The 56,268-nt window shown below is 68.7% G+C and carries 53 protein-coding genes and 4 pseudogenes (1 of these 57 running past the window's edge); 31 read left to right on the top strand and 26 right to left on the bottom strand.

Annotated features, from left to right (window positions below):
* Nucleotides 1-537: 537 nt before the first annotated feature.
* Entirely contained in the window at nt 538-1,551 is a 1,014-nt protein-coding gene (locus tag NRF20_RS44835) for a hypothetical protein (protein WP_398633245.1), read from the bottom strand.
* Between the two features lie 206 nt (nt 1,552-1,757).
* Here NRF20_RS44835 and NRF20_RS44830 point away from each other — a divergent pair, with 206 nt between their 5' ends.
* On the top strand, nt 1,758-3,542 hold the full coding sequence (locus NRF20_RS44830; protein WP_413754412.1) for a helix-turn-helix domain-containing protein: 1,785 nt from the start codon (nt 1,758-1,760) through the stop codon (nt 3,540-3,542).
* Nucleotides 3,543-5,184: 1,642 nt separating this feature from the next.
* On the opposite strand, the gene NRF20_RS44825 is transcribed toward NRF20_RS44830, so the two are convergent.
* Nucleotides 5,185-5,817: a TetR/AcrR family transcriptional regulator gene (locus NRF20_RS44825; protein WP_398633243.1), complete on the bottom strand. Its 633-nt coding sequence runs from the start codon at nt 5,815-5,817 to the stop codon at nt 5,185-5,187.
* 239 nt (nt 5,818-6,056) lie between these two features.
* On the opposite strand from NRF20_RS44825, the gene NRF20_RS44820 reads away from it, so the two are divergent.
* Genes NRF20_RS44820 through NRF20_RS44805 form a run of 4 tightly spaced genes read left to right on the top strand, consistent with a single transcriptional unit; the run spans nt 6,057 to nt 10,903 of the window.
* On the top strand, nt 6,057-6,614 hold the full coding sequence (locus tag NRF20_RS44820) for a 2Fe-2S iron-sulfur cluster-binding protein (RefSeq protein ID WP_413754411.1): 558 nt from the start codon (nt 6,057-6,059) through the stop codon (nt 6,612-6,614).
* Nucleotides 6,611-7,603 carry an FAD binding domain-containing protein gene (locus NRF20_RS44815; protein ID WP_398633241.1) on the top strand — a complete coding sequence of 331 codons (993 nt, stop codon included), beginning with the start codon at nt 6,611-6,613 and terminating at the stop codon, nt 7,601-7,603. Before NRF20_RS44820 ends, NRF20_RS44815 begins: the two co-directional genes overlap by 4 nt.
* Nucleotides 7,600-9,762 (top strand): xanthine dehydrogenase family protein molybdopterin-binding subunit, encoded by a 2,163-nt coding sequence (locus NRF20_RS44810; RefSeq protein ID WP_398633240.1) that lies wholly within the window; start codon nt 7,600-7,602, stop codon nt 9,760-9,762. Before NRF20_RS44815 ends, NRF20_RS44810 begins: the two co-directional genes overlap by 4 nt.
* Nucleotides 9,755-10,903, top strand: coding sequence for an XdhC family protein (locus tag NRF20_RS44805; protein ID WP_398633239.1), 1,149 nt, complete (start codon nt 9,755-9,757; stop codon nt 10,901-10,903). Before NRF20_RS44810 ends, NRF20_RS44805 begins: the two co-directional genes overlap by 8 nt.
* Nucleotides 10,904-11,173: 270 nt before the next feature.
* Here NRF20_RS44805 and NRF20_RS44800 read toward each other — a convergent pair.
* Nucleotides 11,174-11,380, bottom strand: a pseudogene (locus NRF20_RS44800) (nucleotide kinase domain-containing protein); the annotation flags it as partial.
* 180 nt (nt 11,381-11,560) lie between these two features.
* Here NRF20_RS44800 and NRF20_RS44795 point away from each other — a divergent pair.
* On the top strand, nt 11,561-12,031 hold the full coding sequence (locus NRF20_RS44795; RefSeq protein ID WP_398633238.1) for a GNAT family N-acetyltransferase: 471 nt from the start codon (nt 11,561-11,563) through the stop codon (nt 12,029-12,031).
* A gap of 509 nt (nt 12,032-12,540) precedes the next feature.
* Here NRF20_RS44795 and NRF20_RS44790 read toward each other — a convergent pair.
* From NRF20_RS44790 to NRF20_RS44770, 5 genes and pseudogenes are all read right to left on the bottom strand, one after another.
* On the bottom strand, nt 12,541-12,702 hold the full coding sequence (locus tag NRF20_RS44790; protein ID WP_398633237.1) for a hypothetical protein: 162 nt from the start codon (nt 12,700-12,702) through the stop codon (nt 12,541-12,543).
* A gap of 395 nt (nt 12,703-13,097) precedes the next feature.
* A pseudogene (locus NRF20_RS44785) lies at nt 13,098-13,537 on the bottom strand (DUF5959 family protein).
* 55 nt (nt 13,538-13,592) lie between these two features.
* Nucleotides 13,593-13,739, bottom strand: coding sequence for a hypothetical protein (locus tag NRF20_RS44780; RefSeq protein ID WP_413754410.1), 147 nt, complete (start codon nt 13,737-13,739; stop codon nt 13,593-13,595).
* Nucleotides 13,740-13,934: 195 nt separating this feature from the next.
* Nucleotides 13,935-14,216, bottom strand: coding sequence for a hypothetical protein (locus tag NRF20_RS44775; protein ID WP_413754409.1), 282 nt, complete (start codon nt 14,214-14,216; stop codon nt 13,935-13,937).
* 864 nt (nt 14,217-15,080) lie between these two features.
* Nucleotides 15,081-15,719, bottom strand: coding sequence for a lipocalin-like domain-containing protein (locus tag NRF20_RS44770; protein WP_413754408.1), 639 nt, complete (start codon nt 15,717-15,719; stop codon nt 15,081-15,083).
* Nucleotides 15,720-16,324: 605 nt separating this feature from the next.
* On the opposite strand from NRF20_RS44770, the gene NRF20_RS44765 reads away from it, so the two are divergent.
* A complete protein-coding gene (locus tag NRF20_RS44765) occupies nt 16,325-16,879 on the top strand; it encodes a hypothetical protein (RefSeq protein WP_413754407.1) in 555 nt (184 codons plus the stop codon).
* A 268-nt stretch (nt 16,880-17,147) separates the two neighbouring features.
* Here NRF20_RS44765 and NRF20_RS44760 read toward each other — a convergent pair whose 3' ends face one another.
* The gene (locus NRF20_RS44760) at nt 17,148-17,354 is read right to left on the bottom strand and encodes an IS3 family transposase (protein WP_413754695.1); all 207 of its coding nucleotides are present in this window, start codon (nt 17,352-17,354) and stop codon (nt 17,148-17,150) included.
* A gap of 144 nt (nt 17,355-17,498) precedes the next feature.
* Here NRF20_RS44760 and NRF20_RS44755 point away from each other — a divergent pair, with 144 nt between their 5' ends.
* The 5 genes from NRF20_RS44755 (at nt 17,499) to NRF20_RS44735 (ending at nt 20,880) form a co-directional block, all read left to right on the top strand.
* Nucleotides 17,499-18,209 carry a hypothetical protein gene (locus NRF20_RS44755; protein ID WP_398633233.1) on the top strand — a complete coding sequence of 237 codons (711 nt, stop codon included), beginning with the start codon at nt 17,499-17,501 and terminating at the stop codon, nt 18,207-18,209.
* A 346-nt stretch (nt 18,210-18,555) separates the two neighbouring features.
* Entirely contained in the window at nt 18,556-18,951 is a 396-nt protein-coding gene (locus NRF20_RS44750) for a hypothetical protein (protein ID WP_398633232.1), read from the top strand.
* 47 nt (nt 18,952-18,998) lie between these two features.
* The gene (locus tag NRF20_RS44745; protein ID WP_398633231.1) at nt 18,999-19,121 is read left to right on the top strand and encodes a hypothetical protein; all 123 of its coding nucleotides are present in this window, start codon (nt 18,999-19,001) and stop codon (nt 19,119-19,121) included.
* A 23-nt stretch (nt 19,122-19,144) separates the two neighbouring features.
* On the top strand, nt 19,145-19,807 hold the full coding sequence (locus tag NRF20_RS44740; RefSeq protein WP_413754406.1) for a hypothetical protein: 663 nt from the start codon (nt 19,145-19,147) through the stop codon (nt 19,805-19,807).
* A 470-nt stretch (nt 19,808-20,277) separates the two neighbouring features.
* Nucleotides 20,278-20,880 carry a hypothetical protein gene (locus NRF20_RS44735; RefSeq protein WP_413754405.1) on the top strand — a complete coding sequence of 201 codons (603 nt, stop codon included), beginning with the start codon at nt 20,278-20,280 and terminating at the stop codon, nt 20,878-20,880.
* A gap of 53 nt (nt 20,881-20,933) precedes the next feature.
* On the opposite strand, the gene NRF20_RS44730 is transcribed toward NRF20_RS44735, so the two are convergent.
* Nucleotides 20,934-21,203, bottom strand: a complete 270-nt coding sequence (locus NRF20_RS44730) for a hypothetical protein (protein ID WP_114248592.1) — start codon at nt 21,201-21,203, stop codon at nt 20,934-20,936.
* A gap of 194 nt (nt 21,204-21,397) precedes the next feature.
* On the opposite strand from NRF20_RS44730, the gene NRF20_RS44725 reads away from it, so the two are divergent.
* Together NRF20_RS44725 and NRF20_RS44720 are read left to right on the top strand one after the other, a co-directional pair.
* Nucleotides 21,398-22,198 (top strand): transposase domain-containing protein, encoded by an 801-nt coding sequence (locus NRF20_RS44725; protein WP_413754404.1) that lies wholly within the window; start codon nt 21,398-21,400, stop codon nt 22,196-22,198.
* The gene (locus NRF20_RS44720) at nt 22,099-22,806 is read left to right on the top strand and encodes a hypothetical protein (protein ID WP_398633227.1); all 708 of its coding nucleotides are present in this window, start codon (nt 22,099-22,101) and stop codon (nt 22,804-22,806) included. The genes NRF20_RS44725 and NRF20_RS44720 overlap by 100 nt, the downstream gene beginning before the upstream one ends.
* On the opposite strand, the gene NRF20_RS44715 is transcribed toward NRF20_RS44720, so the two are convergent.
* Nucleotides 22,763-23,248, bottom strand: a complete 486-nt coding sequence (locus NRF20_RS44715; protein WP_398633226.1) for a MarR family winged helix-turn-helix transcriptional regulator — start codon at nt 23,246-23,248, stop codon at nt 22,763-22,765. The genes NRF20_RS44720 and NRF20_RS44715 overlap by 44 nt on opposite strands.
* 58 nt (nt 23,249-23,306) lie before the next feature.
* On the opposite strand from NRF20_RS44715, the gene NRF20_RS44710 reads away from it, so the two are divergent.
* Nucleotides 23,307-23,714 carry a VOC family protein gene (locus NRF20_RS44710; protein ID WP_413754403.1) on the top strand — a complete coding sequence of 136 codons (408 nt, stop codon included), beginning with the start codon at nt 23,307-23,309 and terminating at the stop codon, nt 23,712-23,714.
* An 87-nt stretch (nt 23,715-23,801) separates the two neighbouring features.
* Here NRF20_RS44710 and adhP read toward each other — a convergent pair whose 3' ends face one another.
* Complete coding sequence (gene adhP, locus NRF20_RS44705) at nt 23,802-24,815, bottom strand: alcohol dehydrogenase AdhP (RefSeq protein ID WP_398633224.1); 1,014 nt, start codon at nt 24,813-24,815, stop codon at nt 23,802-23,804.
* 199 nt (nt 24,816-25,014) lie between these two features.
* Nucleotides 25,015-25,566 carry a glycoside hydrolase family 25 protein gene (locus NRF20_RS44700; RefSeq protein ID WP_413754694.1) on the bottom strand — a complete coding sequence of 184 codons (552 nt, stop codon included), beginning with the start codon at nt 25,564-25,566 and terminating at the stop codon, nt 25,015-25,017.
* Nucleotides 25,567-25,756: 190 nt separating this feature from the next.
* On the opposite strand from NRF20_RS44700, the gene NRF20_RS44695 reads away from it, so the two are divergent.
* Together NRF20_RS44695 and NRF20_RS44690 are read left to right on the top strand one after the other, a co-directional pair.
* On the top strand, nt 25,757-26,416 hold the full coding sequence (locus NRF20_RS44695; RefSeq protein ID WP_398633223.1) for an NADPH-dependent F420 reductase: 660 nt from the start codon (nt 25,757-25,759) through the stop codon (nt 26,414-26,416).
* Nucleotides 26,417-26,452: 36 nt separating this feature from the next.
* A complete protein-coding gene (locus NRF20_RS44690; protein ID WP_398633258.1) occupies nt 26,453-26,707 on the top strand; it encodes a hypothetical protein in 255 nt (84 codons plus the stop codon).
* Here the strand turns inward: NRF20_RS44690 and NRF20_RS44685 are convergent.
* A complete protein-coding gene (locus tag NRF20_RS44685) occupies nt 26,701-28,065 on the bottom strand; it encodes a radical SAM protein (protein WP_413754402.1) in 1,365 nt (454 codons plus the stop codon). The genes NRF20_RS44690 and NRF20_RS44685 overlap by 7 nt on opposite strands.
* A gap of 157 nt (nt 28,066-28,222) precedes the next feature.
* Nucleotides 28,223-29,068, bottom strand: a complete 846-nt coding sequence (locus NRF20_RS44680) for a pentapeptide repeat-containing protein (RefSeq protein WP_398633221.1) — start codon at nt 29,066-29,068, stop codon at nt 28,223-28,225.
* A 137-nt stretch (nt 29,069-29,205) separates the two neighbouring features.
* Between NRF20_RS44680 and NRF20_RS44675 the strand changes: the two genes are divergently transcribed.
* The 7 genes and pseudogenes from NRF20_RS44675 (at nt 29,206) to NRF20_RS44645 (ending at nt 36,626) form a co-directional block, all read left to right on the top strand.
* On the top strand, nt 29,206-29,610 hold the full coding sequence (locus tag NRF20_RS44675; protein ID WP_398633220.1) for a hypothetical protein: 405 nt from the start codon (nt 29,206-29,208) through the stop codon (nt 29,608-29,610).
* A gap of 236 nt (nt 29,611-29,846) precedes the next feature.
* Nucleotides 29,847-30,498 (top strand): annotated as a pseudogene (locus NRF20_RS44670) (FAD-binding oxidoreductase); the annotation flags it as partial.
* Between the two features lie 125 nt (nt 30,499-30,623).
* Entirely contained in the window at nt 30,624-31,115 is a 492-nt protein-coding gene (locus NRF20_RS44665; RefSeq protein WP_398633219.1) for a hypothetical protein, read from the top strand.
* Between the two features lie 88 nt (nt 31,116-31,203).
* Nucleotides 31,204-31,431, top strand: coding sequence for a hypothetical protein (locus tag NRF20_RS44660; protein ID WP_398633218.1), 228 nt, complete (start codon nt 31,204-31,206; stop codon nt 31,429-31,431).
* Between the two features lie 419 nt (nt 31,432-31,850).
* The gene (rhaI, locus tag NRF20_RS44655; RefSeq protein ID WP_398633217.1) at nt 31,851-33,017 is read left to right on the top strand and encodes an L-rhamnose isomerase; all 1,167 of its coding nucleotides are present in this window, start codon (nt 31,851-31,853) and stop codon (nt 33,015-33,017) included.
* 68 nt (nt 33,018-33,085) lie between these two features.
* Nucleotides 33,086-35,131, top strand: a complete 2,046-nt coding sequence (locus NRF20_RS44650) for a bifunctional aldolase/short-chain dehydrogenase (RefSeq protein ID WP_398633216.1) — start codon at nt 33,086-33,088, stop codon at nt 35,129-35,131.
* Between the two features lie 16 nt (nt 35,132-35,147).
* The gene (locus tag NRF20_RS44645) at nt 35,148-36,626 is read left to right on the top strand and encodes a rhamnulokinase family protein (RefSeq protein WP_398633215.1); all 1,479 of its coding nucleotides are present in this window, start codon (nt 35,148-35,150) and stop codon (nt 36,624-36,626) included.
* 122 nt (nt 36,627-36,748) lie between these two features.
* On the opposite strand, the gene NRF20_RS44640 is transcribed toward NRF20_RS44645, so the two are convergent.
* Entirely contained in the window at nt 36,749-37,963 is a 1,215-nt protein-coding gene (locus NRF20_RS44640; protein ID WP_398633214.1) for an IS110 family transposase, read from the bottom strand.
* A gap of 237 nt (nt 37,964-38,200) precedes the next feature.
* On the opposite strand from NRF20_RS44640, the gene NRF20_RS44635 reads away from it, so the two are divergent.
* Nucleotides 38,201-39,664 (top strand): arabinose isomerase, encoded by a 1,464-nt coding sequence (locus NRF20_RS44635; RefSeq protein ID WP_398633213.1) that lies wholly within the window; start codon nt 38,201-38,203, stop codon nt 39,662-39,664.
* Between the two features lie 76 nt (nt 39,665-39,740).
* Here NRF20_RS44635 and NRF20_RS44630 read toward each other — a convergent pair whose 3' ends face one another.
* A complete protein-coding gene (locus tag NRF20_RS44630; RefSeq protein WP_398633212.1) occupies nt 39,741-40,814 on the bottom strand; it encodes an enoyl-CoA hydratase/isomerase family protein in 1,074 nt (357 codons plus the stop codon).
* Nucleotides 40,815-41,057: 243 nt separating this feature from the next.
* Here NRF20_RS44630 and NRF20_RS44625 point away from each other — a divergent pair, with 243 nt between their 5' ends.
* The gene (locus tag NRF20_RS44625; RefSeq protein ID WP_413754401.1) at nt 41,058-43,205 is read left to right on the top strand and encodes a SpoIIE family protein phosphatase; all 2,148 of its coding nucleotides are present in this window, start codon (nt 41,058-41,060) and stop codon (nt 43,203-43,205) included.
* 96 nt (nt 43,206-43,301) lie between these two features.
* On the opposite strand, the pseudogene NRF20_RS44620 reads toward NRF20_RS44625, so the two are convergent.
* From NRF20_RS44620 to NRF20_RS44600, 5 genes and pseudogenes are all read right to left on the bottom strand, one after another.
* Nucleotides 43,302-43,923 (bottom strand): annotated as a pseudogene (locus NRF20_RS44620) (LAETG motif-containing sortase-dependent surface protein).
* A gap of 160 nt (nt 43,924-44,083) precedes the next feature.
* Nucleotides 44,084-44,572 carry a GNAT family N-acetyltransferase gene (locus tag NRF20_RS44615; protein WP_398633210.1) on the bottom strand — a complete coding sequence of 163 codons (489 nt, stop codon included), beginning with the start codon at nt 44,570-44,572 and terminating at the stop codon, nt 44,084-44,086.
* 41 nt (nt 44,573-44,613) lie between these two features.
* Nucleotides 44,614-45,633, bottom strand: coding sequence for a DUF6397 family protein (locus NRF20_RS44610; RefSeq protein WP_413754400.1), 1,020 nt, complete (start codon nt 45,631-45,633; stop codon nt 44,614-44,616).
* Between the two features lie 143 nt (nt 45,634-45,776).
* Entirely contained in the window at nt 45,777-46,190 is a 414-nt protein-coding gene (locus NRF20_RS44605; protein ID WP_114248578.1) for a roadblock/LC7 domain-containing protein, read from the bottom strand.
* 143 nt (nt 46,191-46,333) lie between these two features.
* Nucleotides 46,334-46,960, bottom strand: a complete 627-nt coding sequence (locus tag NRF20_RS44600) for a GTP-binding protein (RefSeq protein ID WP_398633208.1) — start codon at nt 46,958-46,960, stop codon at nt 46,334-46,336.
* A 346-nt stretch (nt 46,961-47,306) separates the two neighbouring features.
* Between NRF20_RS44600 and NRF20_RS44595 the strand changes: the two genes are divergently transcribed.
* From NRF20_RS44595 to NRF20_RS44585, 3 genes are read left to right on the top strand one after another with little or no spacing between them, the layout of a single operon-like run.
* The gene (locus tag NRF20_RS44595; protein WP_398633207.1) at nt 47,307-47,672 is read left to right on the top strand and encodes an ArsR/SmtB family transcription factor; all 366 of its coding nucleotides are present in this window, start codon (nt 47,307-47,309) and stop codon (nt 47,670-47,672) included.
* Complete coding sequence (mgtA, locus tag NRF20_RS44590) at nt 47,656-50,376, top strand: magnesium-translocating P-type ATPase (RefSeq protein ID WP_398633206.1); 2,721 nt, start codon at nt 47,656-47,658, stop codon at nt 50,374-50,376. Before NRF20_RS44595 ends, mgtA begins: the two co-directional genes overlap by 17 nt.
* Entirely contained in the window at nt 50,373-50,762 is a 390-nt protein-coding gene (locus tag NRF20_RS44585) for a hypothetical protein (protein ID WP_413754399.1), read from the top strand. The genes mgtA and NRF20_RS44585 overlap by 4 nt, the downstream gene beginning before the upstream one ends.
* Before the next feature lie 184 nt (nt 50,763-50,946).
* Here NRF20_RS44585 and NRF20_RS44580 read toward each other — a convergent pair whose 3' ends face one another.
* A complete protein-coding gene (locus tag NRF20_RS44580) occupies nt 50,947-52,374 on the bottom strand; it encodes an LCP family protein (RefSeq protein ID WP_398633204.1) in 1,428 nt (475 codons plus the stop codon).
* Between the two features lie 253 nt (nt 52,375-52,627).
* Here NRF20_RS44580 and tatA point away from each other — a divergent pair, with 253 nt between their 5' ends.
* Together tatA and NRF20_RS44570 are read left to right on the top strand one after the other, a co-directional pair.
* Complete coding sequence (tatA, locus tag NRF20_RS44575) at nt 52,628-52,813, top strand: Sec-independent protein translocase subunit TatA (RefSeq protein WP_398633203.1); 186 nt, start codon at nt 52,628-52,630, stop codon at nt 52,811-52,813.
* A gap of 159 nt (nt 52,814-52,972) precedes the next feature.
* On the top strand, nt 52,973-53,548 hold the full coding sequence (locus NRF20_RS44570) for a TerD family protein (protein ID WP_398633202.1): 576 nt from the start codon (nt 52,973-52,975) through the stop codon (nt 53,546-53,548).
* 112 nt (nt 53,549-53,660) lie between these two features.
* Here NRF20_RS44570 and NRF20_RS44565 read toward each other — a convergent pair whose 3' ends face one another.
* The 3 genes in view from NRF20_RS44565 to NRF20_RS44555 are tightly spaced (at most 22 nt apart) and all read right to left on the bottom strand, a layout consistent with a single transcriptional unit that may run on beyond the window.
* A complete protein-coding gene (locus tag NRF20_RS44565) occupies nt 53,661-54,095 on the bottom strand; it encodes a DUF742 domain-containing protein (RefSeq protein WP_398633254.1) in 435 nt (144 codons plus the stop codon).
* Between the two features lie 22 nt (nt 54,096-54,117).
* A complete protein-coding gene (locus NRF20_RS44560; protein WP_398633201.1) occupies nt 54,118-54,555 on the bottom strand; it encodes a roadblock/LC7 domain-containing protein in 438 nt (145 codons plus the stop codon).
* Nucleotides 54,552-56,268, bottom strand: partial view of a nitrate- and nitrite sensing domain-containing protein gene (locus NRF20_RS44555; protein WP_413754398.1) — the 3' portion only. It continues 845 nt past the right edge of the window; only the last 1,717 of its 2,562 coding nucleotides appear in the window; its start codon lies beyond the right edge, outside the window; it ends in the stop codon at nt 54,552-54,554. The genes NRF20_RS44560 and NRF20_RS44555 overlap by 4 nt, the downstream gene beginning before the upstream one ends.

Genomic DNA, 56,268 nt, shown 5'->3' with positions numbered 1-56,268 from the left:
TCGCCACTTCCCCGCCCCCGACGTTCAGTTGACCGGCTGAGGTCCCGTACACCGGCCCTGGTACCGCCCTTCCCTCGTGGGGCAGTGCCAGGGCCGACTGCATGCTCATCGACTCCGCTCGGACGCTTCGCCGGCCTCCCACCCAGCGTCGCGGTCGTCATCGCTGAGCAGGTCGTTGACTTCGCGTGCTGGTACGGGCCGAGGCAGGTGGTGCCGTCGCGGTTCTTCTCCGGGTAGAACGCGGTGCGGGTCACGCCGGCTTCGGCGGCCAGTGTCCTCAGGCCGCAGCCGCAGCCGGGCGGTGCTCGCCCCGCGAGGGTCCGGTCCATTGTGGCCCGGATGACAGGCCGCGCGACTTCGCCCCGCCGGATATCCGGCGGGGCGAAGTCGCGCGGCAGGTCCCGCCGCCTGGCCGGGTCGCACTGGCAACTCCCCTTGTCAGCACCTGCCGCATGTGATCCGTGCCGGGAGGGGCGGAGCGGACGGTGACTGCATGCCAGCCCACCACCCGCTCGGTACGTGTTCCGCTCGATCCGGTCAGCCACCGAGCGCATGCACCTCGCTCAGGATGGCGCGCATCTGCGGTCCCGACTTCTGGGCGTAGTCGCTGCCCGTGTACCCCCACCAGTCCCAGCAGCCTTGCGGGTTGCCGCGCAGCAGGCTGATGTCGGTCTGCGGGTAGAGGATCACCAGGTTGTTGGTGTCGGCGTACTCGTTGAGATGGGACTCACGGGCGAACCGGTCACCCACGAACTTGTTGTCGCTCAGGCAGCCGTGCAGTGCGACAACCAGCTTGCACGCGGCCCCTGCCGCGCAGGAGTCCGGCGTGTAGAGGAAGCTGCTGCTGCCCATGCTGTACCACTGGGCCAGACCGCCCGGCACATACCGGTTCTGGTCGTGCCGGCTGACGGTGCCCGACTGCGTGGCGGCCGGTGCGTTCACCTGCCCGAGCCAGTGGCCGAGCATCTCGCCCTGCGGATCGTTGCCGCAGTTGATCAGGAACGGGTAGAACGTGGTGCCACAGCTCAGCGGGGCGTTCGGGGTGGGCCAGCCGTGCCCTGCAGGATCGGTGTCGTGGTACGCGGTCCGGGCCCCGAAGTCCCGGTAGAACTGCACCCCTTCGTCGCTCACCGAGGTCCGGACGAGGGGGTCCCGGGTGCCGTGGTATGTGTAGACGGGCTTGCCCGCCAGGTTCGACACGGGGTCGATCCGTCCGTCGGCCGACCAGCGGCGGGCGATCTGCTCGATGCCCTCGGGGTCGGTGGAGACCAGCCCTGTACCGCAGGCGATCAGCCCGACGACGATGCCTCCCTTGCCGCAGTAGTACGGGCCTGCGGCGACTATTCCCGCGCCGTTGAAGGTGCCGGAGTAGGCGACCTGGAGTTGCGAGGCCATGAATCCGCCGGAAGAGATTCCGGTGACGTAGGTGTCGGTGATGTTGAGCCGGGGAAGGCCCGGTTCGCCCGCGTGGGCGGGGGCGGTGAGCCCCAAGGCCGCGGCCAGGGCGGCGGCCAGGGTGACAGCGGCGGTCCGCAGGGAACGGAACTTCATCGTGCGCTCTCCTTCACTGGGATCCGTTCGGGGAACGGGGTCGGAAGTCGGGGGGGTACGGGGAGTACGGAGACGGACGGGGCCATGGTTGGCCGTGCACCGTCCTGCGGGAAACGGAGGTGTGCCACGTCGTGGACGGCAGATGAGTGGAGATTCTCTCTGTCGCCCGGGGTGCACGGCGGCATCGGTGCGGTATCACTGGCCCGGTGACGACGACCCCAGCGACCACCGGTACCCTGCTCCGTCTGCTGCGCGAGGAGGCCGACGAAGCGGCGTTCCGTGCCGTGGCCGCCGAACCACCGCTCGTGGACGAAGCGCTGGAGATACGTTCGCGGCTCGCGGCCCACCGCCGCCGGGAGGCCGCGCTCGCCGCGCTCTATGAGACCGCCGGTGACCTTGCCTCGTTGCGCGACCTCGAGGACGTCCTGCAGGCCATCGTCAGCCGCGCCCGCACCCTCGTCGGCACCGATGTCGCATATCTGCTGCTCTCCGACCCGGAGGAGGGCGACACGTACGTACGCGTCACCGACGGCATCACGACGGACGGGTTCAAGACCGGCCGGCTCGCCGCCGGTACCGGCCTCGGCGGACTGGTCGCCGCGACCGCCGTGCCCTACCACACCGCCGACTACCCCAACGACGCCCGCTTCGAGCACACCCCGTATGTGGACGGCGTCATCGGCGCCGAGGGGCTGGTGGCCATCCAGGGCGTGCCGCTGAAGTTCGGCGACCAGGTGTACGGGGTGCTGTTCGCCGCCAACCGCCGGGTGCGCCCCTTCTCGCCCGACGAGGTCGACCTTCTCATCTCGCTCGCCAACCATGCCGCTCTCGCCATCGAGAACGCCACTCTCTTCGAAGAGGTCCGCAAGACCGCCGCCGTCCATGAGCGGCTCACGGCCGTCGCGCTCGACGGGGGCGGGCCGACGGGGCTGGCCGCGGCGCTCGCCGACGTGCTGCGCGGCAGCGTCCTCGTCCTCGACGCCCAGGACCGGCCGCTCGCCTCGGCCGGTGACGCACCGCCCGAACCGGCAGACCTCGTACGGGAGATGGCGCAGACCCGAAACCGCCGCAGCTCCGCGTCACGCGGAACCGTCTGTGTCACCCCGATCGTCGCCGCCGACGAACACCTCGGCACACTGCTGCTCGAACGCGGCGGACTCGACGCGTCCGACATCCACGCCCTGGAACGGGCCGCCCAGGCAGCCGCCCTCATGCTGCTCGGTGAACGTACGGTCGCGGAGGCCGAGCACCGGTTGCGCGGCGAGATCCTCGAAGACCTGCTGGGCGCCCCGCACCGCGACCCCGAAGGGCTGCGCCGCCGGGCCGCGCTGGTCGGACTCGACCTGGAGCGCGGTCATGTGGTTCTGGTGGCCCGGGGCGGGGACCACGGCAGGCGGCGCCGCATCACGGAACTGGCGGGCGGCCATGCCACCCGGCTCGGCGGCATCGCGGGCGAGTACGGCGGCAGCACCGTCGTCGTCCTGCCCGCCGTCGAAGACCCGGGCGGCGCCGCCCGTGCCCTCGCCGAACTGCTGACCGCCGGAATCGGACGCCCCGTCACGGTCGGTGCGGAGCAAGCGGCACCCGGCGCCACGGCCGTCGTCGAGGCACACCGCGACGCCGCCCGCTGCCTGGACACACTGGTCGCGCTCGACCGCGCCGGCGAGGGTGCCTGCCGCGACGACCTCGGCATCCACGGCATACTGCTGGGCCCGGCGGGCCGCGACGAACTGGACCGCTTCGTCCGCCGCACGATCGGCCCGCTGGTGGAGCACGACGAGACGCGCGGCAGCGACCTGGTACGCACCGCGTTCACCTACTTCGCCTGCGACGGCAACCTGAGCCGTACCGCCACCGCCCTGTACGTCCACGTCAACACGCTCTATCAGCGCATCGACCGGATCTCGGCGCTGCTCGGACCACAGTGGCGCCACGGCGACCACGCGCTGCAGGTCCACCTGGCCCTCACCATGCGACGAACGGCGGGTTAGGGCCCTGACAAGCGCGTGCATGGTTGGCGCGGGGTCGCGTTCGACCTCGTTCCCGCGCTTCTGGATCCCATTGTCGAAGCAGGTCGGCCGACCGCCCTTGCTACCGTGGCGCCGGTGGTCGGCCGCTGGTCTCTTGGCTCGGGGATGCCATGCTTGATCCGGCGTCGCCGCAGGTAACGGCGGTTGCGGGGCGTCGCCTCATGGGCCGGGCGTGCTGATGAACGCGGGTGGGCGGCGCCCGCCCGCCGGGGCCAGTCGGTCCGTCGCCGGCAAACGCCCCGGATGAGGGGCCCGCCGAGCGGGACGCGGAGGGAGCAGCGGCACCATGCGTTCTCACAAGGCATCAGGAACAGGGGCAGCGGACACACCGCAGACTTTGCCCAGCCGGAATCGTCGGCATCCCCGCCAACGGCCCTCATGCCGAGCCGACCCTGGGCCATGCGGGACAACAGCGACCGGCACTGCTTCTGCTCGGCAGGCTCCAGGGCGGTCAGCACCGCTTTTTCGGCCCCGCTCAGCTTCTTCTGCAACTTCTGGAAGGCCTCGACGCCCAGCGCGGTGGCCACAACCTACCGTGCCCGCCGGTCGGCCGGATCCGGCTGCCGCTCGACCGGCCCGGCCTCGACCAGGTCGTCGATCACATATGGTCAATCACATACGGCAGTACCGACCGGTCGATCCCCGGGCACCCGGCCAGCTGCAACTGATTGGCCAAGGCCTTTCACTCCACGGTGCAGAGCAACTGGTACCCACGGGCACCACGCGGAAGCTCAGCGACACACGGCCCCACCTTCGCCTTGCAGCTACGGAGGTGCGTCCCGATCGACCAGCTCAGATCGCAGCCGGAGTCCTCGGTGTCCGGGCCATCACCACTACCTGCCATGCTTCGAGCCCAATTTTGGTCGTGTGCATCGCAACTCGGTTGCGATGCACACGGTCAGGTCGTCATCAGACGCTGTGCCCCGGGGCGAGCCGTCGGCGTTCACATCGCCGGAAGAGCCCTCCCCCACCGCTCCGGAATCACCGACTGAAGCGCGGAAGGCAACCCATAACTCCCGAGCAACTCCTCGGGGAGACGTACGGATCACCGGGGACCGCCTCACCGACGCGGCCTTCGGCATACGACTGCGGCGGGGACCGGACTCACAGCGGTACCGTTCCTGGGCAGTGAGCAGGAGTGAGTCCCGTCTCACCGGCACGCCCCGAACGGTGTTGGGCGCACTGGTCCTCCGCTTTCTCGTCCTGGGCGACAACGCATATCCCGCATGCGGTCCGTCCCAGGTGGGCGGAATCCCTACGACCTGGCCATGTGGGTGCGGCCAGAGGCGACGGGGAGGCCCCGAACCATCACTCCGGTGATACGGGGGCCCCGACTGCTGACACCACACCCGGCGTCCCAGATCGCGTCACGCACATTGTGCACACCCCGCCGGGCGCACCCACAGACCGGAACACCGTTCACTCAATCGTTCCCATGTTCGCCAAAACAAGGTACTGGACCAGCAGTTGTGAACCCCTTCACCCAGTGGCGACAGGAGCGGCCCCATGGCAGGCGCATCGGCAGACCCTGCAGAGACGCCCAAGTTCCGCCCGGCCCGGGTGCGCCCGAGCCAGGACCACCTGGGGCCCAGCTCAGCCCACCTCAGGTCCGCCCTTCCCCCCGCCCGTCCGCCTCACGCCCATCCGTCGCAGGCCCACCCGCTCCGAACGCCCCTGCCCGCAGCCCGTCCATCACAAGGTCCAGCAGTCGCGTCGCACGCGGCTGCCAGTCGCTGTGCGGGTCGATCTGCCAGAGCCCGGCAATGGCGAGCACGAAGTCGTCGGGGGTCAGCCCCGGGCGGATGGTGCCGGCCTCCTCGTTCGCCTTCAGCAGGAGCGCGACCGCCTGGGTCACCGGGCCGTGACCCAGCTGGGCCAGGCTGCCGTACCGGCTGGTGGCCTTGCGCAGCGCGTCGGCCAGGCCGGCCTTGGCCATGGCGTACTGGGCCAGGCGGTCCATCCACTCCCTCAGAGCCTGGTCAGGCGCGCGGGTCTGGAGCAGCTGGGCAGCGGTGTCGGCGACCTGCTGCATCTCGTAGCGGTAGACCTCCAGGACGAGGGCCTCGCGGTTGGGAAAGTTGCGGTAGAACGTCCCCTGTCCGACGCCCGCCTTCTTCGCGATCGCGCTCAGCGGAGCATCCGCGGCCCGCGTCAGCTCGGCCAGCGCGACTTCCAGGATGCGCTCGCGATTCCGTTGCGCGTCCGGGCGCAGAGTCGCGCTCTTCTCTTCCTGCACTCGTCCTCCTTCCGGAATCACAGCCAAGCCCGGCCTTGCTAACCGGACAGCTGTCCGCTAGGTTCGACGACAACCGGACAGCTGTCCGCTTAGGTCCACCATAGCGGTAGATCCGGCCAGTGTGGCCGACCAATACCCATCGCCGCTGGTCCATTCATCCGCATCTCCCTCTCCCTCCCGGGCTTTCTGCCGGGATCGTCTCGTTCGACGCGCATCAGCAACGCGAAAGAAGGCTGATCATGGCCCCATCGACGTCCAGCGCCATCACCCTGAACATCAATGGCGAGAAGTACACACTGCCCGTCGACCATCGCACCACCCTGCTCGACGCCCTGCGCGAGCATCTCGATCTGACCGGTACCAAAAAGGGCTGCGACCAGGGCCAATGCGGCGCCTGTACGGTGCTGCTCGATGGGCGCCGGGCCGTTTCCTGTCTCCAGCTCGCAGTCGCGGCCGAGGGGCGCGCGATCACCACCATCGAAGGCGTGGCCGATGGTGAGCGGCTGCATCCGGTACAGCAGGCATTCCTCGACCTCGACGGCTATCAGTGCGGATACTGCACACCGGGGCAGATCTGTTCGGCCCTCGCGGTGATCGAGGAGCACGCGGCGGGCTGGCCGAGCGCCGTGACCGACGATGTCCGGCCCGAAGCGGGAGCGCCTGCACTCACCGCCGAAGAGATCCGCGAGCGGATGAGCGGCAACCTGTGCCGCTGTGGCGCCTACGTGTCGATCGTGCAGGCGGTCGCGCAGGCGGCAGAGGCGGCCGGGACCGAGGCCAAGGAGGCGGCAGTATGAGGGAATTCGGCTACGAACGCGCTTTCGACGTCTCCGGAGCGGTCGCGCTGCTCGGCGCCGACCCCGACGCCCGCTTCCTCGGCGGCGGCACCAACCTCGTCGACCTGATGAAGGCCGGCGTGGAAAGGCCCGCTCTGCTCATCGACGTACGCGATCTTCCGCTCGACGGAGTGGAGTTCACTGACGACGGCGGGCTGCGCATCGGCGCGACCGTCACCAACAGCGATCTCGCAGCCCACCCCGAAGTACGGCGTCGCTACCCGGCGTTGGCGCAGGCCGTCCTGGCCGGCGCCTCGGGGCAGCTGCGCAACATGGCCACCGTCGGCGGGAATCTGCTCCAGCGGACCCGCTGCGGCTACTTCACCGACCTGAGCAAACCCTGCAACAAGCGTGCCCCCGGCAGCGGTTGCCCCGCCCTCACTGGCGAGCACCACAACCACGCGATCCTCGGCACCTCCGAACACTGCGTCGCCACCCATCCCTCGGACATGGCGGTCGCGCTCGCCGCCTTCGACGCCGTCATCTCGTACGAAACGGCGGACGGGCCGGGCGAGTTGCCGATAGACGAGTTCTATCTGCCCGTGGGCGAAACCCCGCACATCGAGACCGCCCTTCCTGCGGGCGCGCTGATCACCGGCGTCACGCTGCCGCAGGCCCCGGTCGCCACCCACTCGCGGTACCGAAAGGTGCGCGAGCGTGCCTCGTACGCGTTCGCGATCGGCTCGATCGCCGCCGCGCTCGACGTCCAGGACGATGTCGTACGCGAAGTGCGCCTCGCGTTCGGGGCCGTCGCGTCCCGACCGTGGCGGGCCCGTGCGGCCGAGCAGGTGCTGATCGGCAGCCCGGCGAGCGCGGAGGCGTTCGCCGCCGCGGCGGATGCCGAACTGGCGGCCACCGAGGCGCTTCCCGAGAACGGATACAAGGTGACGTTGATGCGCAACCTCGTCGTGGCCGTGCTGACCGAACTCACCGAGGAGGCCGCCCGATGACCACGACGACCAAAATCGCCGCCGCGACGGGAGCCGTCGGCTCCGCCCGTACCCGCGTGGAGGGCCGCGACAAGGTCACCGGGGCGGCCCGCTACGCCGGAGAGATCCCCTTCGCCGAACTAGCCCATGGCTGGCTGGTGTTGTCGACCGTGGCCCGTGGCCGTATCCGCTCCGTGCAGGACGCCCCGGTCCTGGCCATGCCCGGCGTCCTCGCCGTGCTGCACCACGGGAACGCGCCGCGCGTGGAAACCGACTATGTGGGCATGCTGGGGCGGCCGAATCCGGTCCTCGGGATCTTCCAGCACGACCGTGTGCCCTTCGTCGGCTGGCCGGTGGCGCTGGTCGTGGCCGAGACGTCCGAGCAGGCCAGGGAGGCCGCCGAGGCGCTGGTGGTCCGGTACGACGAGGAGCCGCACGACGTCGCGTTCTTCACCGGACGCTCCGGTGCGTACACGCCGCAGGACAACCCGATGCTCCAGGCCGAGACGGAGAAGGGGGACGTGGAGGCCCAACTCGACGCCTCCGCCGTCGTCGTGGACGAGGAGTACACCACACCGGAGGAACACCACAACCCGATGGAGCCGCATGCGGCGACGGCTCGCTGGGACGGCGGTCGGCTCGACGTCGTCGACTCCAACCAGGGCAGCACCTGGGTGGCGAGCGAACTCGCGCAGCTCTTCTCCCTCGATCCTTCCTCCGTACGGGTGCGGTCCGAACACGTCGGCGGCGCCTTCGGATCGAAGGGGCTGAGCCCGCACCAAGTGGCCGCCGTGATGGCCACGACCGTCCTCCACCGCCCGGTCCGCGTAGTGCTGACCCGCCGCCAGATGTTCTCCCTCGTCGGTTTCCGCAGCCCCACGGCGCAGCGGATCAGGCTCGGCGCCGACGCCGACGGCCGGCTGCGCGCGTTCGACCACCAGGCGCAGAGTCTTACGTCGACCGTGCATGAATTCGTCGAGTCGAGCGCCGTGCTGGGGCGCGTGATGTACGACGCCGACGCGCATCACACCCTTCACCGGCTCGTACGGCTCGACGTGCCGACCCCGGCCTGGATGCGCGCACCGGGCGAGGCACCGGGATCTTTCGCCCTCGAATCCGCCCTCGACGAACTGGCCGAGAAGTGCGGCATGGACCCGATCGCGCTGCGCGCACGCAACGAACCCGAGACGGGTCCCGTGTCCGGGCTGCCGTTCAGCAGCCGCAATGTGCTCGCCTGTTTCGAGGAGGGCGCCCGCAGGTTCGGCTGGGCGGACCGGGACCCGCGTCCCGGCCTGCGCCGTGAGGGGCGCTGGCTGCTCGGAACCGGTACGGCGGCGGCCACCTACCCCTCAGGAGTCGGCCCGTCCACGGCGGCCGTGACCGCGGAATCGGACGGAACCTTCACCGTGCGGATCAACGCGGCGGACATCGGGACCGGGGCACGGACCGCGATGGCCCTGGTCGCGGCGGACGCGCTGGAGGTGGATCCGGACCGCGTCCGTGTGCGCATCGCGGACAGCGACCTCGGCCCGGCGATGTTCGCCGGCGGCTCCATGGGCACGCGCTCCTGGGCGTGGGCGGTGACGGTCGCGGCGGACGAGCTGCGGGAGCGACTGTCCCCGGGAGGCGCCATTCCGCCGGAGGGAATCACTGCCCGGTCGAACACCGCCGAGGCCATCGGCGCCCTCGCGAAGAAGGAACGGCACTCCTTCGGCGCGCAGTTCGCCGAAGTCGCGGTGGATGTCGCCACCGGTGAGGTGCGCGTGCGACGGCTGCTCGGCATCTACGCCGCAGGCACCATCGTCAACCCGCTCACCGCCCGCAGCCAGTTCATCGGCGGAATGACCTGGGGGCTGTCCATGGCTCTCCATGAGGAGGCGATCAGAGACCAGGCCTCCGGCGGCCACGTCGGTGCCGACCTCGCCGGCTATCACTTCGCCGCGCACGCCGATGTGCCGCTCATCGAGGCGGACTGGGTGGACGACCCCGTCCCGGACGACCCGGTCGGGATCAAGGGCATCGGCGAGATCGGCGTTGTGGGCGTCGCCGCCGCGATCGCCAACGCGGTGTGGCACGCGACCGGCGTACGTCACCGCGACCTGCCGATCCGTCCTGACCGCGTCCTGCGTGCCGCGGACGGAGCGCGGCATCGGGCAGCGGAGGGAGCCCGGAGTGCTTGACATCGCCGAGGAGCTGAACCACTGGTTCGAGGAGGGCCGGGACTTCGCCGTCGCCACCGTCGTGGCCGTCGGCGGCAGCGCGCCGCGCGGTCCCGGCGCCGCCCTGGCCGTCGACAGTCACGGCACCGCCATCGGTTCCGTCTCCGGCGGTTGCGTGGAAGGGGCGGTGTACGACCTGTGCGTCCAGGCGCTCCGGGACGGCCGGACAGTGCGCGCACGGTTCGGCTACAGCGACGAGGACGCCTTCGCGGTGGGGCTCACCTGCGGCGGCGTCATCGAAGTCCTGGTCACGCCGGTGCGCGCGGACGCGCCGGTGTTCCAGGCAGCGGTGTCGGCCGCGGACCGAGGAGAGGCGGCGGCACTCGCCCGGGTGGCCCGGGGCCGGGGGGAACTGCTCGGCAGGGCGCTGCTCGTTCGCCCGGACGGATCGTACGAGGGCAGCCTCGACGGACATCCGGAACTGGACGGGACGGCAGTGGCGGAGGCCCGCGCGATGCTGGACACCGGCCGCACCGGCACCGTCGAGATCGCGGAGGACGGGGCAAGCTGCCCGGGCGGAGTGACGCTGTTCGTGGAGTCGAGGGTGCCGCCACCCCGGATGATCGTCTTCGGCGCCGTGGACTTCGCGACGGCGCTCGTACGGGCGGGCAAGTTCCTCGGCTACCACGTGACCGTGTGCGACGCCCGGCCGGTCTTCGCCACGCGTGCCCGCTTCCCCGCAGCCGACGACCTCGTGGTCGACTGGCCGCACCGCTACCTCCGGCGCACCGCGACCGACGAACGAACCGTTCTGTGCGTACTCACTCACGACGCGAAGTTCGACGTTCCTCTGCTGGAGACTGCCCTGCGACTGCCGGTCGCGTTCGTCGGCGCGATGGGCTCGCGCCGCACCCACGAGGACCGCAACCGGCGCTTGCGCGAAGTCGGCGTCAGCAACCGCGAGTTGGCCCGCCTGCGCTCCCCGATCGGCCTCGACCTCGGCGCCCGCACGCCCGAGGAGACCGCCCTGTCCATCGCGGCGGAGATCGTCGCGGCGCGCCGGGGTGGAACGGGGGTTCCGCTGACCGGTTCGGGGACGCCCATTCACCATGACGTGGACGGGAAAGAGGAGGGCGAGGCCCGCTCTCGAGCGGCGGCGTGACCCGGCCGCGGCTGCAAGGGCATGGAGGCCGGGTCGTCGCCGTGCAGGACGACCGGGCCCTCGGCTTGACGTCCGGGAAACGCAACGCAGTTCGGTACCCGTTCAACACGGTTCGGCTCCCGTTCCGGGACGCCCGCACCCGCTGGGGGAACAGCTCAGGGACGTCCCCTGCCGGACGCAGGACACGGGGCCTCCTCAACGAACGGACACGCCCGGCCAGGCCTGCGTGCCGTCCAGGCAGGACATGCCCGGCGCCAGCACAGCCGGCCCTCAGTCGTTCAAACCCCACTTGGGCGGGAACCACGCCCGCAGCGGCCCGGCATGGAGCCGGTACGACTGTTTGATGTGGCGGCGCCCGCCGATGCCGGCGATCTCCGGGTGCGCGACCCTGGCGTACTTGTCAACCTCACAGAGCAGGTCCTGGCAGTCGATCAGTTGGAGAGGCCGTCCCTTCAGTCCGTGGAAGGGAAGATCAAGGCGGGCGAAGTGCTACGAGAATCTGTAGCCCGAAGACGAAGGACTGGTCGGCACGTCGGCGTCCACCCGGGGCGGCGTGCGGTGTTACTGGTCAGCAGGGGGACAAGTCCGGGGCGCACTCCAAGGGCGCCGCCTTGAAACGGATTGCCGTAAGTGCCAGAACAACTATAAGGTCATTACATGTCACGTGTACGGCAGGCAGTCGAGGACGACGTCGCGGAGCTCGTACGCCTGCGGGCGCTGCTGTTCGAGACCCTCGGCGGCGACTTCTTCAACCCCTCGTCAGCAGACGACGACTGGCGGCACACCCTTGCTGCGGTGCTGAAGGAACAGTTGGCAGCGGATGCCGTTCGGATCCTCGTCGTGGACGGCAACAACGGCCTTGCCGCCTGTGGCATCGGAACCATCGAGCAACGACTGCCCGGCCCGCACCTGCGCAACGGCCGGATCGGACATGTGATCGGCGTGGTCACCGATCCGGCGAATCGACGACGCGGCCACAGCCGCACGATCATGCAGAGCCTGCTCGACTGGTTCCGGGACCGTGAGGTCGCCCGAGTGGACCTGTACGCCTCTTCCGACGGCGAACCGCTCTACCGTGCACTCGGCTTCGTCGACCATCCCGACCCCTCGCTGTGCTGGCGTCCGTGACAGGCGGCCCGGCGCCTTCAAGAAACCTTTGCTCTCTGAAGATCGCTCGCCGGAGCTTCACAAACTGCGGCTGGAACTGAAGGCGTGCGACGCCTTCCTCGACCCGGGCGACACCCTCGTCATCCCGAGCCTGGACCGCTACAGGCGGTCCCTCCGAGATCTCATCCCCCGTGATGACAGGCCATCAGGTGGTTCACGCCGCAGTGGGTACGGACCCACAAGGCTTCGCTTCCGTTGCGGATCCGCCACGGCGGCCTGCGGATCAGACCGTGGTCGTGGCAGTGGTCCCGGAACGCTGCCGGACCCGTGCACAGGTCACCCTGATCGACCCGGGCAGGCGAAGGGCGGCACGCACTGTAGGGGACTCCGCTGTGCTCGCCCACGTGCGCGCGATGCCCGCATCCGGGAGGCCCGGGCAGGGGCTGTCCCGCGAGGTGGTCGCACTTGGCCGACGAAGCGCATGGGGCCCATCGCAGCCCTCGAGTTGGACGAGGGACTCGTGTGCCGAGCTAGCGGAATGCCACCGGCGGGCGCACGCCGCTGAAGTCGATCGCGCGGTCCGCCTCGCGCAAGGTCTGCTCGGCCACCCGGCGCGTCTCGGCCGGAACGTCCCCGTGCTCCTCCACAAGCCTGGCGTAGATCGGTGCCTCGAACCTGTCTGCGGAACTCATGTTGAACCTTCTGTCGGGGGACGGGCGTCTTCCGCCGGTGAGGGGAAGCGGCGGCCGAGTATACGCGCTGCAGGCAGGACGCCGCAGAGTTGGCCGGAGGCCGGGCAGCGACGGAGCACACTTCCGCCCAGAGGCCCCACGCCCGCGGCGAGCAGGTGGCTTGACAAAGCTGGTTCATCGGCAGTCGGCGGTGCGCCAGGTGACCGGTTGGGGCAGCCCGTCCGCGAATGACGCACTCCAGCGGCGATGAAAAGATCCGCCTGGTCGGCGCGCGAAGGGCTCCCGGGCGGGCTCCGCCTCCCACACTGCCCGAGACCCCTCGTTCCCGCGCGGCCCGGCCGGTCGTTGGGCCGCACGGGGGCGGGACTTCCAGGCGCCGGCCGTGCCGCAAGTGCTCAGTTCCTACGGTCCGGGCTCCATTCGTAGACCATGGGAGCGGTCTGGATGACCTCGCGTGGCCAGACCTGCCGAAGTCGGTCCAGTCGGGCTCGGTGGTCCTGGATCCAGTCGGCCCGTGGCTGGATCCAGAAGAATATGGAAAGCCGGTCGGGGTCGTGGATCGTCACACACACGGACTGATCCTCATTGAGCCGAATGCTGAGCTCCAGTCCCCCTGCAAGAAGTAGAGCTCAAGGCGTGCGTCGAGGAAGCTGGTGGACACCAGGACATCGGCGCGCAGGGTGTCATGTCCGGTCAGAATGCAGGGCTGATGACGTCCAGTGACGCGAACGATGCACCGGTCGCCGTCTGCGCTCACCAAATGAATCAGGTCGACTGGTTCCGGCTCTCCCACAGTGCGCCTCCTCTTGGCCCAGTTGGTGCGACTGGCGTGCATCCTCGCGCATGCGGTGCGCGCGGACGCAGGATCCCCTCGACGAACGTTCGACGGATCAGCGGTCCAGGACGAGGCCGGTGCCGCTCAGGCAGCCGTCGATCAGGGGGCGGTACTGCCGCATCTTGAGCTTGCGCTTCACGGCCGGTGTGATCCGGCCCAGGTCGGCTGCGGCGAGGCTTCCCCACTCCCGGGTGCTCCACACCCCCTCCCCGCACCTCCGTGTCACCGACGTCACCCACAACCTCTCAGGGATGAAAGGCCTTACCCACTGGGCCCGGCGGTCCCACCTTTCGTTCCAATGGTCGTCCCGGCACCCGTATCCAAGGGCCCCTATGTCACGGCCTGGCTGGAATATCCGACTGGTCGGTCTGGGTGTCCTGACAGACACCTCACGGCGTCAGCCGGTCAAGTCCCCTGGAACGAGGCCGCCGTTCACGGCCCGCGTCCATAGCGTGTGGTGCCACTCGTTGGCTTCGGGAGCGGGCTTGGCGGTCAGCACCGGATTCGGGCCGGTCTCGATGAGGTGCAACAGCGACCACGCAACGCCGTAGCAGTCGTCGGGGCCGAAACACGCAACCAGCGCCTTGGCCTCCTCCGCCGTAACCGGTCCGGAGATCGCCTTGAGCTGATTGTCGCGCCTCTCCCCTTCACTCGCGTCCCAGTCGGGGATGAGGACCATCGGCGACGAACATCTGCACTGCGGATCTCATATTCGAATGATCGGCTGCTGCCGCCAGCTGAGCAAGCCGTCCTGGCAGGAGTCCGCCCGCTGAAGGGCTGCAATCCGACGCTGCGACGACCACCGGGGTGCCGACGAGCCCGCTCTCGCGGCCGGCTTGGAGCGCCGTCGGCAGGAACTGGCCCTCGAAGAAGCCCCAACGCCGATCCGGGCAGGGGACCGACAGACCTCAACAGCCGGTTGGTACTGATGCGCCCCCGATGCCCCAGCGCTCCGCCGAGGACGACTGAGCGACGCCCCAGCCGGCATCGGCGCTCCGGGGTCCGTCTCTCGGAACATGGGGACGGATACCAAGAGACGGCCGGCCCGTAGACCCAGTGCCGGCCACATCGCTCAGCGGAACACCCGATCAGCATCTGGGTCATGGGCGCGCCTACGCAAGCTCGGCGACCGACTCCCACGGTCCGGGTCGTGCGGGAGCTGGATGGGCCCTCGATGCACCGCTGTGCCGGGCCTGCGAGCCTGCTGTCGGTCACCCCGCAGTGAGCCCGCCCAGTCCGTCGTGCTGACCGTGCGGGCGCACCATCCACCACAACTGGCCGCCCCTCGCCTGCCGGACGGTCCCCTTCGTGCCCGGCGGCGCCTCTTCGGCCAACGTGGCCAAGGCTGCCGATCAGATCCAGCAGCGTGTCGCCGGCCGTCACGCGCAGCCTGTACGAACCGACCGGCGGCCAGGGGCTGGCGCCGTGGCCGCAAGACCGAGGGCGAGCACCCGGAGCTCGCCGGCTGGCGCCGCCCCCGCTCGGACCCCGTCAGCGGCTACCGAGATTCCGTGCAGCGAGCAGGATCAGCGCGGAGCGGTCCTCAAGGCCCGCATCCCACGCCACCCAGTAGAAGCGGCCGGCCCGAAGGCCGTTGAATCTGGATTACCTCGTCGCTCACGTGGCGTCCCCGGTCGGCCGGTGCCACACAAGCCTCGGTGTGCACGCTTCCTCGCCGGTCCCCCTCTACTTTCCATCGGCGCTCCTGCTTGGTACCGACCCACGGACGTAACGACGCCACGTGCAGGTGATGAACGACCAAATCGCCCATTACCTCGTAGGCGCCGGCGTACCCCAGGTATGGAGATGTCCTGAACAGGGTCGCTGTGTCGACCGGCTCGCCCGTCCCCGTCTCCGCTGCCATGCCGGACTCCAGGTCCGGGTTCAGCATGCTCACGGACATGTGGCCGTCCGCGGTGTAGGTGATCAGTCCTGTCGGACGTTGCCCCAGGGGGTGTTCGAGCGTGTGGCCGGAGACGTCCACGATGGCGACGGTGCTGAGCAGCCAGGCGCCTACGAGCGGATGCTCGGACGCATCGGGCCGGTGGGCGGGTCGACGGTGCGGGACGGGGTGTACACGCGTTTCCTTTCCAGGGCTTCTGGGCTTCTGGGCTTCTGGGCAAAACTGTGTAGGGACGATTTCGCCCTCGTCGCTACCCGTGCAACAGACCGCCGATGCCACGTACGAACCCCCCGACACCAGCTGGTCCCTCCAGGGTGTCCTGAAACCCCCCTCCCCGGGTGCCTTCCGCGCCCACAGGGCATGGGCATGCCCAGACGCTGTTGTTTGGTTTTTGATGCTGAGTCACGAGAGCGGCTGTCACTCAGCGCCGAGATCCCCCTCATCCGCGGGACCTGGTCGCCGAGTTCTGGTTCTGGCTCAACTCCGGCATCGATTCCAAAGGACCGGCCCCGCGACGGCGCTCGGCTCACGGCACTACGGGCCGTCACCACAGGTCAGGATCGGGGACCAGCAATGACGGGCATTCAGGACGACGGCGCACACCTCCCGCCCGGACAGTGTCAACAGGGACACGCTGTCACCCTGGGTGAGTGAGCGTCAGGAAGTCGCCCGGAAAGGCTAATGATGCATCAATCAGCCCAGGAACAAGCATAATTGACAACTCATCCGATAATCCGGTAATCGCATATGGGTGTCTCATGTACCCCGATCGGCGCCCCGGCGCCAATCCTCCAAGGTGTCCGATATGACAGCTATGGGGACCGTCGCTACGTTCAATCACAGGCCGGCTGCTCGGCCGACCTCTCTGAGACAGGAGAAGTGACATGGTTACCCGTTCCACTGTCGTTACCGCAGCCATCGCGGCCGCCGCGGCACTGGCCGCCACCGGCATCACCTACGCCTCGGCCGCCACTACCGAGCCGGCCCACTCATCCCCTGTCGCCCAGCAGGCCACCGCCCCCGTTTCGGCCCTCGACGGCGGCGACGCAGGCAAGGGCAGCGATGGCAAGGGCAACGACGACCGGGGCTACGACGACGACCGGGACTACGGTGACCGGGACTACTACGAGGGTCGGATCCAGATCAACGAGCGCACATACGCCGACGCCCCCGGTGGCTGCATCACCGTGGTCAGCGGCCTCGGTTCCAACAGTCTCAACATCCGCAACGACAGTCGCAGGACCATCGAGGTCTTCCGTGGGGTCACCTGCGACAACGGCGCCCCCATTGCCACCGTCGGACCTCACAGCTCCAGCGACGGCGTGTTCCCCGGCCACGTCCGGGGCGGCGTCTTCGTCCACGACGGCGTCGTGGGCAGCTTCCGGGTGCTCTCGCGCCACTACGACAGCGGCTACGACGGCGGCTACGACGGCCGGTGATCGAGACAATCGCGTGATACAGAATCCCGGCCCGCCGGAATCGGGCCGGGGTTCCGGTCTGCGCACCCCCTGCCGGGACACCCCGGTCCCGGTGCCCACACGCACTGCCCGACAACCCACACACACCTGCCACACCCAAAAGAGCCGGACAGCGAGGCACCAGCAGCCCAGCCAGAACACCCGCCCTCACACGCCCCCTGAACCATTCGGGGTTTTGATCGAGACCCTGGTTTGCGACTGTGACCTGGGATTTATGGTTCTGCTGGTTTTAGGTGGCTTCGTATTCGACGGGTGGGACGTAACCGATCTCGCCGTGCAGCCGATGGTGGTTGAACCAGCCGACCCACTCGGCGGTGGTCAGTTCGACCTGGAACAGCGTCTCCCAGGACCGACGGGGCTTGATCAGCTCAGTCTTGAAGTGTTTGTAAACACTTCTTTGGGCTCCGCTGCGAGAACCCGAAGTGGCCCCAGTGATGTACGAAGTTGATCTGGCTCCAGTGGGCTGTCATCTGCCAGGAGTACGTAAGTGGGTTCTGCCACCGTCGGGCGGAGCGTCCGTCCAGCGGGCAGTGGAAAACCGCTCGACGGATCTATCCGGGGCGGGGCATGCTCCGCACTCGTGACGACGCCGAAGCAGCTCCTGGTCCAGACCGCCGCCCGCAACAACGCCGACTGGTGCGCGGCGATGAGCCGATCGCACGACGTGGCGAGCGAGTTCGGGACACAAGCCTGGACGGCCCCGACCCGCACACCCCTGTACTACCCCGACGCGGTGACGCTGGTGCCAGGTGCCGACCCGACCGCGCTGGCTGAGCGGATCGACATCACCGCGCCCGGCGCCTCGGTCAAGGACAGTTTCGCCGACCTCGACCTGACGGAGGCTGGCTTCCACGTGCTGTTCGAGGCGCAGTGGATCCACCGCCCGGCGGGTGCGCCCGCCATCACTTCGGATCTTGCCTGGGACGTGGCGGGTAACCCGGACAAGTTGCGCGCCTGGGCGCTCGCCTGGGACGGCGGGGACGGCAGCGCGGGCCTCTTCCGACCCGAGTTGCTCGACGACCCAGCCACCTTCGTGCTCGCCGGACAGTCACCTGACGGCCGGGTGATTGCCGGAGCGGTGGCGAGCCGCAGCGACCATGTGGTCGGAATCTCCAATGTCTTCGCCCTGGACGGCGGCCCTGACGCGGCCTGGCCGGTCGTGCTGGACGCGGTGCACCGACTCTTTCCCAGCCTGCCCGTGGTCGGCTATGAGCACGGGCAGGGTCTGGCGGCCGCCGTCCGCCAGGGCTTCCAGCCGGTCGCTCCGCTGCGGATCTGGCTGCAGGGCTGAACCGGGCCCAGGGCCCCGATGGACACCACTGACACTGCCGTCGCAAACATCATTGGTGACAGGCCCACGTTGGAGTGAATGCGCTGGGCTGTCCGCCCGATGGCGTCAGGGTGTCTCCCGTTGATCACGGTCATGTCGGGGCCGTGCGTGTTGGTCACGGTCGTGTCGGGAGGCCGGGGTGGGTTCGTCGCGCGTCGAATTGTTCGCGAAGATCCGTCGGGACAAGCTTCTAGATCCGGACCTCTCCCAGCGTGTACTGGCGGAGAAGTACGGTGTTCATCGCCGTACGGTCCGTCAGGCGCTTGAATCGGCGGTGCCGCCGCCCCGGAAGGAGCCCCGGCCGCGGGTGACAGTGCTGGATCCGGCCAAGAACTGGATCGACGCGATGCTGCGGGAGGACCTGACCGCGCCGCGGAAGCAGAAGCACACCGCCCGGCGGATCCATCAGCGCCTGGCGACGGAGTACGACTTCGACGGGGCGTCGTACTCGTCGGTCTGCGACTACGTACTGGTGCGGCGTCCTGAGATCGAGCGGGAGGCCCGCGAAGGCCGCCAGCATCTGGAGGGCATGGTGCCGCAGATCCACTTGCCGGGTGAGGAAGCGGAGGTGGACTTCGCGGATGTGTGGGTGCGTCTGGCGGGGACAGCGGTCAAGTGCCACCTGTTCACCTTGCGGATGTCCTACTCGGGCAAGGCCGTGCACCGACCCGTTGACCGCACTATCGGCGTGTCAGCGTGGTGAGGGCGAGGAGTCTCCGCTCGGGATGTTCCCGATGAGACGGAGATGTGATGGATCACGGTGTGGTGATAGCCGAACGCGAGGTGTCCGGCCTGGTGGTGGCACGGGTCGGCAGGGTGAAGGCGACCACTGCCGCCATGCTGCCCTGGGTAGTGCTCGACGGTGCTGCCTGATCGAAGACCCGGCCATCACCCTGGTGGACGCCCAGCAGGTGATGCGCCACCGGCGCATCACCACGATCAGCACCTACCTGCGGCCCCGGATCGCCCGTCCATGGCTGTCGCCACCGACTTCCTCAACTCCGTGCGACTCCCCGGTGGCGGCAGTCGGTAACCTTTCGCACGTGATCGACGAAGCCGGCACATGGCACCGCCTCGCTGCTCTCCTGCCTCGCGAAGATGCTCTGCAGGTCATGGACGCCTGGAACATCGGCGAGCAGGAGGGCGGCCTCAACCAGCTCGTTTCCTTGCTTGTCCGACAACAAGTCGTCATCGGCGAGACCACGAGAGCGGAGCTCGCCGTGTCGGCGGAAGCCTGGGGGCTGTGGCCCTCGCCGCTGGGTCCGGGAATTTTCCAGTGCACGGGCGATGGGTGCGATTCACCCCTGCGTCTGGTGGAGCACGACGATGATGCCCCCATGACCGGAGCCTGGGTCGGACTTGCTCCTGAACTGCTCCTGGTCCCGTGGATCGCGTGCACCGAATCCGGTCACGTGCTGGCGCGCGCTCATACCCGAGAGACCTGGGGCGACCTGTCCTTTCTTCCTGAGCTTTACGTGATCCTGGACCCTGGCCGAAGCACCGCCATCCACCTGTTTCCGCCCGGCGCCGGCTGGGACGCACTCAGCGCACTCCGCTGACTGTCAGACCCCGCTCCAGAAGTCCGTTGAACCATCGAGTGTGCGGTCACCGAGGATGACGGAAACGCAATCAGCACGACAAAGGGGAAGACGATGACGTCGACCCACATCCACGTCCGCTCGTCGACCGCCCAAGGCCAGATGATCGAGGCGGCATGGGCCAGAGCCGCCACCACGCAGAATACGAGAACTGCCGGCCTGATGCGCCGTTGCTTCTTCACGGGCAAGGAGTACCCGCGCGGCACACCTGTCGTCCGCCGCTTTCCATCCACCTGCACCACTCCCGCCGACTTCCGTCAGCAACGCGGCGGCTCCTCAAGCGTTCCCGCCCGGCCTCAAGTCCGACCTCACGCCAGGTCGGACAGCACTCATTCAGTCGCCCGTATTCCCCGGTCGGCCGCCTCACCGCATGCTATTTCGGGCCCAGGTCAGCCGGAGCATCGAGCATCACCGTTGCCCTTCCTCTGGCCTTGTGGGGCACCCCTCGCCGTCCTGTCCTGTCCCGACTGCTCTGGCTGGTCACTGACGCGTACCCGCAGGGCAAGGACCTGTACGACGCCATCCTGTTGGCGGAAGCCAGTCCACCACGGTACGAACTGGTGCGGGACGCCTTCGTCCTCGGGGGCACCGAGGGGCTGCGGCCCGCCGGTACCTGGTGGCTCGACTGGTTGGATGTGGAGACCGGTTGGGGGCACTTCATCGCCGAACACCCGGGGGTCACGGAGAGTGCCGCGAGCTATCGCGAACGTCTGGCTCGGGCACTGGCACCGCTGTTGGAGACGGCGGTGCGACCGGAGGAGGACTCCTACAGTCAGTGGGCCCGGTGGCTGAATCCGCTCGTGGAGTCCGCGCGCACGACGGCCGCCGAGCACCGTACGGCCGACCTTGGGCACCTCGCCGAAGGGGGAGACGCCGGACTGGCGGCAGCCGTCGTGATCGTACGAGAGCTCGCCGGGAGTCGAAGTCTCGGGCTGGAGGATGCGCTCGCCACCGTTCTGTCCCATGAGGGCAGCTGGCACTACTGGCGGGAGAATCCGGACGCGTGCGTCCGGGCTCTCGACGTACTGCGCTGATGAGCGACTCCCCAGGCCTTTCACCGGGACGGCTCCCGGCACGGCTGCCTGGTTCAGCCGGCCTGGCCGATCGCGCTGCGCAGCATGGCGACTGTCGTCGCTGCCGCCGCGCGCTCCGCGCCGTCCTCCGTCGCACGCACCCGCGCCTCCAGGAGCACCGCGGCAGCCTGGAGGACTCCCACCCGGACGGGAACGCTCTGCATGGCAGCCAGTACGGCCGCCGCGTGTTCGGCGGGGGTTGCGGTCGCGGCCTGCGGAATGAGGGTGGAGATTCCGCGCCCGAGCGCACGGTCACGAGGCGGCTGAGCCGCGGCTGTGGTCACCCGGGAAAGTCTGCCGCACAGGACTCGGGGAATCGCTCAGCGACCTGACCGCGGTTCTTCGGGCCCTTCGTAGACATGGGCGTCAACACCGTTGCGTTGGAGCCTTAAGCCGCAGGTCAAGCCCTGGTGAATGACGCAACGGGACGTCCTGACAGATCAGCTTGTGTCGAGCAAGAAGATCATCGGGAGTCCCGTTGCAGGAGAAGTCTGTCATCACGCGCACGGTCGAGGCGGCCGGGGGTGTGTACGCGCCCGGCCACTTGGACGAGTTGACCCAGATCGTGGACTTCGTGCTGGTGGACTCGGTGATCGAGGAGACCGGGTCACGTGAGAAGCGGCTGCGGCTGCTGCCGTCCCGGGTCGTGGTCTATTTCGTCCTCGCGCTGGCCCTGTTCGAGGACTGCTCCTATCGGGGTGTGTGGGGCAAGTTGACGGCAGGGCTGGTGGGACTGCCGTTGGTGCGTCCGGCGGTCTCCTCGCTGTCCAGGGCCCGACGGCGAATAGGAGCGACCCCGCTGCGGCGGCTGTTCGAGATCCTCGCCGGGCCCGTCGCCCACCTCGGGCAGGCCGGTTCGTTCTATCGAGGGCTTCGGACCGTGGCCGTGGACGGCACCTTGCTGCACGTGCCCGATGAGGAGGCGATCACCTGGCGCTATCCCAAGCGAGCGGGCGAGAGCGTGGAGTTCGGCTACCCGCTGCTGCGACTCGTGGTCCTGGTCGAGTGTGGCACCCGCGCCGTCCTGGCCGCCGCGTTCGGCCCCGAGAGTGACGGCGAACTCACCTACGCAGGCCGCCTGTTGAGTGTGCTGGACCGCACGATGCTCCTGCTGGCCGATGCGGCTTCGATGCGAACGAGTTCGCCCGGGACGTCCAGGCCACCGGCGCCCAATTCCTGGTGCGCTCCTCCGCCCGCCGGATACCCACCCCCTTCCGGCACCTGGGCGACGGCTCCTACCTGGCCCGGATCGGCTACGGCGTCCTGCCCGTCCTGCTGACCGTCCGCGTCATCGAGGCATCCGTCACCGCAACCCTGGCCGATGGCACCGTCCGCACCGAGCAGTGGCGCCTGCTCACCAGCCTCCTCGACCCGGTCGCCCACCCAGCCGCCGGGCTCGTGGGTCTCTACCACGAGCGGTGGCAGTCGGAGACGACGTATTTCTCGATCAAGGCGACCATGCTGGATGGCCGTGTCCTGCGCTCCCGCAGCCTGACCGGCCTCGACCAGGAGGTCTACGCCCTGCTCACCACCTACCAGGCCCTGATCCGCGCCGCCGCCGACACCGCCTGCACCCGGCCCGGCCTGGATATGGACCGCATCAGCTTCACCGTCCTGCAGACCACCGCCGCCGACACCGTCACCACCGCAACCGGAATCCTGCCCCCGGCGGGACCCGCCGAGCTCGTCGGCACCATCGGCGGGGCCGTCCTCGACGCCCTGCACCCCGCCCGCCACCGGCACCGCGTCAAGGCTCGCACCCGCAAGAACCCCACCAGCAAGTACGGACCGAACGCCGGACAACACCCCACGACCAGCCAGAACTACACCGTCCACACCACCGTCACGTTCTTCGAACACGGACTCTCGAACCGCTCACGGACGTAAACGCAACGGTGTTGACATGGGCGTGGACTCGTCTCAACAGGGCTGCCAGCTGCGCCTGTTCGGGTCCGGTCAGAGGGGCGAGCAGTTCCCGCTGCGCAGCCAGGGCCTCGGCCTGCAGGTCCGCGAGCATCGCGCGGCCCGCCCGGGTGGGCGTGACGGTCACCCGGCGGCGGTCGGTGGTGTCGCGAGCCCGGTCCACGAGTCCGGCCACCGCCAGATCGTCCACGATCTTGACCATGTCGCTCCGGTCGATCCCTAGCCGTGACGCCAGCTCCCGCTGTACATGAGGGCCGAAATCGACCAGCGCCGACAGCACGGCCATGTGCCAGAGCCGCAGATCGCGCTCGGCCAGTCGCGCTGCCAGTCGGCTCCGCGCGGTCTTGCCGGTCTTGGACAGCAGATAGGTCGTGAGTCCCAGGAGGCTGGGCGGGGTCTCGCTCATCGACGATATCTTAGGCTTCACCCAATGATGGGTCTCCACCTACTAACTGGAGCACGCCATGGATACCTTGCACCCGCGCCTGCTGGTCAGCAGGTTCACCGATTGCTTCCGCTTCTACGATGCGATGCTGCCCGCTCTGATCGGGGCGGCCCGGGCCAGTGGCAGCGAGTCCGGCCCGTACGCACACTGGGACGTCGACGGCCAAGGGGTGCTGGTGCTCTTCGACCGCGGTGCGATGGCGGCCATCGCCGGGACCGCGGGCCTGCCGGGCGAAGCACCGCCCGCCCAGGACCGTTCGATGTTCGTCTGCCGGGTCGCCGATGTCGATGCCGGGCTGACGCACTGCCTGGAACACGGTGCTCCACCGGTCGCCGGAGCGTGCGACCGGCCGGACTGGGGCCCCACACTCCGCACCGCCCATGTGCGCGATCCCGAGGGCCACCTCATCGAGTTGCAGTCGTACTGAGCGACCCGGGCGGCACCTTTCTATACCCGGCCAAAAACGCGGACAAGCACCGCCGGCGGCTCTGTACGCGTGCGGTTCAGCGCAGGTTCAGCGCATATCGAAGACGAGACGACCTGACACTTTGCCCCTCAGCACTTCGCCGATCGACGCGTTGATGTCCTCAAGACCTCGGCTCTCGCGGACCACACGTGTGCGGCCGAGCCTGTGCAGTTGGAACACCTCGGCCAGGTCCTCACGGGTTCCGACGATGGAGCCGACGATCTTCGTACCGTTCAGCACCGTGTCGAAGACGGGCAGTTCGAGCGTGCCCTCGGCAGGAAGCGCCACCAGGACCAGCGTGCCACCCCGGCGCAGCGCGCTGTAGGCGGCGCCGAACGATGCGTTGCTCACGGCCAGCGAGATGGCCGCATCGGCTCCACCGAGCCGGTGGGTCTCCTCGGCGACATCCTGGACCCGGGCGTCGATGACATGGTCGGCGCCCAGTTCGCGGGCGAGGGCCAGCTTCTCGTCGGTGACGTCGACGGCGATCGTCTCGGCGCCGAAGATCCGCGCGTACTGCAGGGCGAGGTGGCCCAGACCACCAATACCGGAGACGAGGACACGCATGCCCGGGCGTGCGCCGGACAGTTTCACTGCCTTGTACGTGGTGACGCCCGCGCAGGTCAGCGGTGCCGCGTCCAGCGGGTCGATGCCGCCGGGTACCGGCACCACGTACGTTCCGTGCGCCAGTGCGTACTCGGCATGACTGCCGTCCACGGAGTAGCCGCTGTTCTGCTGCTCCAGGCAGAGCGTCTCCCAGCCGGAGACGCAGTAGTCGCAGTGGCCACACGCCTCTCCGAGCCAGGGGATGGCCACTCGATCCCCCACCGCAAGATGTGTGACCTGTTCACCGGCCGCTTCGACGACGCCGATGCCCTCGTGGCCCGGCACGAACGGCGGGCTGGGCTTGACCGGCCAGTCGCCCTGCGCCGCGTGAATATCCGTGTGGCACAGCCCGGATGTCTCCATCCGCACCAGGACCTGGTGCCCGGCCGGTGTCGGCACGGGCCTCTCCTCGACCACCAGCGGCTCGGTGAAGCTGCGGACAACGGCGGCTTTCATGGATTACTCCTCCGCTTCGATCGCACACGTCCGGCTCAGCGGCCACCCTCCACCATCACAGAGGGGGACAGAAGCCTCGAAACAGAGTATTTCAGATGGCCGGATTTCACCTTTCCGTGCCCCCTGCCCGATGTTCGGTGCCACGTGCTGCGTGCCCGCTCGCCGATGCCCGATCGTCGGCCGCACGGCCCGCGCGCGGCTACTCTTGAGCCCAGTCACGCATGGCGGTCCGCGAGGAGAAAGCGGCGACGTCCTTGTCGAGCGGCTGGTCTGTGTACTGATGAATGCGCCAGAACGCCTCGATCCTGGGCTTCCCCGCGGTCACGTAGTCGGCTATCCACAGGCCGTCCCCCGCATACGACGTGGTGTCGTGATGCAGCCAGAAGTAGCGGTTGCAGTACAGCAGAACCTTGTGATGGGGCCTCAGGCGCTTGACCTCACGGATGAAGCCGTCCTTCTCGGAATTGCTCGCCCTCGTGCCCTCGCCATTCTCTTCCCAGTCCACGGCGAGCAGATCGCCCGCCTTCTCCGGAGCCTTGCTCACGAAGTACTCCGCCTGCGCCGTGATGTTGTCCGGCCAGAGAAAATGGTAGAAGCCGACCACGCATTCTGCGTCCCTGGCACGTTTGACCTGCGAGGTCAGATGCGGATTGACGTACGAGCGGCCCTCGGTGGCCTTGATGAAGACAAAGTCCAGTCCGTCCGTGTCGAAGGACGACTGATACGAGCTGACATCGACGCCATGCAGCATGGGCACCGCCTCCAAGCGGGCTCGGTGATTCCGTTCCTCTTCCTGTACGTGCCCGCAGTCGTCCGGTCCCATCCTTCCGGTGAACGGGCGAATGGTTTTGCCAATACCCGGAATACGGACCCGCAGTGGGTAGTTGGTGAACCGGCGAGACCACGTCACGTACTGCAGGCACCATCGGAAGGTCGGATCCATGAAGATCGGCATCATCGGAGCGGGCAACATCGGCGGTAACCTCACCCGGCGCCTCACGGCGCTGGGCCATGACGTTTCCGTCGCCAACTCGCGCGGTCCGCAGACGCTCACCGCGCTCGCCGAGGAGACCGGAGCCACTCCGGTCACTTCCGCGGAGGCTGCTCGGGGAGCCGAGATCGTTGTCGTCACCGTCCCTGTCAAGGCCGTCCCCGCTCTGCCCTCCGGTTTCCTTGACGGGGCCGCAGAGGGGGTCGTGGTAATCGACACGAACAACTACTACCCGCAGCAGCGCGACGGCCGCATCGCCGCGATCGAGGACGGCCTGGCGGAGAGTCGGTGGACCGAGGAACAGATCGGCCACCCGGTGATCAAGGCGTTCAACGGGACGTACGCGCAGGACATCCTTGCCAACGGCCTCCCGAAGGGCAGCCCCGGCCGTCAGGCGCTGCCGGTGGCTGGTGACGACGCTGCAGCCAAGCAGGTCGTACGCGACCTCATCGACGAGCTGGGCTTCGACACCGTGGACGCGGGTGGCCTCGACGAGTCCTGGCGGCAGCAGCCCGGCACGCCGGTCTACGGCCATCAGGGCGACGCCGAAGCCGTCGCCAAGGCGCTCGCCGAAGCGTCCCCGGAGCGCACGGCGGAGTGGCGCGCCTGACGGCCACGGGCGCCGGCAATCAACGGGGCCGTGTCGGTGACGTCCAGTTGGGCTGCGACGGCCCGGGCGGGGTACGCGGCGACCAGATCGTCGAGGGCTTCGGGCCTGCGGGCCGTCGCCACGACGGTGCCCCCGGCGGCCGGAGCGGCGGCCGCGATCGAACGGCCGGAGCCGGAAGACGCTCCGGCCGACGGCACGGACAACGTCCCGGTGCAGGGTTTCGCCCGGGTCGTACGCGAACTGGCTTCCTCCGCCCCGGTGGTGAACGACCGATCGGCCCGGTGCTACTGAACGTCGTCCGGACGCTCCGGAAGACTGTCCATGAACGAGCTGACGGAGAAGACTGCGCGCCCCGGGCCGGGCGGGCCGTAGCCAGGGGGCGAGCTGAGCCCGTACTCCTCCATGGTCGCGCGGTAGGCGTCCAGCAGGCGGATGTGGTACTCCAGCGGCGCTCCGTCCGGGTTGGTCTTTCCGAGCGGGGTGGTGGGCTCCGGGCACCATGTGGTGAATCGCGGAGTGATGCCGTGCGACATGAAGAACCGCAGGCCCTCGGTGGTCGAGTCGATGGCCTCCTTCACCGTGGTGAAGCCGAAAGGCTCGGCCATCTCCACGCCCGCCACGAAGTTGGGGATGACATTGCGGGGGCCGAAGACCTCGGCGGAGTCCAGGATGCGGCGGTGCCACTCGTCGCGGCCCACGTAGCGTTCCTTGCCGGGGCAGTAGAGCTCGAACAGCCGGCGGTCCCACACCTCGTAGTTGGGGTGGTAGATCTGGACACCGTAGTCGTGGAAACGCTGCACATCGGCCTTGGGCAGGGCCTGGGCGACAACCTTGCCGATCCATCGACCGGGGAAGCGCTCCTCGATGGCCTTGGCGTACTGCCCGTAGAAATCGGCCTCGTCGCGGCCGCCGATGTGAGAGGTGATGGCACCGCCGGTAAGGGTGTAGGCGGTGGAGGTCTTCGCGGTGTCGTACTTGTCGATGATGGCCAATGCCTCCAGGACCTCCTCGACCGGCTTCACACCGGTGTACGGGCGTCCCGCCGCCTTGTGCTGGCGCCAGTTGTGGTTGATGTCGCAGTACTGGCACTCCTCCTTCGCCCCGAAGTACTGGCAGACCCGGAAGACCGTCAGATAGACGAGGTACCCCCACTGGATGGTGGGCGCGACCTCCATCACGGACTTGCCGTTCTCAAGGGTGTGCCGGTAGTAGTCCGGCATCGGCGGCAGGCCGACGTCGGAGATCCGCCTGTCGTCGAGGTACAGCCCGAGCACGCCGTCGTCATCGGCCGCGACGCGGTACGGGGACGCCGGGTTGACCCGAACCGATACCACGGTCCTGCGTAGTTCGTACGGACCTCCGGTGAGCACGGTCTCCTCCGGCGGACGGCGGAGTGCGGCCGCGCCGAGCTCGGGGAGGGTTCCGTGGTCGAACGAGAAGATGAAGTACGACTTCGGCTTGACATCACCGCCCTCGTTGTCGCTGAGGGCGGACTCGTCGAACGCCACGCCGCCGCGCAGCAGATCTTCCTTGATGACGGCTTCCCGGGGCACGTGCGGGAACTGCTCCATGAGCCGCTCGATCAGGCGGGTGCGGCTCCCGTCGGCGCGGCTCTGCTCTGTGCGGCTGCGGTCGGTACTGCTGGGCATGTGCGGGACTCCTCGGTCCGGTCGTCGAAGGCGTTCCGGGTACGCCACACTGTGCAACGAACCACGGGCGTCGGCCGTGCCCCGCCGCACCGGCCGATTCGTTCCGACCCGCCGGAGACGGTGTCCGGGCCGTCAGAATCGCGGTCCGGGCCGGGAATCACCGGTGCCAGTGCGTGGGCCGGCTGAGCGAGGGCGGGAGTTTCGTCGTCGCGTCGCCCCTGGCCGCATTGAGCTGGGCCTGGGTGAGGAAGAGACTTCCGGTGAGGTCGGCGCCGGCCAGGTCGGCGTCCCGGAAGTCGGCCCCGATCACATCGGCCAGACGCAGATCGGCGCCCTTGAGGTCAGCTGCGATGAGGTACGCACCCCGCAGATCGGCGCCCTGCAGATCGGCGCCTCTGAGCCGGGCTCCGATGAGGTCGGCGCCGCGGCGGTCGCGCTTCTTGCTGCGGGGCGCCGTGGCTCGCACGAGTTCGCTGGTACGAAGCAGCAGGGCGGCCACGTCGTCGCGGTGTGCGGCCACATCCAGGTCCGTGAACGCGTCCGCCGGGAGATGGGTGAGGCGTTCCGTTTCGTCCAGGGTGCGGCGGATCTCGCCGTGCAGGGAACGCGCCGGCTCCAGGGACAGCGCTTCCGTCAGGTACCAGAGGAGTTCATGGAGCTGTCGCATGACCGGGAACACCTGGAACATCTGCTGGGCGGTCCGCGGGGCCCGGCGCCAGTCCTGCCCGTCGAAGGTCTCGTGGGAGACCTTCTGGCCGGCTCCGAAGCAGTCGTACACGGTGCAGCCGGGGAAGCCCTGGGTCCGTAGTTCGGTGTGAATGCCGCAGCGGAAGTCCTCCTGCAGATTGCGGCAGGGCTTACCGGCATCCTTGTTGATCGCGAAGTCCGCGGACCGGGTCAGGGTCAGTGCGACGCAGCACAGCCCGAAACAGTTCGCACAGTCAGCGCGCAGCGAAGCACGATCGGTGCGGTCGATACCGGGGCCTTGGACATTGTCGGGCACAGTGCGTGGATCCTCTGGGTTACGGAGCTGTCGGACGGTCGACCCTATCGGGATCCGTCACCTGTACGCGCCGATTTCGTGATCGCTCCCGGACGCCCGGGCCGCCGTGCTGCAGGAACTACGACCGTCATGGCACGGTGTGGGCGCTGGACCCCGCCTCCGGGCTCCTCACACCGGCCTCCGGCCGCTGCCACGGCTTCGTCCATGTGCTGCCGCACCGCACCGGCACCGTTGCCGCCCTGTACGCCGACGATTCGGTTCTCTGGCTGCAGTACGGCGAACACCGGTGGAACTGCGAAGAGGTGACCGTCCGGCACATGCAGCAGCCGGACGGCACCCGCACCGTCACCGTCGACAGTCCGTCGGATCCGCAGTGGCAGGCGCACCTGCCCCCGCCGGACACCGGTCCCCACGATCCGGCCTACGACGGGACGGACACCATCGCGGACAATTTCTTCCTCTGGGTCGACGAGCGGCTGGCCGACGCACGCCGGCGGGCCGTCCTGCGCGAACACTTCCTGCGGGGCTTCGACCCGGCTTGACACCGACGACGGAACGCACACACCGGATCGGGGGGCTCCGCGGCGGTCCGGAAGCCGTGCGCGCAATGACGGTGGGTATGACATCTTTGTAGGAGGTGGCCACAAACGTGGCGAACGCACCAATCGACAGCATCCCTGCCCAGCGAGTACTCACGGATCAGGCCGGCCTGGCCCGGTGTCAGCACGACGAGGCCGAATGGGCCCCTTACGGGACGCCCCTGGCCGTGGTGCGTCCGCAGGCCGCCGACCGTCACTGTCTCGCCGCCGTTGACGCGTGGAAGAAAATGGCGCTCTCCGCCGACGCGGACGTGGTGCTGCTCGGCCGGGTCGACACCCCTGGTGCCGAGGGCGATGCCGAGGCCGAACTCGTGCGGGACTGCTTCGAGCGGGCGGGCGCGACCTGGGCCGTAGTCCACGGACCAGCAGGAAGCCGGTGCGCTGTTCCAGGCGCGGCGGCTGGCCTACCCGGCGCTGGAACGGCTCGGTCCGGCCCTGACCGAGGACGTCTGTGTGCCGCGGACCGCGGTTCCCGAGATGTTGGCCCGGATCGCGAAGACAGCGGCCCGGCACGACATTCTGGTGGCCGACATCGCCCATGCCGGGGACGGCAACCTGCAGCCGGTGACGGAGCCGCGCGTGCCCGTGCCCAGTTGGCGTTCGAGGACATCCTCAACTATGCGATCGCGCTCGGCGGCACCGTGACGGGCGAGCACGGTGTGGGGACTGCTGAAGATGCGCGGCGTGAACAAGAAACTGGGCTCCGCGGTGCTCGGCATGCATCACGCGGTGAAGGCGGCGCTGGACCCGTACGGCATCCTCGATCCGGGCAAGGTGCTCGGCAGGGCCTGGCCGTCGCCGTCCGGTGAAGGTGACGCTCCGCGGGCGTAGACAGGGCGCTTTGTGCGGCGGCGGGTTCGGCCACCCGGTCGGGACGGTCGATGCCTCGCGCCCGAGCGGTTGTCAGTGGGGCGACGCACACTGGCAGCAGCACGGCACGGGCGAAGGGGACGCTGATGGGCACCGAGCACGAGACCGGGTTCGACCCGGCCACCGGGGACGGCCCGAGGAACCCGGCACCGGACGGCAAGCGTGACGCCTCGGTACGGACGGCGTTCGAAGGGATGCTGCAGATCCGGCGGCTGACGAACACCGTGCACGCGAGCCCGGAGGGCGTACCCGCGCAGTGGGAGACCCACCGGCCGATACGGGCCATCGCCCTGGCACTGGAGGCGTCGGGCCTTGCCGCCTCGGCCGTTGACGACTCCGGCCTGCGTACGGCGACCGGGTACCGCCTGGAGCGGGGAGAGGCACCGGGCAGCGTGAGGGTCGAGTGGCTCGGTCCGCCCGGCAGCGGGGCCGCCCATGCGGAGGAGGGCGAGCTGGCCCGGTGCGCGGCTGTACTGCGGGAGTTGGGCTGGACAGTACTGCTGTACCGCGGACCGCGGCGCAGAAGATTCCTGGAGGTCGAACCACCGACCGGTGTCCGACGGCCGAACGGCGGCTAGTGGGCGGCCTCGCGCCGCTGTGGGAGTGCGTTGTCAGACCCATGGGGGATGCTGGTGGGTCCGACACCTCTGACCGGGAGATGCTGAGATGCGCAATGACGAACTCGCCGCGGCCCAGGCGTATGTCCGACTGCTGGAGGCCACTCGGGCCGCGCTCGCGGAACCTGAAGAGGGCCCCTTGTACATGCCATTGCTCGCCTCGCCGATCGCGGAGGCCGATGGCGCGCTGGAGCGTGCGGGGCTCTGCGGCAACGAGTCCCGGTTCTTCGATCTCGTGCGCTCGCTTCAGCCGAGTATGTCCGGCAGCGGTCGCTGAACGGATCTGCTGAACGGCACCGCAGTTGCGGTGTTCTCGATCGCCGGGCGGACCGGACCGGAAAGTCCCGCCCCGTCCGGCGGTCAGCGGACATAGCCGTCCGTCGTCGCGCTGTCGCTCTTCACCTCGTCGCTCCGATGCGCCACCATGCTCTGAACGAGTCGGCGGGCAGGACGCTCTCAGGACCACCCCGAGCGCACTCGATGCCTGTCGGTCCGAACCAATCGCTCGTCCCGCGGTCAACCCCCTCTGCGAGTGTGCCCGCCCCATCCATGGGGTGAATTGATTCAATTCAGGAAGAGAACACACCAGTCGCTTGACTGGAAGCTTGTGCCAATCCTGGCGTACGGTCGATATGAAACGATTCATATCGTCCGAACGACCACCGGTCGCTGGATGACTCCGCTTGCGAGGTGTTCATGTCTGATCTGTCGGCCGTCAAGGCAGCTCTGAAGTCCCAGGTGATCGAGACACCGTCGTGGGGGTACGGGAACTCCGGGACGCGGTTCAAGGTGTTCGCACAGCCAGGAGTACCGCGCGACCCGTTCGAGAAGCTGGAGGACGCGGCGCAGGTGAACGCGTTCACGGGTGCGGCACCGAAGGTTTCGTTGCACATTCCGTGGGACAAGGTCGAGGACTACTCAGCGCTGACCCGGCATGCCGAGGATCTCGGGCTGCGGATCGGTGCGATCAATTCCAACGTCTTCCAGGACGACGACTTCAAGCTGGGATCGGTCACCCACCCTGACCCGAAGGTGCGCCGCAAGGCCACGGACCATCTGCTGGGGTGCGTCGACATCATGGACGAGACCGGGTCCCCCGATCTCAAGCTCTGGTTCTCCGACGGCACGAACTATCCCGGGCAGGACGACATCGTGGCCCGTCAGGACCGGCTCGCCGAGGCACTGGCCGAGGTGTACGAGCGGCTGGGCGACGACCAGCGGATGCTGCTGGAGTACAAGCTGTTCGAGCCGGCGTTCTACACGACCGATGTGCCGGACTGGGGTACGGCGTACGCGCACTGCCTGAACCTCGGCCCGAAGGCTCAGGTGGTCGTGGACACCGGGCATCACGCACCGGGCACCAACATCGAGTTCATCGTGGCGTTCCTGTTGCGTACGGGAAAGCTCGGCGCGTTCGACTTCAACTCCCGGTTCTACGCCGACGACGATCTGATGGTCGGGGCCGCCGACCCGTTCCAGTTGTTCCGGATCATGCACGAGGTGGTCAAGAACGGCGGCATGAAGCCCGAGACGAACGTCAACTTCATGCTCGACCAGTGCCACAACATCGAGGCGAAGATCCCTGCCGTGATCCGGTCGGTCGCCAATGTGCAGGAAGCGACCGCCAAGGCATTACTGATCGACATGGACGCGCTGAGCGCCGCGCAGCAGTCCGGCGATGTGCTGGCCGCGAACGGTGTCCTGATGGACGCGTACAACACCGATGTCCGTCCGCTGCTCGCCGAGGTGCGTGATGAGACCGGGCTGGCCAGGGATCCGTTCGCCGCATATCTGGCCTCGGGCAATCAGGAGCGGATCGCGGCCACCCGGGTCGGTGGCGAACAGGCCGGCTGGGGCGCCTGAGCCCCCGTCCCCTCCCCCGCACACCCGTCCGACCGATTCAGCCCGACCCCCGACACCGAAGGAATCTCATGAGGTCCGCGACCCACGCCGAAGTCGCCGCGCTGCTGGAGCGCGCCCACCGGATCGGCTCCGACGCCCGCAACACCAACTACGCAGGTGGCAATGCATCGGTCAAGGCCACCGCCACCGACCCGGTCACCGGCGGCGAGACCGAGCTGCTGTGGGTCAAGGGGTCCGGTGGTGATCTCGGCACTCTGACCGAGGCCGGTCTCGCCGTGCTGCGCCTGGACCGGGTGCGCGCGCTCAAGAACGGGTATCAGGGGATGGAGCGCGAGGACGAGATGGTGTCGGCGTTCGACTACTGCCTGCACGGCAAGGCCGGCGCCGCTCCGTCCATCGACACGGCGATGCACGCACTGGTCGAGGCCGCGCATGTCGATCATCTGCATCCGGACTCGGGGATCGCGCTGGCGTGCTCCGCCGACGGTGAGAAGCTCACGGCGGAGTGTTTCGGCGACAAGGTGGCCTGGATGGGCTGGCGCAGGCCCGGGTTCCAGCTCGGTCTGGACATCGCCGCGGTCAAGGGGGCCAACCCACAGGCCGTCGGCGTGATCCTCGGCGGCCATGGAATCACGGCCTGGGGCGAGACGTCCGAGGAGTGCGAGCACAACGCGCTCTGGATGATCCGCACCGCTGAGGCATTCCTTCAGGAGCAGGGCAAGACGGAACCGTTCGGCCCCGTGTGGGCGGGCCGGGAGGCCCTCGCCGAGGAGCAGCGCCGGGAGCGAGCCGCCGAGCTCGCCCCGCTGATCCGCGGTCTGGCCTCAACCGACCGTCCGCAGGTGGGCCACTACACCGGCACGGGGCCCGTGCTGGACTTCCTCTCCCGAATCGAACATCCGCGGCTCGCCTCGCTCGGCACCTCGTGCCCCGACCATTTCCTCCGTACGAAGGTCAGCCCACTGGTTCTCGACCTGCCCGCAGACTCCCCGCTGGACGAGGCTGCGGCACGCCTGAAGGAACTGCACAGGGAGTACCGGGAGGCGTATCGCGCGTACTACGAGCGTCACGCAACCCCCGACTCCCCCGCGATGCGCGGCGCGGACCCGGCAATCGTGCTGGTACCCGGAGTCGGCATGTTCTCCTTCGGCAAGGACAAGCAGACTGCCCGGGTCGCCGGGGAGTTCTACCTCAATGCCATCAATGTGATGCGCGGCGCCGAGGCCGTCTCCTCGTACACGCCGATCGAGGAGTCCGAGAAGTTCCGGATCGAGTACTGGGAACTGGAGGAGGCCAAGCTGCGCCGGATGCCGAAGCCAAAGCCACTGACCACCCGGGTGGCGCTGGTCACGGGTGCGGGGTCCGGTATCGGCAAGGCCATCGCGCACCGGCTGGTCGCGGAGGGGGCGTGTGTCGTCGTCGCGGACCTGAATGCGGAGAGCGCCTCCTCGGTGGCGCAGGAGCTCGGCGGGCCCGACAAGGCGGTCGCGGTGACGGTCGACGTGACCAGTGAGGAGCAGATCGCCGGGGCGTTCAAGGCGGCGGTGCTCGCGTTCGGCGGTGTGGATCTCGTCGTGAACAATGCCGGGATCTCGATCTCGAAGCCGCTGCTCGAAACCACGGCCCGGGACTGGGATCTCCAGCACGACATCATGGCGCGCGGCTCGTTCCTGGTCTCGCGTGAGGCAGCCAGGGTGATGCGGGCGCAGCACCTCGGCGGCGACATCGTCTACATCGCGTCGAAGAACGCGGTGTTCGCGGGCCCGAACAACATCGCCTACTCGGCGGCCAAGGCCGATCAGGCTCACCAGGTGCGGCTGCTGGCGGCCGAGTTGGGCGAGCACGGGATTCGGGTGAACGGCATCAATCCCGACGGTGTGGTGCGCGGTTCGGGGATCTTCGCGGCCGGCTGGGGCGCCCAGCGTGCGGCGACGTACGGCATCGAGGAGGAGAAGCTCGGCGAGTTCTACGCCCAGCGGACCCTCCTCAAGCGCGAGGTGCTCCCGGAGCACGTCGCGAACGCCGTCTTCGCACTGGCCGGTGGGGACCTCACGCACACGACCGGTCTTCACATTCCCGTCGACGCCGGTGTGGCAGCGGCGTTCCTGCGATGACCCGGATGAGAGTCCCATGTCTGTGACGTCACTAAGCGACGCGGTCTTCGCGGCCGTGGACCTCGGTGCCACCAGCGGCCGGGTGATCACCGGCCGGGCCGGTCCCGGGAAGCTCGTGCTGGCCGAGGCGCACCGCTTCCCCAATACCCCGGTCCGGCTGCCGGACGGGCTGCGGTGGGACGTGCTCGCCCTGTACCAAGGGATGGTGGACGGTCTGCGGACCGCTGCGCGCGGCGGTCCGATCGCCTCGGTGGGCATCGATACCTGGGCGGTCGACTACGGCCTTCTCGATGCCGACGGGGCCCTGCTCGGGCTGCCGTTCCACTACCGCGACAGCCGTAACGGCCAGGCAGCCGAACAAGTGCTGGCCGAATGCGGGGCGCAGGAGCTGTACTCCGTCAGCGGCTTGCAGCATCTGCCGTTCAATACGGTGTTCCAGCTCGCCGCGCATCAGGCGAGTGCCCACCGGGGTGCGGCACGGACGATGTTGTTGATCCCTGATCTGCTGTTGCACTGGCTGACCGGAACGGTGGGCGCGGAAATCACCAACGCGTCGACGACCGGCCTGTTCGATGCATCTGCCGGGACCTGGTCCGATGCGCTGATCGGCCGACTGGGCCTGGAGCGTTCCTGGTTTCCGCCACTGCGTGAGCCGGGTGACCCGGCGGGGACACTGTTGCCGCATGTTGCCGAGTACACCGGGCTGCCGGCCGGTACACCGGTGACGACCGTTGCTTCGCACGACACGGCGTCGGCGGTCGCCTCGGTGCCCGCGGTCGAGCCCGGATTCGCGTATGTGTCCTGTGGCACCTGGTCATTGGCAGGTCTGGAACTGGCGGCCCCAGTACTGACGGAGGAGTCCCGGGCGGCAAACTTCACCAATGAACGCGGGGTGGACGGCACCATCCGCTATCTCCGCAACATCATGGGCATGTGGCTGCTGGAGGAGTGCCGCCGTGCCTGGAACCGGCAGGGTACGGATCCGGGCCTGGCCGAACTGCTCGCAGAGGCGGCCCGTGCCCGGCCGTTCGCCGCGTTGATCGACCCCGACGACGAGACGTTCCTTGCCCCGGGTGACATGCCGTCGCGCATAGACGCCCATCTCGTACGGACCGGACAGAAACCGCCCGACACTCCCGGCGGGTATGTGCGGTGTGTGCTGGAGAGCCTCGCGCTGGCGCATCGCAGGACGCTGTGGCAGGCAGCCGGTCTTGCGGGGCGGGAGCTGACCCGGATCCATCTCGTCGGCGGGGGTTCACGCAACGAGCTGTTGTGCCAGTGGACCGCGGATGCCACCGGCCTCCTGGTCACGGCTGGTCCCGCCGAGGCGACCGCGCTCGGGAACGTACTGCTGCAGGCACGCGCCCATGGCCTGGTCGGCGACCTCATGGACATGCGACGACTCGTCGCGCAGACGCAGGAATTGCGCCACTACACCCCTCAGGGAGATCAACGGGCCTGGGACCGGGCTGCCGCAAGGATGGAGCCGGCCTGAGTCCTGGACACCTCGCCGGGAGCCCGGGCCCCTCTCCACGGAGGCCCGGGTACTCGATGGACGACGAAGGAAGGATTCCCAATGACGTTGTCAACCCCGGTCGGTGACGCCTTGTGACTGGGTCATGCCGCTGTGGCGGCAGGGCCGGGGGTGACGGCCTCGAAGGTCCGGTGGTCGCGTATCAGGGCCCAGAGCACGTTCAGGCGGCGTCTGGCCAGCGCGAGGACGGCCTGCTTGTGGGACTTTCCCTCGGCGCGTTTGCGCTGGTAGAAGGTCTTGGACTGGGGGCAATGCACCGCGGCGACCTGGGCGGAGAGGTAGAACATCCGCAGGAGTCGGCGGCTGTAGCGTCTGGGCCTGCGCAGGTTGCCGCTGACCTTGCCCGAGTCGCGGGGGACGGGAGCGAGTCCGGCGACGCCGGCGAGCCGGTCGGGGCTGCCGAAGGCGGTCATGTCGCCGCCGGTCGCGGCGATGAACTCGGCGCCGAGCATGTCACCGATGCCGGGCATGCTGGTGATCACTTCCGCGTCAGGATGCTCGCGAAACCGGCCCTCAATGAGGGCGTTGAGCTCGGAGATCTCCTCATCGAGGGCCATCACCTCCCTGGCCAGGGTGTGGACCATCTTCGCAGCGGTCTTCTCCCCGGTGACGACGGTGAACTGGGCCTCGGCAGCGGTCACCGCGGTGTCGGCGGCGCTCTTGGCGGTGCTGAGAGTGCGGACGCCGTGGTTCTTGAGCCAGGTGGACAGCCGGGCCCGGCCGATCCTGCGCAGGGCGGCCGGGGTCTGGTAGCCGGTGAGCAGGATGAGCGCGGTCTTGGACTTGCTGTAGTCGAAGGCCCGTTCCAGGGCGGGGAAGTACTCCAGGATCTGGGCCCTCAGCCGGTTGATGGCCCTGGTGCGGTCGGCGGACAGGTCCATGCGGCGGGCGGTCAGGATCTTCAGGTCGACCGCGATCTCGCTGGTCTCCTGCAAGGGCTGGAGGTCGCGGCGCATGCGTGCCTGGTCGGCGATGACGAAGGCGTCCTTGGCGTCGCTCTTGCCGTCGCCCCGGTAGGCGCCGGAGGCGTGGTGGACGGTTCGGCCGGGGATGTAGAACAGCCGCTGCCCGTGGTTGACCAGCAGGGCGATCCACAGCGCGGCCCCGCCGGCGTTGAGATCGACCGCCCAGGTCACCGGGCCACCGTCGGCCAGGTCCAGGACATCACCGAGCAGTTGCAGCAGCTCGTCCTCGTTGTTCGGTACCCGGCGCGAGAGCACCTTGGTGCCGTCCGTGTCGATCACGGTGCAGTGGTGTTCGGCCTTACCCGCGTCCGTCCCCGCCCACAGTTCGGGCACCCGAGCCTCCCTCGTCGTTCTCCTGTGCTGTCCCAGCAGACGACCTCGCTGTCACGTCCATACGAGCGATTCGGTTTCGCGCATCCCAATCAGCAGTCGAGTCGTCGCAGGATGCCGGGCGGCCAATCCTTCCAAGCCACGAACGCGGCACCCGCATGACAGCCACACCCGGCATCCCTGGGTGTCCCGATCTTACGAATGACCGCGATCAACCCACGAAGAAAGGTATGGAAACTCATGACTGATGTATCTCCCGCCGTGCTCGACGGTGTGCTCGCCCGCACCACGCGTCGCCGCACCCGTGTCGGTCTGGTCTCCGGTGGACTCGGAGCGTACAGGCCGCAGTTCCCCGGCCTCCTCGACCAGCTGCAGGAATCGGCGCGCTTCGTGACCGGGCGGTTCGAGGAGATGGGCTGCGAGGTCGCCGACGCCGGCTTCATCTCCGACCCGCAGGAGGCCGCCAAGGCGGCGGAACAGCTGCGCAGGGCCGACTGCGACATCGTCGTGATGTTCCTGACGACATATCTCACGGCCTCGATGGTCCTGCCGATCGCCCAGCGCACCCACACTCCGGTACTGGTCATCGACCTCCAGCCGACCGAGGCGATGGACCACCCGAACACCGACACCGGCAAGTGGCTGGCGTACTGCGGACAGTGCCCACTGCCGGAAGTCGCCAACGTGTTCCGGCGAAGCGGTATCCCCTTCCGCTCCGTCTCAGGCCATCTGCACGATGGGAACGCCTGGAACCGGATCCGCCGCTGGATCTCGGCCGCGCAGGTGCGCGGCGCGATGCGCCACGGTCGGCACGGGCTGATGGGCCACCTCTACCCCGGGATGCTCGATGTGTCCACCGACATGACGCTGGTCTCCACCCAGTTCGGCGGACACGTCGAAGTCCTCGAATTCGACGACCTGCGGGTCAGGGTCGCCGCCGTGACGGACGAGGAGGCCGCCGAACGCGTCGCGCTCGCGCGTACGGTCTTCACCCTCGACGACTCCGTCGACGAGGACGATCTCGCCTGGGCCGCCCGGGTGTCGGTCGGACTCGACCGGCTCGTCGAGGACTTCGAGCTCGACAGCCTTGCCTACTACCACCGCGGACTCGAGGGCGAGATCCACGAGCGGCTCGGCGCGGGCATGATCCTCGGCGCGTCGCTGCTGACCGCCCGAGGCATCCCGATGGCCGGTGAGTACGAGCTGCGCACCAGCCTCGCCATGCTGGTCGCGGACACCATCGGCGCCGGCGGCTCCTTCACCGAGCTCCAGGCCCTCAACTTCCGCGACCGGGTCGTCGAGATGGGCCACGACGGCCCCGCCCACCTCGCGATCAGCGCCAAGGATCCGCTGCTGCGCGGGCTGGGCGTGTACCACGGCAAACGCGGGTGGGGCGTCAGCGTCGAGTTCGACGTCAAACACGGCCCGGTCACCACGTTCGGTATCGGTCAGGAGGCGGACGGCACCTTTGCGTTCATCGCCTCCGAAGGCGAAGTCGTCCCGGGACCCCTGCTGGAAATCGGCAACACCACCTCCCGCGTCGACTTCGGCTTCGACCCCGGCGAGTGGACCGACGCCTGGTCCTCGACCGGCATCGGCCACCACTGGACTCTCTGCACCGGCCACCGTGCCAAGGACCTGAAGGCCGCGGCAGACCTCCTCGGCATCCCGTTCCGCACCGTCACCGGCCCCAACGACCTCTGAACCGGCCTCCGCAGTCCCGGTCCGGTCCCAGTTCCGTCTTCGTCCCCTCAGCCTGCCTCAGTCCGTATTCGCCGGATCAGTCCGTCGCCCGGGAGCCGGAGTCCAGGCCGAGTTCTCGGTCGCCCAGCGTGGCGAAGAAGAGCGCCACCTCGGCCTCGGAGACCTCGGCCAGATCCGCCGGGCTCCACCGGGGACTACGGTCCTTGTCAATGATCTGGGCACGCACGCCTTCCACCAGGTCGGGCCTGGTGAAGGCGGTGCACGAAGTCCGGTACTCCTGGTCGAGCACCGCCTCCAGGCTGTCGAGCCTGCGAGCCCTGCGCAGGGCGGAGAGTGTCACCTTGAGCGCGGTGGGCGACTTGGCCAGGATCGTCTCGGCGGCCTGCTTGGCGGCGGGGACACCGCTGTTGTCGAGGCGGTCGAGGATCTCCTCGACCGAGTCGGCCCGGTAGCACGAATCGATCCACTCGCGGTGCGCATCCAGTTCGCCGCCCGGCGCGGGCGAGGCGAACCGCCGCACCGTCTCCTCGATCGCGGCAGCCGTACCGCAGGCGGCGAGGGCCCTGGTGAGCTCGGCGAGGCGCTGCGACGGTACGAAGTGGTCGGCGAGACCGCACATCAGCGCATCGCCCGCGCCGACCGCATCCGCGGTGAGCGCCAGATGGGTGCCGACCTCACCGGGCGCGGCACCGAGCAGGTACGTCCCGCCCACATCGGGGACGAATCCGATGCCGGTCTCGGGCATGGCGATGCGCGAGCGTTCGGTGACGATCCGGACGTCACCGTGGGCCGAGACACCGACGCCGCCGCCCATCACGATGCCGTCCATGATCGCGACATACGGTTTGGGAAATCGAGCGATACGGGCGTTGAGCCGGTACTCGTCACGCCAGAAGTCCATCGATGTGCCGCCGCCCGCGCGGGCGTCGTCGTGGATCGAGCGGATGTCGCCGCCGGCGCAGAGGCCACGCTCCCCCTCCCCGGTGATCAGGACCGCGATGACGGTGTCGTCGAGCTCGGCTTCGGCGAGTGCTCCGTCGATGCGCGCCACCATGGCGTGGTTCAGCGCGTTGAGGGCGCGCGGGCGGTTGAGCGTGATGTGCCGGATGCGTCCTTCAGTGTGCAGCAGGACAGGATCGTCGTGGTTCATGAATGCGCTCCGGTCAGCCCCTGTGCCGTATCGCCCGCCGATCACGGACGATCTTCCGCTGCCATTCTGCGGGGCGGGTCCCGGGCTCGGGCAGCAGGGGTGCGGAGGCCGCCCGGAACGGCCTTCAGCCCGGTTTTTGCCGGGTGCCCGCTGTGGCAGCCTGCCGGAACCGGTTCGACAATTGAGACACCCCGCACGGGCCGTGCCGCCCGGCTGTCCCGCCGGAAGACGTCCGGAGCAGGAATGACCGATTACGACCGGCAACCGAGCACATCCGTCCCGCCCCGCCTGCTGATCGAGAAGACACACAACGGCGAGACCGCGACGGCGCAGCGGCTTGCCATGAATCGGACGGGCAGTTTCGAGTGGGACATGGATGCCCACTCGCTCGACATCGACGAAGCGGGCCTGCTGGTCTTCGGGCTGGACCCACTGGCCTTCGACTCACGGCCCGAGTCCCTGGTGGAACGGCTCGAATCTTCGGAGCGGACCAGACTCAATGTGGCGATCGACGAGGCGATCAAGGGTGGGCGCAGCTCGTACAGCGTGCACTTCCGGGTACCGATCGACGACGGCAGGGACCAGTGGGCCCATGTCCAGGCGCGGATACTGCGCAGCGATGACGGCCAGGCTCACCGGGTCGTCGGGGTGGTACGGGACGCGACGGCGGAGGTCACGCATTCGGCCTTCGTGCTGGACCTGGAAAAACGGCGGCAGCGCCAGACCAGCATTGTTGAACGCACGACGAGCGCGTTGTCACATGCGGTGACCGTGGATGATGTGACCGCCGCGCTCACCGGACCGGGCGGGCTGGACCGGCTCGGCGCGGACGGCCTCGCACTCGGTCTGGTCGAGAACACCACACTGAACGTCATCGCCCTGAGCGGCGACCCACTGGAGGCGATCGACGAGCTCGGATCCACGGGTCTGGACCGGAGGTACCCCCTGGCCGACACCATTCTCAGCGGCCGCCCCCGGTTCCTGACCTCGGTTCCGGCACTCATCCACCGCTATCCCGTGCTGACTCCCTACGCGGGGCGGCTGGAATTCCGCGCGGCCGCCTATCTGCCGCTCGTCGCCCAGGCGCGTTCCCTCGGTACCCTGGCGCTCTTCTACCACGAAAACACGGCTTTCAACGCTGATGAGCGCAATCTGTGTCTGGGGCTGGCTGCCATCGTGGCCCAGTCCCTGCAGCGGGCGAAGCTCTTCGACGAGGAGCGCGAATTCGCCACCGGCCTCCAGTCGACCATGCTGCCGCGGCGGGTCCAGGAGATCGAGGGTGGCGAGATAGCTGTGCGCTATCACGCGGCCTGGAGCGGACGCCAGGTCGGCGGTGACTGGTACGACGTGATCGCGCTGCCGATGAACCGCTTCGGCATCGTCGTGGGTGACGTGCAGGGCCATGACACGCATGCCGCCGCCATCATGGGTCAGTTGCGTATCGCGCTGCGCGCGTACGCCGGCGAGGGACACCATCCGTCGACGGTGCTGGCCCGGGCCTCGCGCTTCCTCGCCGAGCTGGACACGGAACGCTTCGCGACGTGTACGTACGCCCAGGTCGATCTCGCCTCGGGGACCGTGCGTGTGGTGCGCGCCGGACACTTCGGACCGCTGATCCGGCACACGGACGGCCGGGTCAGCAGCCCGCAGGTGCGGGGCGGTCTGCCCCTGGGCATTTCGACCGACTTCGAGGACGAGGAGTTTCCGGAAACCCGTCTCGACCTGGTTCCGGGCGAAACCCTTGTCCTGTACACCGATGGACTCGTGGAAGAGCCGGGGGTAGATGTCGATACGGGCGTGCAGGCTCTGATCAACGAGGTCAGCGCGGGGCCTGCGGGCGCCCAGGCGCTGGCCGATCATCTGTCGGACCGGCTGTGGGAGCGTTGGGGTTCGGGGGACGATGTCGCCCTGCTGGTGCTGCGGCGCAGCCCGGACCCTGGGTCGCCTCGGGCTCCGCGGTTGCACCAGTACATCCACCAGGCGGACCCGGAGGGGCTGTCCGACGCCCGCACCATCGTGCGCCAGGCCCTGACCGACTGGGACATGGCCGAATTCGCCGACGACGCCGAGCTGGTGACCGGGGAATTGCTCGTGAATGTACTTCTGCACACGGAAGGTGGCGCGGTACTCACTCTGGAGGTGCTGCCGGAGCCTGTCCGGCGGGTCCGGCTGTCGGTTCAGGACCGTTCAAGCGTGTGGCCGAGACGTCGCAGCCCTGGCGAGACCGCGACATCGGGTCGAGGCCTGCTGCTCCTGGATGCCGTCGCCGCCCGTTGGGGCATCGAGCCTCGCGGCGAAGGGAAGGCCGTCTGGTGCGAGATCGGTCCGTCGGCGCCGCCCACCTCCACTCCCCCGCTGCCGCCCGCGGAGCAGGAGCAGGAGCAGGTGTGACGAAAGCGCAGAGGGGTGTGTCGTCCCGCGCGCGGGACGACACACCCCTCGCCCGGCGGTCCTGATGCGGTCCTGCACCAGGACCACCGGTCTACGTCACTGCTGTGCGGTACGACGCTTGCGCACGGACCACATGATGCCGCCACCGGCCAGCAGGACGGCCACAGCCGCTCCACCGATGATCGGAGTGGCGGACGAGGAACCCGTCTCGGCCAGGTCCAGCGAGCTGGGGCTCGGAGAGGCCGCGGCAGGGGCGGACTCCGAAGCTGCCTCGCTGGGCGTGGCTCTCCCGACGGGTGCCTCCGGGGAGGGCGCCTGCGTCGGCGTGGCCTCGGGCGGCGCGGGCGACGGGGTGGTGCCCTCGCACACCGGTGCCAGCTTGGCCTCGTCGCGCGAGAAGTTGTCGCCGTCGCCGGCCTTGACGACGAGGTGAACCGTCAGTTCCTTGTCGTGCTTGGGCAGCTCGAGCTTCTTGTGGAGCTCCCTGCCGAAAGTCTCGGTGGGCAGGAGGTCCTTGCCGTCGACGGTCACGGTCACCTGGTTGGTGACGTTGCCGTTGTAGGCAGTCAGGTCAAGGCTCACCTCGGTGCAGGTCACGGCCCAGGTGGGAGTATGGGCTGCGGCCGGGCCGGCGGAGAGGACCGTGCCGGTCCGGGCCGACCACCGTTGCGGCCGCGAGTGTCCCCGCCGCACGCAACGATCTCCTGGGCGTGGTCATGAATTCTTCCTCCGCAAGATTTCAGCGCCCGAATGGCGGTGGGGCGCACAGTACTGCCCCCGATAACTACGCGCGCACCCGCCCCACGTAGCCTGCGAAGTCACAACTGACACCACATCACCACCACTCGGGACATGACGGCCAAGGAGGCTGTCAGCTATCACAGAGGGCGGAACATGATGTGCAGTCCGACGAATCCCTGTTTCGGATGGTTGAACCCTTCGGGCAGGGTTCCCAGGATTTCGAAGCCGAGCGAGCGGTAGAGCCGGACAGCGTAGATGTTCGTCTCCACCACGGCGTTGAACTGCATGGCGCGGAACCCCGATGAGCGAGCCCATTCCAGCGTGTACGCGCACAGGGCCCGGCCCACACCCTGTCCGGAACGCTTGGGGTCGACCATGTAACTGGCGCTGGCGATGTGCGCGCCGTTGCCCATGTGGTTGTTGTTCATCTTTGCTGTGCCGAGGATGGCCCCGTCGTCGTCGACTGCGACGACCGTGCGGTTCGGTGACTCGAGGAGCCACCAGGAGCGGGCGTCGTCCTCGCCGAGATCAAGCGGGTAGGTGAAGGTCTCGCCAGCGGCGACGATTTCGTGAAAGAACGGCCAGATGGCGGGCCAGTCCTCGGCAGTGGCTTCCCTGATCAGCATGCAGGCCAGGATGCCGGTGCCGTTCTCCCTGCGCGAGTTGTTTACCGGCAAGGACGCCGGGATGCCCGCCTACGCAGACCGATCCGGGCAAGCAGCCCAAGTGCGGCTTCTGGAGCCGTTGTCGGCGCAGGTGCAGGATCGGACGCCGGACCACGCACCGGATCGGAATCGCGTACAGGAACGAAGGTTGGTGCGGGCTCGGACGCCGGGTCGGGGCTGAAGACCTGGACGGGTTCGGAGACAGAGACGGGCTCGGGCTCAGGCTCCTGCCCCCTCTCGAGCCCGAGCCCGAGCTCGTTCCCGGGGCCGGGGCGCCACTCGTCGCCCGGACGCGGAGCCGACCTGGCCTCCCGGGCGTTGTCCAGCTCCGTGATCAGGCCGACCCGCCGCCACAGCATCTCGTCCGGTTCGTCGGCCTGCACCAGGCGCCCCAAGGCCTCCCTCGCAGAGGGCGACCCCTTTGGCCCGAAGACCGGTTCGGGCCGGATCCTGGCGAGGTAGGCGCGCTCGTACGGATCGTCGACCACCTCTGCCAACTGCACCGGGTCCAGCGTGCCCGCGAGCACGGCCGCGCGGGCCCAGGGGTCCTCCGTGAGGCTCAGCAGCCGTTCGATGTGGCGCGAGCGCCAGTTGCGCGCACGGAAGTCGGCGCCTCCCTCCAACCGGCTACGCACCCAGGCCGGGCTGTTCCCCACCAGGAGCTGAGGCTCCCTGGCGGCGAACTCCGCAAGCTCCTGGGCGAGATAGAGCCAGACCACCGCCCGGTACCGGTTGAGATAGAACGTGATCGGCGTGAGGCATCCCGCACGGGCCAGCTTGGTGAAGCGGTCCGGACTGATCCCGAGCACTTGGGCGCCTTCCGCCGTCCCGACGGTGCGCACCCTCTCCCGCAGCACCTCCGGGAACCCGTCCTGCGACCGCAGCCGGTCGACCTCCTCCCTGCGGACCCTCGGCCTTCCGCCGCCCTGCTGCACCAGCACGCGGACCAGACCCACATGTACGGCGATGGCGAACTCGCCACGCTTCAGCTGAAGTTCCTGGGCTGCTGTGCCCACAGCCATCGTGCTTGCGGTATCCGCACACACAGAAACAGCTTCGGTAACAGTCATGATGCTCTCCCCCGCGAGACTCACTTACTCTCTGTGAGCACCGTAACCCGGGAGGTCATCGCTTGCCCGGCCTGTGGATAACTCCCACGGCCGGGTCAGGTCCGCTTATTTCCTTCGCTTTCCGCCTGCCGCGCGGCAACACCGAGATGCTCTCCGACTCTGTTCACGAGCAGCGTCATCTCGTACGCGACCTGACCGACGTCGGCCTCGGCCGCACTCAGCACGCACAGACAGCTGCCGTCCCCTGCGGCCGTCACAAAGAGCAGTGCCTCGTCGAATTCCACCATGGTCTGCCGGGCCTTCCCTGCGCGGAAGTGGCGTCCCGATCCGCGGGCGAGGCTCTGCAGCCCGGACGAGACCGCTGCGAGATGCTCCGCGTCCTCACGCGCCAGGCCTGTGCTCGCTCCGGTCACCAGCCCGTCGTTCGACAGCACCAACGCGTGCCGTATGTGCTCGACCCTGCTCGTGAGATCGTCAAGGAGCCAGTCGAGTTCCCTGTCCAGCGCCATTTCCCCGCTCCTCCCCGCTCATGCGTTCCCCGTGCCCCACGTTTCGCGTAAGCCTCGCGCACTGGTCACGTACGGGCAAGCACTCCTCGGTCATGTGGCTGGGTCCTGGCGCCTTGACGCGCAACAGATGTGCGCCGGGAGGGTCAGCTCACCGAGTCGAGGAGCCGGGCGGTGTGCATCCGGCCGGCGTATTCGACCATACGGATCAGGACTTCCTTGCCGGAGTCCCGGTCGCGCGCATCACACAGCACGACGGGCGTGCCGAGGTCGAGATCCAGGGCACGGGACACTTCGCGCTCGCCGTAGGCGCGGGCGCCCGCGAAGCAGTTGACCGCTACGACGAAGGGGATGCCGCGGTGCTCGAAGTAGTCGACGGACGGGAAACAGTCCTCCAGGCGCCGGGTGTCGGCGAGGACGACGGCCCCGAGCGCCCCTTGGGAGAGCTCGTCCCACAGGAACCAGAAACGGTCCTGTCCCGGTGTGCCGAACAGATAGAGCGATAGACCGGACCGGATGGTGATGCGTCCAAAATCCATGGCGACCGTCGTCGTGGTCTTCTGATCGACCCCCTCGGTGTCGTCGACCGACTGTCCGGCCTCGCTGAGGAGTTCCTCCGTCCGCAGCGGCCGGATCTCACTGACTGCGCCGACCAGCGTCGTCTTCCCGACCCCGAAGCCTCCTGCGACCAATATCTTCAGCGCGAGGGCGTCGTTCTCCGCGGCCTCCCCGGCCGTCTCCCCGTGGGTGGTGTCATCGTGCTCGGAAGGCATCGATCACTTCTCTCACCAGTGAGTCCCAAGACGCTGAATACGCAGGTCAGAGCTGTCTTGAAGGGCTCAGATTCCGTGGACCGTCAGCATGAGTACGGCGACAGCATGGCAAACGAGAACCTGCCCCGTGGGACGGGATCGCTTTTTTAGCGATGTGACCGTTCCCGCACGCTGACTGCCCGGATGAGTCCACAAACCGATACCTCTGGCCGAGTGCACCTGCCGTTCCCGGTCGTGAGCGCACGGGCCGCTCACAAACGCACGGGCACGCGGACGGCGGCAGTCCGACGCCTACACTGGATGTTTCGGGTGCGAGGAATGGCCCACGCGGACAGGGAGAGCAAGAGTGTCGACAGCTGCCGACGGCGGTTTCGAGGATCCGCCCGCGGAGGTACTGGTGGAGGCGGCTGCCGCCTTCGGCCTGCTGGCGACGCCTGCGCGCCTGCACATCGTGTGGGCCCTCTCACAGGGCGAGAGCGATGTGACCGGCCTCGCGGACCGGGTGGGCGGCACCCTTCCTTCGGTGAGCCAGCATCTGACGAAGCTGAAACTGGCCGGTCTCGTACGGTCACGCCGCGAAGGCCGCCGACAGGTGTACCTGGTCGACGACCCCGACGTCGTGACGGTCGTCCGGCTGATGGTCGGCCAGCTCGCCGAACGCGCCGGAAACGCGCCCGCGCACCCCGTACGCCTCCGTGAACTCGGTGCCTGAGCGCAGTGCCGCCGCAGCTCCCGGCAGCACCGATCCCGACCAGTCGTCCGCCGTGATCGTGCCGATAGCAGGCGCGGCTGTCGGCCGGAGCGCCGCCCCTGGCGTCGCGCCGACCGCTCCGCCGGTTGCCGCACCGACCTCCTTGCAGGTTCTCCGCTCGCTGGACAGCGGGCCGCGCGGGCTGCTGGAGGCGCAGGCGGAGGAACGGCTGGCACGGTTCGGCGAGAACACCCTGCCGGCCTGGCGTCCGGTCTCCTGGCCCCGCCGCTTCCTACGCAGCCTGCGGGATCCGTTCACCTCGGTGCTCCTGTGTCTGGGTCTGGTCTCGGCAGCGGTGGCCTCATGGGGAACGGCTGCCGTGACGCTGGCGCTCGTCGTCGTCAGCTGTCTGTTGCGCTCCACGGAGGAGCATCGGGCCGACCGTTCGACGGCCGCGCTGCGGGAGCTGGTGGCGACCACCGCGACCGTGCTGCGCCGCACCGGCCCGGACGCCGCGCCACAGGCGCGCGAGATGCCGGTCGGGGAGCTGGTGCCGGGCGATGTGATCAGGCTCGGTCCGGGAGATCTCGTGCCTGCCGATGTGCGGCTCCTGCGCGCGAGCGGCCTGACCGTGCATCAGTCGGCCCTCACGGGCGAGTCGGTGCCGGTCGCCAAACAGGCCGTCGATGCTCCGGACGGGCACCGCACCGCCGACGCCGGGTCGGGTGGCGAGGCCGGGCTGTTCGCGCGGCCCGAGCTGTGTTTCCAGGGAAGCAGCGTGGCTTCGGGCAGTGGTACGGCGGTGGTGACGGCCACGGGTGCGGGCACCCGGTTCGCCGCCGCGTACGACAGTTCGGCGCGCCGCCGGGGCACGAGCGCCTTCGACCGTTCGGTGCAGGGGATTTCCTGGACGCTGATCCGGTTCATGCTGCTCACCCCGCCCCTGGTGCTGATGGCCAACGCGGCACTGCGTGGCCGCGGTCTGGAGACGCTGCCGTTCGCCGTCGCGGTGGCGGTCGGGCTGACTCCGGAGATGCTGCCGGTGATCGTCACGACGGTGCTGGCCAGGGGCGCCTCGCTGCTCGCCCGGCACCACGGAGTGATCGTCAAACGGCTGCCCGCTCTGCACGATCTCGGTGCGATCGACGTGCTGTGTCTGGACAAGACCGGAACCCTCACCCAGGACCGGCCGGTCGTCGAACGGTCGCTGAACGGGACAGGCCGGCCCGATCCCGAGGTGCTGCACTGGGCCGCGGTGAACGCACTCTGGACGCTGCAGCTCGCTGAACTGCCCGCCCCCGACGCTCTGGACGAGGCGATTCTGGACGCGACCGAGGAGCAGGAAGGGGCGCTGTCCGCGTACGAGGGGGTAGCCGCGTTGCCGTTCGATCCGGTGCGGCGCCTCGCCACCGCGGTTGTCCGCGGCCCCGGCAGGCTCGGCACCCACATCCTCGTCACGAAGGGGGCAGTGGAGGCAGTACTCGACCGGTGCGCCCTGGGCAATGCCGAACGGGACCGGCTGAGGGCGCTGGCCACGCGCGAGGCCGCGGACGGTCTGCGGCTGCTCGCGGTGGCACGGAGCGAACGGCCCGCCCGGCTCGGTACGTACACGACGGCCGACGAACGGGGGCTGGCCTTCCTCGGGTTCGTCGCTCTGCGGGACGCGCTCACGCCGAGCGCCGCACAAGCGCTGGACGTGCTTGAACACCGCGGTGTCGCCGTGAAAGTGCTCACCGGCGACGATCCGGGGACCGTCGCCCGCGCCTGCCGGGATCTGGGCCTCGATCCGGGCGAGGTCGTTTCCGCGGAACGGATCGACGCGCTGTCGGACGGGGAGCTCGCGGAGGCCGCGGACCGGGCCACCGTCTTCGCCCGCTGCACGCCCGAGCACAAGGCCCGGATCGTCTCCGTGCTGCGTACCGTGGGGCACACCACCGGATTCCTCGGCGACGGCGTCAACGATCTGCCCGCGATGCACGCGGCCGATGTCGGCATCTGCCCAAGGAACGCGGTCGACGTGGCGCGGGAGACCGCCGATGTGGTGCTCGCCGAGAAGGACCTCGCGGCCATCGATCATGCGATCACGGCTGGCCGGCACTGCAGCGGGAACATCGCCACGTATCTGCGCATCACTCTCTCGTCGAACCTCGGCAACGTCATCGCGATGCTTGCCGCAGGGCTGATGCTGCCGTTCCTTCCGATGCTTCCGGCACAGGTCCTGGTGCAGAACCTGTGCTTCGACGCGGCACAGCTCGCCTTCGTGTTCGACCGGCCCGCGCCTGCGGTGCTGCGGCGGCCCACGGTGCTGCGTCCGCGCGATTTCCTCCGCTTCATCACGGGCTTCGGTCTGCTGAACGCCACTGCGGACCTCGCGACGTTCGCAGTGCTGGCCTTCGCATTGCACGGTTCGGCGACATCGGGCGGGCAGGAGGCGTTCCACTCCGGCTGGTTCACCGAGAATCTGCTCACCCAGGCTCTGGTGATGCTGCTGCTCCGGACGGGCCGCCGCACTGCCGAGAGCCGCAGTGGCGGCCCGCTGCGGGCGGCAGCGTCCGGTCTTGCGGTGGTCGGCCTGCTGCTGCCGATCACTCCGCTCGGTCCGCTGCTGGGCATGAGTGCGCTGCCACCGCTCTATTTCCTTTTGCTCGCAACAGTGCTGGCCCTGTATACATGCGGGCTGTGGGCGGCCCGTACCTGCTACGAACGGAAGTGGAGATTCTCATGACCCCCTCGTGCATCGACCACCTGGAGTCCGGCACGAGTACGGGCGTCGGTGGCAGGCAGGCGGTGCATGCTCGACGCGCCACGCTCGACGATGTGCCCGCGTTGGTACGGCTGCGGGGGCTGATGCTGGCCGACATGGGGATGGAGACGGGCGGTGCCGACGCCCCGTGGCGGGAGGCCTCCGCGCAGTGGTTCACCGAGCGGCGTCGGCCCGACACGTTCGCCGCGTTCCTGGTCGACGACCCTGATCTCGGCACCGTCTCCAGCGCCGTCGGGACATGCGATGCGCATGCCCCCAGCCCGGCGAATCCGGGCGGACTGCACGGGCACATCTCCAATGTCAGCACCGATCCCCGCCGTCGCCGCCGTGGACATGCCCGTGTCTGACTCGACGCCCTCCTCGACTGGTTCCGCGAGGAGGCCCACGTCACGGTGGTCAATCTGAACGCCACAGGGGACGGCGCCACTCTGTACGAGTCCTACGGCTTCGTGGCTCCCCGTCACCCGGCACTACAGCTCCGAACGGTCCCGGCACCGCTCTGAGCGCTGTCTCCCCACCGCCGCGGAAGGGTCAGCCGTACGAGAGGTCCGCGCACGGGTCGTCGTCGGCCGACCGCGCCCCGGCGGCGACGGTGGGCGGCACGGCGGAGGGTGCCGGGGTCCCGGGTGCGAACGATGGGTTCTGGGCGTAGGAACTGCCGAGGATCACCTGGATTCCGGCGGTGTCGGACGCGGTCGTCCGGGCTCCGGCGAAGAGCCGTGCGGTGGTCTCTGCCTCGTTCCGCAGGCCCGGTCCGTACTCGATGACGGTCGAGGCGTAGTCCTGGCTGTTCGCATTGGCCGTGGTGGTGACGGTGAAGCCTCGGGCGCGCAGAAGTTCGGTGGCCCGGGCCGCGAGTCCCCTGACCGTGGTGCCGTTGTAGACGGCGATGCTGATGCCCGTGCCGGAGACCCGGGCGGCGGCCGTGGGCGAAGCCGGGGCGCTCACCGCCCCTCTGCCCTCGGCCGGTCCCTTGCCGCTGGCGTCCTGGCCGTCTACCGTACGGTCGGCCTTCAGCGCTGCCCAGAGCGCGTCGGCGTCCGGTTCGACTATCGCGACGCGCGAGCCCTCGTAACGCCAGGGGACAGTGACGAACTTGGTGTTGTGCAGGTCGATGTTCTTCATCGACATGGCGAACGACAGAAGCCGGTCGGCCGACCCGAGCCCGGGGTCGACGGTCATCGCGTCGGTGGCCGCGTCGGCGAGGGGCAGCAATGTGGTGGGGTTCATTCCCCGGGACTTGACCTTCTTGATGAGGGAGGCCACAAATGCCTGCTGACGTTTGATCCGCCCTATGTCCGAGCCGTCACCGATGCCGTGCCGGAGCCGGACGTAGTCGAGTGCCCGCTGACCGGAGACTGTCTGCGGACCCTTCACGAAGATCCGGGCGCCCCGTGTGGGCCGCTTCGGGCTGAGGTCTCGCTGGTAGATGTCCTGAGGCAGACATACCGGAACGCCCCCGACGGCCGATGTCAGTGCGGAGAATCCGGCGAAATCGATGACGAGGGTGTGGTCGACGCGCAGACCGGTGAGCTGCTCGACCGTGTTCTGGGTGCAGGCCGGGTTTCCCTCGGCCGTCTCCCCCACCGAGAACGCACCGTTGAACATCACGTCGTGCTGCGGCGCGGTCCACTCGCCGCCCGGCATCTTGCAGGCCGGGATGTCGACCAGGGCGTCACGGGGAATGGACACGGCGACCGCGTGTTTGCGGTCGGCGTACACATGGAGAAGGAACGCGGTGTCGGAACGCCCCACCGTACCCGTGCCGCCGCCCAGCTTGCTGTTGTCGCCCGCGCGCGAGTCCGATCCGATGACCAGGACGTTCTGCCCGTTCGACGAGCCGGGCGGCCGGTCGCCCGAGATCCCGTCCGCGCTGAAGGTGTCGATGCTGCCGTTCAGTTCGAGGTAGGCCCACCCGACGCCCGCGACAAGCAGCACGAGGAACGACAACCCGAACATGGCTGTTCGCCGCAGCCTGCTGCCCCTTCGCCTGCCCGCTGCTGAATTGTGACTTCCTGTCATAGGCCACCCCGTCCGTCCGACTTCCATGGTGGAGGACGCGCTCCGCCGCCCCATAGTTGTACAGTTGCGCAATGTAGCAAGTATCGCTGTTCGAGTGGATCACCGGACCTGCCACAGCCAGCCTGAAGCACTGTCCGCGGCCTCGAGCGGAAACACCGGCCAAGACACCGAAAGGAAGGGCGGGACATACATGTTGCGCAACGGCCTCGAACCCTGGCACCTGTTGATCGTGGCGATTGTGGTCATCGCACTGTTCGGCTCGAAAAAGCTGCCGGACACGGCCCGCGCCCTGGGCAAATCCATGCGGATCCTGAAGAGTGAGGCGAAGGCCATGAAGGAGACCGATGTGAGTCCCGGTACCGATCCACGCACATGAGGCATCGGCTCACCTGCGCACGGCGCCCCTCCCAGCCGGTCACTTCAGGGATTGCGCAAGCGAGGGAACCACGGGAGAGGCACCGTCGTTGACCGCTACGACGGCCGAAAAAGCGCTGATCACCGAATCGTTGGACCACTGGATCAATGGAGGAAGTTCATGGGTGTGACCCTGGCCAAGGGCGGCAACGTCTCCTTGTCGAAGGAGGCGCCCGGCCTGACCGCAGTGACGGTCGGCCTGGGCTGGGACGTTCGGACGACGACGGGGGCGGATCACGACCTGGACGCGAGCGCGCTGCTGTGCTCGGATGCCGGCAAGGTCCTCTCCGACCTGTACTTCGTCTTCTACAACAACCTGACGAGCCCGGACGGTTCGGTCCAGCACACCGGCGACAATCTGACCGGTGAGGGCGAGGGCGACGACGAGTCCATCAATGTTGACCTGGCGGCTGTGCCGGCGGATGTCGCGAAGATAGTCTTTCCGGTCTCCATCCATGACGCGCAGAGCCGCGGTCAGAGCTTCGGCCAGGTCCGTAACGCGTTCATCCGCGTGGTGAACCGGGCGAACGGCGTCGAGCTGGCCCGTTACGACCTCAGCGAGGACGCCTCGACCGAGACCGCCATGGTATTCGGCGAGCTGTACCGGCACGGCGCGGAGTGGAAGTTCCGTGCGGTCGGCCAAGGTTACGCCTCGGGCCTGGCCGGTATCGCATCCGACTACGGGGTCAATGTCTGACCCCGAGACACCATACGGTCGACAAGCGCGGCCCCTCTCCCCTCCCTCCCCCGGGGCGGGGAGAGAGCCCCGCCTGCTCCGCGTACGGCCCGACCGCGACACCGAAATGCCCCTACAGAGCCCGCAAACCGTTGATCACCTCACGAAGAATGTGTTCGTCCGGCAGCTGTGCGGGCGGTACGGGGCGGCTCACGCGTACGTAGCCGGCTTCGAGCAGATCACCGAGGAGTACGCGTACGACTCCGACCGGAAGGTCGGCATCGGCGGAGAGCTCCGCGACGGACTGGGTCTCCGACCGGCAGAGGGTGAGCAGGGCTCGGTGCTCGGGACCGAGCAGGGATTCCTCGGAGCCGTCCGGTGCGTTGTCGTCGAAGGTGACGAGTGCGATCAGATCGAACTGCACGCCGGTGGGGCCCGGTTCGGTCCGGCCGCCCGTCACGGCGTAGGGGCGGACCAGCGGGCCGGCATCGGCGTCGTACCACTGGCTGCCCGGATGTGTGTGCGGGCCCGGGGGCCGTGGAATGCCTCCCGGGCCCTCCTCGGTCATGGACACGGCCGTCTCCGTCCTCTCAGCCGACAGCCGACGGAGGTGCGGCGAACCGCGGCGGGGTACGCAAATGCTCACCCACCCGTTTGACGAGCCGGGCCATCTCGTAGGCGACCAGTCCGATGTCGGCGAAGGCCGTGCTGAGTACGGCGAGGCACGATCCATCGCCCGCTGCCGCGACGAACAGAAAGCCCTCGTCCATCTCGACCATGGTCTGGCGTACGTTCCCCGCCCGGAAATGGCGCCCCGCGCCCTTGGCCAGGCTGTGGAATCCGGAGGCCACGGCGGCCAGATGCTCGGCGTCCTCGCGGCTGAGGGCGCTGGAGGCGCCCACTGCGAGGCCGTCGCCGGAAAGCACGACGGCGTGGCGGACCTCGCCGACCCGCGCCACCAGATCGTCCAGCAGCCAGTCGAGTTCGCCCGAGGTGTGACGTACCCCGGTCCTCTCGTTCGCGATCATGCATGGTCTCCTTCGCTGCGTGCACGGGGGTAGGTGGTGCCCGGGCGGGGCAATGATGTGCCGGGGGCTGTGCCGCCGCCGCGCACCCAGCCGTTGCGGTAGGCGGTCATGCGGTCCCGGGCCTGCTCGGGGGTGCGCTCCGGGGGGCGGCCCTTGTCGTTCGGGTTGCCGTGTGGCTCGTCGGGACGGGGCTCCTCGCGCAATTGCGGAACGAGACTGGCCTGCCGCACACGGCGCGGCAGCGTGCCGTCGTCGGGCTGCTCTTCGGAGGGGACCTCGGCCTTGTGCTCGTCCGTTCCGCCCGGACGCCCGCGCAGCGAGGTGACCGCGGCAGCGGGCTGGGTGCGGGACTCGAGCGCGGGTACCGGTACCGACGCCGGGAAGGCGGTGGTCCGCGGTCGCACCGCACGGGGGCCGGGCCCGGGTCCGAAGGTCGGACGGTCCGGGTCGTCCTGGCGCTCGACCGAGGGCTTCTCCGGCACGGCCGGCGCCTCGGCCGCCGGGAGTGCGTTCTGCAGCAGTGCCGTTGGCAGCAGAACCACCGCGGTCGTCCCGCCGTACGCGGAGGTGCGCAGCTGAACCTTGATGTGGTGGCGTACGGAGAGCCGGCTGACGACGAAGAGGCCGAGCCGGTCGCTGTCGAAGAGGTCGAGTGCCTCCGCCTGTTCGATGCGCTGGTTTGCCTCGCCGAGGAGTTCGTTGCCCATGCCCAGGCCGCGGTCCTCGATCTCCAGGGCGTAGCCGTTGCCCACGGGCTCGCCGCTGATGCGCACCTTGGTGTGGGGCGGTGAGAACTGTGCAGCGTTCTCGATGAGCTCGGCCAGCAGGTGAGTGAGGTCGGCGACGGCTGTGCCCTTCACCGCGGCATCGGGCAGTTGCCGTACCTCCACGCGGGCGTAGTCCTCGATCTCGGAGACGGCGGCGCGTACGACGTTGGTCAGCGGTACGGGCATCCGCCAGGCCCGCCCCGGCGCCGCCCCGGACAGGATGATCAGGCTCTCGGCGTGCCGTCGCATCCGGGTGGTGAGGTGGTCGAGCCGGAAGAGATCGCTCAGCTCGTCGGGGTCGTCGGCGCGGCGTTCCATGCTGTCGAGGAGGTTGAGCTGACGGTGGACCAGCACCTGACTGCGCCGGGCGAGGTTGACGAAGACTCCGGAGATGCCGTCGGCGAGTTCGGCCCGTTCGACGGCGGCGCTGAGGGCTGCCCGGTGCACTGTGCCGAGTGCCTCGCCGACCTGGCCGATCTCGTCGTGGGTGGCCGGGCCCTGCGGGGCCTCGGCCCCGATGTCGAGTTCCTCGCCCGCACGTAGCCGTTGCATGGCGCGGGGCAGTTTGCGTCGGGCGATCTCCAGGGCGCTGTTGCGGAGACTGACGAGTTCGACGACGAGTCCGCGGCCGATGCGCACGGAGATCACCAGTGAGGCAGCGACGGCGACGCAGCCGAAGAGGACTGCGGCTCCGGACGGGCTGAACAGCCCTCGGGCAAGAGGATTCGCCCGGCCGGCGGCGCGTTGGCCGACGGTGGTGTCGATGGTGCGCAGCTCGCTCCGTACGCGGTCCGCTGCCCGTTCCCAGTCGGCGGCGGACACTGCCTGCGCGGCATCGCGACCGGCGGGCGCGGCAAGCACCTTGTCCTCGGAGGCCTGGATCCGGCGGTAGGCGTCCGCGGCGGTGAACCTCTGCCAGGCGGCCCGCTCGGTGGCGGGCAGATCC

It is taken from the genome of Streptomyces sp. R-74717, assembly GCF_047305335.1.
In the GTDB taxonomy this organism is placed as follows: Bacteria; Actinomycetota; Actinomycetes; order Streptomycetales; family Streptomycetaceae; genus Streptomyces; species Streptomyces atratus.
The sequence above is the reverse complement of the archived record's forward strand: the minus strand, read 5'-3'. Positions and strand labels throughout refer to the sequence as shown.

Excerpts from the sequence above, each read along its gene's own strand:
- rhaI (WP_398633217.1), top strand. The coding sequence starts at position 31,851 with ATGTCTGATCTGTCGGCCGTCAAGGCAGCTCTGAAGTCCCAGGTGATC.
- NRF20_RS44585 (WP_413754399.1), top strand. The coding sequence starts at position 50,373 with ATGACCCCCTCGTGCATCGACCACCTGGAGTCCGGCACGAGTACGGGC.
- NRF20_RS44695 (WP_398633223.1), top strand. The coding sequence starts at position 25,757 with ATGAAGATCGGCATCATCGGAGCGGGCAACATCGGCGGTAACCTCACC.
- NRF20_RS44610 (WP_413754400.1), bottom strand. The coding sequence starts at position 45,633 with ATGGCTGTGGGCACAGCAGCCCAGGAACTTCAGCTGAAGCGTGGCGAG.
- NRF20_RS44710 (WP_413754403.1), top strand. The coding sequence starts at position 23,307 with ATGGATACCTTGCACCCGCGCCTGCTGGTCAGCAGGTTCACCGATTGC.
- NRF20_RS44790 (WP_398633237.1), bottom strand. The coding sequence starts at position 12,702 with ATGAGTTCCGCAGACAGGTTCGAGGCACCGATCTACGCCAGGCTTGTG.
- NRF20_RS44810 (WP_398633240.1), top strand. The coding sequence starts at position 7,600 with ATGACCACGACGACCAAAATCGCCGCCGCGACGGGAGCCGTCGGCTCC.
- NRF20_RS44600 (WP_398633208.1), bottom strand. The coding sequence starts at position 46,960 with ATGCCTTCCGAGCACGATGACACCACCCACGGGGAGACGGCCGGGGAG.
- NRF20_RS44580 (WP_398633204.1), bottom strand. The coding sequence starts at position 52,374 with ATGTTCGGGTTGTCGTTCCTCGTGCTGCTTGTCGCGGGCGTCGGGTGG.
- NRF20_RS44615 (WP_398633210.1), bottom strand. The coding sequence starts at position 44,572 with ATGCTGATCAGGGAAGCCACTGCCGAGGACTGGCCCGCCATCTGGCCG.
- NRF20_RS44715 (WP_398633226.1), bottom strand. The coding sequence starts at position 23,248 with ATGAGCGAGACCCCGCCCAGCCTCCTGGGACTCACGACCTATCTGCTG.
- NRF20_RS44605 (WP_114248578.1), bottom strand. The coding sequence starts at position 46,190 with ATGGCGCTGGACAGGGAACTCGACTGGCTCCTTGACGATCTCACGAGC.
- NRF20_RS44630 (WP_398633212.1), bottom strand. The coding sequence starts at position 40,814 with ATGAACCACGACGATCCTGTCCTGCTGCACACTGAAGGACGCATCCGG.
- NRF20_RS44665 (WP_398633219.1), top strand. The coding sequence starts at position 30,624 with ATGGGCACCGAGCACGAGACCGGGTTCGACCCGGCCACCGGGGACGGC.
- NRF20_RS44815 (WP_398633241.1), top strand. The coding sequence starts at position 6,611 with ATGAGGGAATTCGGCTACGAACGCGCTTTCGACGTCTCCGGAGCGGTC.
- NRF20_RS44560 (WP_398633201.1), bottom strand. The coding sequence starts at position 54,555 with ATGATCGCGAACGAGAGGACCGGGGTACGTCACACCTCGGGCGAACTC.
- NRF20_RS44645 (WP_398633215.1), top strand. The coding sequence starts at position 35,148 with ATGTCTGTGACGTCACTAAGCGACGCGGTCTTCGCGGCCGTGGACCTC.
- NRF20_RS44795 (WP_398633238.1), top strand. The coding sequence starts at position 11,561 with ATGTCACGTGTACGGCAGGCAGTCGAGGACGACGTCGCGGAGCTCGTA.
- NRF20_RS44625 (WP_413754401.1), top strand. The coding sequence starts at position 41,058 with ATGACCGATTACGACCGGCAACCGAGCACATCCGTCCCGCCCCGCCTG.
- NRF20_RS44570 (WP_398633202.1), top strand. The coding sequence starts at position 52,973 with ATGGGTGTGACCCTGGCCAAGGGCGGCAACGTCTCCTTGTCGAAGGAG.
- NRF20_RS44745 (WP_398633231.1), top strand. The coding sequence starts at position 18,999 with ATGGATCACGGTGTGGTGATAGCCGAACGCGAGGTGTCCGGCCTGGTG.
- NRF20_RS44820 (WP_413754411.1), top strand. The coding sequence starts at position 6,057 with ATGGCCCCATCGACGTCCAGCGCCATCACCCTGAACATCAATGGCGAG.
- NRF20_RS44565 (WP_398633254.1), bottom strand. The coding sequence starts at position 54,095 with ATGACCGAGGAGGGCCCGGGAGGCATTCCACGGCCCCCGGGCCCGCAC.
- NRF20_RS44685 (WP_413754402.1), bottom strand. The coding sequence starts at position 28,065 with ATGCCCAGCAGTACCGACCGCAGCCGCACAGAGCAGAGCCGCGCCGAC.
- tatA (WP_398633203.1), top strand. The coding sequence starts at position 52,628 with ATGTTGCGCAACGGCCTCGAACCCTGGCACCTGTTGATCGTGGCGATT.
- NRF20_RS44650 (WP_398633216.1), top strand. The coding sequence starts at position 33,086 with ATGAGGTCCGCGACCCACGCCGAAGTCGCCGCGCTGCTGGAGCGCGCC.
- NRF20_RS44835 (WP_398633245.1), bottom strand. The coding sequence starts at position 1,551 with ATGAAGTTCCGTTCCCTGCGGACCGCCGCTGTCACCCTGGCCGCCGCC.
- NRF20_RS44775 (WP_413754409.1), bottom strand. The coding sequence starts at position 14,216 with ATGGTCCTCATCCCCGACTGGGACGCGAGTGAAGGGGAGAGGCGCGAC.
- adhP (WP_398633224.1), bottom strand. The coding sequence starts at position 24,815 with ATGAAAGCCGCCGTTGTCCGCAGCTTCACCGAGCCGCTGGTGGTCGAG.
- NRF20_RS44700 (WP_413754694.1), bottom strand. The coding sequence starts at position 25,566 with ATGCTGCATGGCGTCGATGTCAGCTCGTATCAGTCGTCCTTCGACACG.
- NRF20_RS44660 (WP_398633218.1), top strand. The coding sequence starts at position 31,204 with ATGCGCAATGACGAACTCGCCGCGGCCCAGGCGTATGTCCGACTGCTG.
- NRF20_RS44765 (WP_413754407.1), top strand. The coding sequence starts at position 16,325 with ATGGTTACCCGTTCCACTGTCGTTACCGCAGCCATCGCGGCCGCCGCG.
- NRF20_RS44635 (WP_398633213.1), top strand. The coding sequence starts at position 38,201 with ATGACTGATGTATCTCCCGCCGTGCTCGACGGTGTGCTCGCCCGCACC.